Origin of the sequence: Achromobacter deleyi (genome assembly GCF_016127315.1) — a bacterium.
Taxonomy (GTDB): Bacteria; Pseudomonadota; Gammaproteobacteria; order Burkholderiales; family Burkholderiaceae_B; genus Achromobacter; species Achromobacter insuavis_A.
Window position 1 is genome coordinate 3,658,123 of record NZ_CP065997.1, and the last position, 57,671, is coordinate 3,715,793.

Below are 57,671 nucleotides of genomic sequence, written 5' to 3' on the forward strand. Positions count from 1 at the left end.
GCCAGGCCCTGGTTGAGCACGTAGCGGTGGTTCTGCCAGCGCACCAGCGTGGTCAGGCTGGGCGAGATGGTCTGGTGCGAGAGCAGGTCGTGCGCGGCGATCGACAGCGGCCGCAGCACCATCACCACGAACGCCATCCATACCAGCGTGTAGGCGTGCTCGCGGAAGAAGTCGGCCGGCGGGGTGTGCTGCGCCATGTCGACCAGGTCGGCCAGGAAGCTGAACAGCGCGACCTCCACCAGCGCGCCGGCCAGGCCCACCAGCAGCAGGACGGCGAAGATCGGCCAGACCTGCCGCAGGTAATAGGCGTAGAAGCGCAGTACGCGGCCCGGCGGGGTGATGTCGGGGGCGTCGCGGAACGGGTCGATCAGGCTTTCGAAGTAGCGGAAGACGGGATTCGAGGCAGCGGGTGGTTTGGCGCCGGGCATGGGAGGTCCATAGGAGGAGGCCGCCCAAGCGTATCAGGGTATCCCCTTAAAAATAAAGGGCCCGCGCGCCGTCAACCGTATTGCGCGCGCCGCGTCCCGCCCTCCCGGCGGCTGGCCTTTTCCGACACGATGTTGTCCTGCGCCATGCGCCGGCCGCGCTGTTCGATGCGGGTCAGCAGGTCGCGCAGCAGGGCGACTTCGGCGGCGTCCAGGTCCTGCACCAGCAGGTCGTTCAGGCGCAGCACTTCCGGCAGCAGGGCGCGGTAGCGGTCCAGGCCGTCGGCGGTGGCCTCGATGCGCACCACGCGCCGGTCGACGCTGTCGGGCAGGCGCCGCAGCCAGCCCTTTTCGCAAAGCGCGCCCAGGGTGCGCGAGGTGCGCGCCAGGTCGAGCTTGGCGGCGGCCGCCAGCTCGGCCGAGGTCATGATGCCGCCCTCGACCGCACAGGCCAGCAGGCGCCATTCGCGCCGGGTGATGCCGAAGCGGCCTTCGCACAGGCGCACGAAGACGGGGTTGGACTGCGCCCAGGCCTGGTACAGCTGGTACATCAGCATCCCGGCCAGGGGGTGTTCGACGGGGGGGTTCATATCGTTATGCCAAGTACTGGATTAGATCAAGCAATCTCCACGGCGCTACAGTCTTCTCGCCTATCCAGGCCGAGGCCCGGCATACAGAAACATAACCGACAGCGGGCCGTTGTCACCAGGGAGACTACCGTGCGTAATTGGATATCCTGCGCCGCGTTCGCGGCGCTTGCGGCGGCTTCGGCCATGCCCGCCTGTGCCCAGCAGGCGCCGCTGGACGGCGCCCTGACCATCGTGGTGGGCTATCCGCCGGGGGGCAGTTCCGACCGCATCGCGCGACTGGTGGCCGACCGCCTGAAGGACCGGCTGGGCGTCACCGTGGTGGTCGAGAACAAGACCGGCGCCGGCGGCCGCATCGCGGCCCAGGGCCTGCATGCCTTGGCCACGCGGCAGAACGTGCTGATGCTGGCCAATCCCGCGGTGATGGTGGTGGCGCCGCTGGTCTACGCCGAGCCCGGCTACGACGCTCGCCGCGATTTCCAGCCGGTGTCGCTCGTCAGCCGCTACAAGTTCGCGCTGGCGGTGGCGGCCAACTCGCCGATCCGCGACGTGGCGGGGCTGCGCCAGTGGCTGCGCGACAACCCGCGCCAGTTCTCGGTGGGCGTGCCGGCCACCGGCAGCCTGCCGCACTTCTTCGCGCTGATGCTGGGCCGCCAGATCGGCCAGGAGCCCGAGGTGGTGGGCTACCGCGGCTCGGCGCCGCTGATCTCCGAACTGATCGGCGGCGTGTTGCCGCAGGCGGTCGATACGCTCGACACGCTGCTGCCGCAGCACCGCGCCGGCAAGATCCGCATCCTGGCGACCTCGGGCGAGGCGCGCGATCCGCTGCTGACGGACGTGCCGACCTTCCGCGAGGCCGGCGTGGACCTGGCGGCCGACGGCTGGAACGCGTTCTTCGCCTCGTCGGCGATGGCGCCGGCCAAGGCCGTCCGGCTGGGCGAGGACATCGCCGCCGTGATGCGCGAGCCGGCCATGCAGCAGGCGGTGCGCGAGTCGTATCTGGAGCCGGTGACGGCGGATGCCGCCGCCACCGGGCGCGAGCTGGACGCCTACCGGGCCCAATGGGAACCGGCGGTGAAGGCCTCCGGCTTCACGGCCACGCAATAGGGCGGGCAACGATGAGCACGGTGCAGAATGTGTTGTTCATCATGGCCGACCAGCTGCGGGCGGACCACCTGAGCTGCTATGGCCATCCCTATTTGCAGACGCCCAGCCTGGACGCGCTGGCCGCGCGCGGCGCGCGTTTCGACCGGGCCTTCGTCAATTCCGGCGTGTGCGGCCCATCGCGCATGAGCTATTACACGGGGCGCTACCCCTCGCGCCACGGCGCCACCTGGAACCGGGTGCCGCTGTCGGTCAACGAGATCACGCTGGGGGAATACCTGGCGGGGCAGGGGCGCGACCTGGCGCTGGCGGGCAAGACCCACGTCATTCCCGACCGCGCCGGCATGGAACGCCTGTCGATCGACGGCGGCTCCGAGCTGGGCGCGTTGCTGTCGCGCGGCGGTTTCATCGAGGTCGACCGCTACGACGGCCACCACGAACCGGGCAAGGAAAGCGGCTACCCCGCCTTCCTGCGCAGCCAGGGCTACGACAGCGCCGACCCCTGGACCGACTACGTCATTGCCGGCGTCGATGCGCACGGCCGCGTGGCCAGCGGCTGGAACATGCGCAACGTGCACCTGCCGTCGCGGGTGGCCGAGCCGCATTCGGAAACCGCCTACATGACCGACCAGGCGCTGCGCTTCATGCAGCAGCGCGGCGGCCAGCCCTGGGTGCTGCACCTGAGCTACGTCAAGCCGCACTGGCCGTACATGGCGCCGGCGCCCTACCACCAGCGCTACACGGCCGACCAGTGCCTGCCGGTGCGCCGCAACCGCGAGGAACTGGCCGGCGCGCATCCGGTGGTGGCGGCCTACCGCCAGCACGAGGAAAGCGTCAGCTTTTCGACCGACGAGTGCGTGCGGGTGGTGCGCCCGGCCTACCAGGGCCTGATCCGGCAGCTCGACGACCACCTGGGGCGGCTGTTCGACTACATGGAAGGCGCGGGCCTGATGCGCAACACGCTGATCGTGTTCACGGCCGACCATGGCGACTTCCTCGGCGACCATTGGCTGGGCGAGAAGGAACTGTTCTACGACACCGTGCAGCGGGTGCCGTTCATCGTCATGGATCCGTCGGCGGCGGCCGACGCCACCCGCGGCCAGGCGCTGGCCGACATGGTGGAAAGCGTGGACCTGGTGCCGACGGTGCTGCGCGCGCTGGACGCGCCGCGGCCCTGGCACCGGCTGGAGGGGCGCGAGCTGCAGACCGTGCTGCATGGCCGGGGGGCGGACGAGCCCTGGCGCGACTGCGTGTTCTCGGAATTGGACTACAGCTTCCGCCAGGCGCGCATCCTGCGCGGCAAGACGCCGCAGAACGCGCGCGCCTGGTCGGTGCGCACCGATCGCTGGCGCTACGTGTACTGGCTGGACGAGCCCGAGCAGCTGTATGACCTGCAGGCCGACCCCGACGAGTTCCAGGACCTGGGCGCCAGCGCCGGCCACGCGACGGTGCGGGCGCAACTGCGCGAGCGGCTGTTCGACTGGATGCTGCGCGGCAAGCGCCGCACCACCATGAGCGACGCGGCGGTCGAGCAGGGCACCAACGCGCACAAGCGCGCCGGGGTGTTCTTCGGGCAATGGTGAGCGGCCAGGGACGCGCCGCGGGCGGCGGCAAGCGGGCCGCCGCCCGCCGCCGCGCCCGGGCCGGCGTCAGGCGCCGGCCGTGTCCTTCTGCGGCGTGGCGGGCGCCGGCTTGAGCTCGCGCCGCAGGATCTTGCCGACGTTGGTGCGCGGCAGGTCGTCGCGGAACTCGACGTAGCGCGGCACCTTGTAACCGGTCAGCAGGGTGCGGCAGTGCGCGATCAGCGTCTCGGCATCCAGGTTGGGATCCTTGCGGATGACGTACAGCTTGACCGCCTCGCCCGAGCGTTCGTCGGGCACGCCGATGGCGGCCACCTCGCGCACGCCGGGATGCAGCGCGGCGGCGTCCTCGACCTCGTTCGGATAGACGTTGAAGCCGGACACCAGGATCATGTCCTTCTTGCGGTCGATCAGGAACACGTAGCCGGTGTCGTCGACGTAGCCGATGTCGCCGGTGCGCAGGAAGCCGTCGGGCGTCATGACCAGCGCGGTCTCGTCGGGCCGGTTCCAGTAGCCGCGCGTCACCTGCGGGCCGCGCACGCAGATCTCGCCGCGTTCGCCCACGCCCACTTCGTGCCCGTCGTCGTCGCGGATCGACAGATCGGTGGACGGCACCGGCAGGCCGATCGAGCCGGTGAAGACCTGCACGTCGAGCGGATTGATGGTCACGGCCGGCGAGGTCTCCGTCAGGCCGTAGGCCTGCGCCAGCGCCCGGCCGGTGACGGCCAGCCAGCGCTCGGCCACGGCCCGCTGCACCGCCATGCCGCCGCCCATCGTCAGGCGCAGGCGCGAGAAATCCAGCTTGGCGAAGTCGGGATGGTTCAGCAGGGCGTTGAACAGCGTGTTGACGCCGGTGAAGGCGCTGAACGGCACCTTGCTCATTTCCTTGATCAGCCCGGGGATGTCGCGCGGGTTGATGATGAGCAGGTTGCTGGCGCCGATCTTCATGAAGGCCAGGCAGTTCGCCGTGAGCGCGAAGATATGGTAGAGCGGCAGCGCGGTGACGATGCACTCCTGGCCGTCCTTGACCAGCGGCTTGATCCAGGCGTGGGCCTGGGTCACGTTGGCGGCCAGGTTGCCGTGCGTCAGCATGGCGGCCTTGGCCACGCCGGTGGTGCCGCCGGTGTATTGCAGGCAGGCCAGGTCGTCCTGGGTCAGCGCGACCTCGTCGAACGGCGCGTCGCGTCCGGCGCGCAGCGCGTCGCGCAGACGCATGGCGCCGGGGATCGACCAGGCCGGCACCATGCGCTTGACGCGCTTGACCACGAAGTCGACCAGCCGGCCCTTGAGCGGACTGAGCAGTTCGCCGATGGAAGTCACCAGCACGCGCTCGATGGCGGTGCCGGGCAAGGCCTTCTGCACGGTGGCGGCGAAGTTGTCGGCCACCACGATGGCGCGCGCGCCCGAGTCGGCCAGCTGATGCTCGAGTTCGTGGGCGGTGTAGAGCGGGTTGCAGTTGACCACCACGCAGCCGGCCCGCAGCACGCCGAACAGGCACACCGGATACTGCAGCAGGTTGGGCATCATCAGCGCCACGCGGTCGCCCTTGCGCAGGCCGCTGGCGTGCAGCCAGGCGGCGAAGTCGCGCGTCAGGGCGTCGAGTTCGCCGTAGCTCAGGGTCTTGCCCATGCTGATGTACGCGGTCTTGTCCGCGAAACGCCGGCAGCTGTCGCGCGCGATCGAGGCCAGCGTGGTGGCGTCGTCCAGCTCGATCTCCGCGGGCACGCCCGGGGGGTAGCTCTTTTGCCAGATTCGTTCCATCTTCACGGGGTTCCCAGTAGGGCTTTTTTCAGGGAGGACTGCGCCGGGTTGTCGCCCAGCCAGACCCGCAGCAGGGCGCGCGCGAAGGCGGGGTCGTCGATGCGGCCACGCTGCTTGCCATTGTCGGTGATCGTGACGCCGCGGGCGTCGAAATCCAGGTCGATCACGTCGCCTTCGCGCGCCGAGCCGATTTCGGCCATCAGGGCGGACAGGCGATTGGCGTGCTGTTGCAGAGCGGCGTGCTCCTGCTTGTCGGTATTGTCGCGCAACCCTTCCTGCAGCGCCGCGTCCAGGCTCTTGCTGTCGACATCGCGCAAGAGTTGCAGCCGCATGCGGCGCGGTTCATCGCTGTCGATCAGGGCCTTGGCGTCCTGGCTCCTGGCGCTGGCATACAGCGCCGCCACGTAGACCTTGACGACGAACTTGGTGCGCAGGCCGGCGCCGTTGAGCTCCAGCGCATGGCCGCCCTCCGACATCTGCCCGGGGACGCGCACGCCGGCGACCTCGACGTCGGCGGCCAGCGCGGGGGCGGCCGCCAGGCTGGCGGCCAGGATCAGGCTCAGGGCGGCGGCACGCCCTCTGGGGATGAGGTCACGCATGGGTCTCCTCCAGTCGTTTTCTGTTTGTAGTACTTCTTGTCGGCGATGTAGATCGTGCGTTCCACGATGGCGTAGACGACGCCATCCTTGTCCTTCAATTCCACGGTGTAGGTCCGGGTGGTCTCGTGGCTGCGGGCCAGCGCGGCCCGTATGTCCGCGATTTCTCCCGGCGGCAGCCGGAAGTCCACATACAGCGTGGTGTAGGCCGGCTTGCGATAGCGGATGGACGCCGCCTTGTCCCACACGATGTGGTCCGCGCCCAGCGCGGCCATCAGCATGGTGGGGTGGGCGCCGTCGGTCACCGCGAACAGCGAGCCGCCGTACATGGATCCGACGATGTTGCGCGTGCGCCGCAGCAGCGGCAGCTTGATGCGGATGTGCTGGAAATCGTGCGACACGTGCAACACCCGGCCGCCGGTGGCGCGGAACGCCGGATGCAGGTTGAATCCCACCCGCATCAGGCGTGCGCGCCAGGCCGGCGACAGGCGTTTGAACCAATAGGGCTTCACGGCTTTTCTATCCGGCCTCGGTCACATGGCCTCGAACAGGCCCGCCGCGCCCATGCCGGTGCCGATGCACATCGTCACCAGGCCGTACTTGCCGCCGGTGCGGCGCAGGCCGTGCATCAGCGTGGCGGTGCGGATCGCGCCGGTGGCGCCCAGCGGGTGGCCCAGCGCGATGGCGCCGCCCAGCGGGTTGACCTTGGCCGGGTCGAGCTTGAGTTCGCGCATCACCGCCAGCGATTGCGCGGCGAAGGCTTCGTTCAGTTCGATCCAGTCCAGGTCGTCCTGGGCGATGCCGGCGCGCGCCAGCACCTTCGGGATGGCGGCCATGGGGCCGATGCCCATGATCTCGGGCGGCACGCCGGCCACGGCGAAGCTGACGAAGCGCGCCAGCGGGCTGAGGTTGAACTCGCGCAGCACGCGCTCGGACACCAGCACCACCGCGGCGGCGCCGTCGGACATCTGCGAGCTGTTGCCGGCGGTGACGCTGCCGCGGGCGGCGAACACCGGCTTCAGGCGCGCCAGGCCTTCGGCGCTGGAGTCGGGGCGCGGGCCTTCGTCGATCTCGACCAGGCGGCGGCTTTCGCGCACGTCGCCCTTGGCGCCGCCGGGCAGGCGCGTCACGACTTCGAACGGCGTGGTCTCGGCGCGGAAATGGCCGGCGGCGATGGCGGCGTTGGCCTTCTGCTGCGAGGCCAGCGCGAACGCGTCCTGGTCTTCGCGCGACACCTTCCATTGCTCGGCGACCTTTTCACCGGTCAGGCCCATGCCGAAGGCCATGCCGATGTTCTCGGGGTGCGAGAAGATGGCCGGGTTGAGCGACACCTTGTTGCCCATGATCTGCGGCATGGCGCTCATGGATTCGGTGCCCGAGCCGATCATGATGTCGGCTTCGCCGGTGCGGATGCGGGCGGCGGCGTCGGCCACCGCCTGCAGCCCCGAGGCGCAGAAGCGGTTGACGGTGACGCCGGCCACGCTCTGCGGCAGGCCGGCCAGCAACAGGCCGATGCGCGCCACGTTCATGCCCTGTTCGGCTTCCGGCATGGCGCAGCCGGTGATGACGTCGTCGATGCGGACCGGGTCCAGCCACGGCGTCTGCTTCAGCACGCCCTGCAATGCTGCCGCCAGCATGTCGTCGGGCCGGGTGGTGGCATACACCCCATTGCGCTTGCCCACCGGCAACCGCGTCGCCGCAACGATGTAGGCCTCTTGAATCTGCTTGCTCATATCAATTCCTCGTATCGATAACGATCACCCTCTAGGCACGCCACGGTCCCCCACCAGCGGGGCCGCGCGGATCCGGCTCCGCCGGTCCGCCGCCGGCGCCCCCCTGGGGGGGAGGCGCCGCAGGCGCTTCGGGGGGGGGGTCAATTCCGCAATGGCTTGCCGGTGTCGAGCGTGTGGCGGATGCGGGCCTGGGTCTCGGGCGTGCGCAGCAGCGCGACGAACTCCTTGCGTTCCACCGCCAGCAGCCATTCCTCGTCGACCTTGGCGCCCGTCTCGACCTCGCCGCCGCAAAGCGCCACGGCGGCGCTGCGGGCCACGCGGTAGTCGTGGGCGCTGATCATGCCGCCCTCGCGCATGTTGACCAGCACCATCTCGAAGTTGGCGATGCCGTTGCGGCCGGCCACGGGCACGCCCTGCAGCCGCGGCGGCGGCACGTAGCCGGCGGTGGCGGCGGCGCGCGCCTGGCCGATGGCCACGAACAGCAGCTCGCCCGGATGGAACAGCACGACGTCATGGGCGCGGGCGAAGCCCAGTTCGACGGCCTCGATGGCGCTCTTGGCGACCCGCGCCATGGCGATGGTCTGGAACACCGGCTGCAGGAACGGGAATACCTCGCCGGGTGTGGCGGTGGTGGCCGCCAGCGCCGCGGCGCGGCCGGCGAATTCCTTGCTGCCGCCGCCGGCCGGGATCAGGCCGACGCCAGCCTCGACCAGGCCGATGTAGCTTTCGAGCGCCAGCACGCGGTGCGAGGCGTGCATCAGGAATTCGCAGCCACCGCCCAGCGCCATGCCCTGCACGGCCGCCACGGTCGGGATCTGCGCGTACTTGAAGGCTTGCGAAGTGCGCTGGAATTTCTCGACGGTGGCTTCCAGCATGTCCCATTGGCCGGCGGCGCAGGCTTCCGAGACCTGCTGCAGGTTGGCGCCCACGGCGAACGGCGCGTCATGCCAGATCACCAGGCCGTCGAACTCGCGCTCGGCGCGGGCCACGGCCTGCAGGATGCCTTCCAGCACCTCGGCGCCCAGCGTGTGGTTCCTGGACGTGACCGACAGGATGGCGATGCCGGCGTCGACTTCGGGCAGGTTCCACAGGCGCACGCCTTCGTTTTCCCACACCGTGGTGCCGCGGTCGTCGGCGCCTTCGCCGAACACGCGCTCGGGGAACAGTTGGCGCTGGTAGACCGGCAGCGCCGAACGCGGGTGCAGCTTGCCGCTGCGCGCGGAATACGAGCCGGCGGGCGTGTGCACGCCCTGGCGGTCGGTTTCCAGGGCCCAGGCCGGCAGCGGCGCGTCGCTCATGGCGCGGCCGGCGGCGATGTCTTCGGCGACGGCGCGGGCGATGGCCTGCCAGCCGGCGGCCTGCCAGGTCTCGAACGGGCCCTGGGCCCAGCCGAAGCCCCAGCGCATGGCCAGGTCCAGGTCGCGGGCATTGTCGGCCACCTGGCCGAGCTGCACCGCGCTGTAGTGGAAGATGTCGCGGAACAGGCTCCACAGGAACTGGGCCTGTGGATGCTCGCTGGCGCGCAGCGCGGCGAAGCGCTTGGCCGGGTCGCGTTCCTTGAGCAGGGCGGCGACCTCGTCGGCCAGCTTGCCGGCGCTGGGGCGGTAGTCCTGCGCCTGCAGGTCCAGCACCTGGATCTCGCGGCCGGCCTTGCGGTAGACGCCGGCGCCGCTCTTCTGGCCCAGCGCGCCCTTGGAGATCAGGGCCGACAGCCAGGCGGGCAGCGTGAAATAGCGGTGCCAGGGATCATCCGGCAGGTTCTTGTCCATGGTGCCGACCACGTGGGCCAGCGTGTCCAGGCCGACCACGTCGGCGGTACGGTAGGTGGCGCTCTTGGGGCGGCCGATCTTCGGGCCGGTGAGGGCGTCGACCTCGTCGAAGCCCAGCCCCAGGCGCTGGGTGTGGTGCATAGCCGCCAGGATCGAGAACACGCCGATGCGGTTGGCGACGAAGTTGGGGGTGTCGAGCGCGCGGATCACGCCCTTGCCCAGCGTGGAGGTCAGCCAGGTCTCGAGCTGGTCCAGCACCGGCGCCTGGGTGTGCGAGGTGGCGATGATTTCCACCAGCCGCATGTAGCGCGGCGGATTGAAGAAGTGGATGCCGCAGAAGCGGTCGCGCAGCGCGGCCGGCAGGGCGTTGGCCAGCGCGTCGATCGACAGGCCGGAGGTGTTGGAGGCGATGATGGCGCCGGGGGCGACGTGCGGCGCGATGCGCTCGTACAGCGCCGTCTTCCAGTCCATGCGCTCGGCGATCGCTTCGATGATCAGGTCGCAGCCGCGCAGCTGTTCGATATGGTCGTCGTAGTTGGCCGGGGTGATCAGGGCCAGGCGGGCGGGGCTGGCCAGCGGCGCCGGCTCGAGCTTCTTCAGGCCGGCCAGCGCTTTCTTGACGATGCCGTCGCGGTCGCCTTCAGGCGCCGCGAGGTCGAACAGCGTGACGGGCACGCCGGCGTTGGCCAGATGGGCGGCGATCTGCGCGCCCATGACGCCGGCACCCAGCACGGCGACGTGTTTGACGACGAACTTGCTCAAGGAAGTCTCCTGAAAATGCGGGCGGAAGACGGGACCGGCCCGTCATCCGCCCCGGCAGGGCTAGAAGCGGGACGACAGTTGCAGGCCGAAGATGTGGCCGCTGCTGTCATAGGTGCCCGCGACGCGGCCCTTGGTCAGCTGGTTGCCGGACGTGGTGTCGATGTCCGTCTTGCGCAGGTAGAGATAGGTGTAGCCGAGGTCCAGCGTGGTGCTCTTGGTGGCTTGCCACTGCACGCCCGTCGAGAACCAGTAGCGGTCGTTGTCGGGCAGCGAGGTGGGACGGTCTTCGGCCTTGTGGACCGGCGACTGATCGTAGGCCAGGCCGAACTTCCACTTCCAGTCGGGCGCGAACTTGTAGGACGTGCCCACGGCGATGCGCCACGTGTCGCGGAAGTTCAGCGGCAGGTCGTCATCGCGCGCGCCGGTGCCGGAGTTGCGGATCTTCAGATCGGGGATGCTGCTCCAGCCGGTCCACGAGATGTCGCCCAGCAGTTCCCACTTTTCGTTGAGCTGGTGGGTGGCGCTCAGGATCAGCGTGTCGGGCAGGTCGACCGAGGCCTTGGCGTCGAACGACACCGACTGGCGGGTCGGGCCGATGTTGTCGATATCGGTGTCGCCCTTGGCGGTGTGCTTGATCTTGGAGCGGTACGACAGGCCGATGCGGGTGTCTTCGGTGGGCTGCAGCATGAAGCCCACGTTCCAGCCCCAGGCGTCGCCCTTCAGGTTCAGGTCGGCGTCGCCGTTGGTGATGAAGGTGCCGCCGCCGGGCAGCGCCACCGGCACCACGGTCTTCTTCTTGTAGTTGGCGTCGATGTGCTGCCAGTTCACGCCGAAGCCCATCGAGAACTTGTCATTGACCTTGTAGGCGATCGAGGGGTTGACGTTGATCGTCTTGATCTCGAACTTGTTCGAGTGGTACTGGCCTTCCCAGCCGTCGTCGTACTCGGTCATCAGGCCGAACGGCGCGCCGATGCCCAGGCCGATGAACCACTTCTCGCTCAGTTGCCACGAGCCGTACAGGTTGGGCACGACGCCCAGCTTGCCGGCGTCGCCGCCGTCGCCGCCGGTGGGGCGGGTGCCGCCCAGCGCCGTCGGGTTGCGGCTGTTGCCGTTGTCCGAGAACTTGAACGAGGGCTTGATCAGATTGACGCCGCCCGAGACATTGATGCCCGGCAGGTAGGTCATGCCTGCCGGGTTGTAGTAGATGATGCTGGCGTTTTCCGGATTTGCCGCCGAGCCCGCGTAAGCGTTACCCAGGCCGCTGGCATTCTGCTCCAGGAGCTGAAAGCCGGCGCCGTGGGCGGCGCTGGTGGCGCCCAGGCCGACCACAATGGCGGACAGGGTGCTCAGGGACAATGAACGTCTGCTCATGGTACTGCCTCCTCATGTTGGATAGGTATGTCTCTATGGCACTGCCGGTCTCGTCGTCCCGGTCTATCCGGCTCAAGGGGGTCCAGGCCGGTTTGCTTTGTTACCGCGTTACTGCCGTTATTGCCGTTACTGCTTGCCGTTACTGCTGCGTCAGGCACTACTGCGACTGCTCTGGTAGTGCAGGGGACCGCCCGTGAACGGCGCGAACCCGGTTCCGAAAATCACGCCGGCGTCGGCCAGGTCGGCGTCGGCGACCACGCCGGCCTCGACCCGCTCGCGGGTGGCGTCGATCAAAGGCTGGATCAGGCGTTCGGCCAGGCCGTCGGGGGCGCGGGCGCCGCCCCGGTCGTCCTTGACCGGCTTGCCATCGCGCCAGGTGTAGAAGCCGCGGCCGCTCTTCTTGCCGAGGTCGCCACGCGCCAGCTTCTCGGCCAGGCAGCGTGGCGGCTCGGCGCCGCCGGCCAATTCCTGGCCTGCCGCGCGGGCGATGTCCAGGCCGACGGTATCGGCCAGTTCCAGCGGTCCCATCGGCATGCCGAACGCCACCATGGCCGCGTCGACGGCGGCGGGCGATAGGCCGTCGTCGATCTTTCGCATGGCCTGAAGCATATACGGTGCCAGCACCGCATTGACCAGGAAACCGGGGGCGCTACGCACCGGCAGGGCCAATTTTCCGATTTGTCCTACAAAGGCGCAGGCCCGCGCCAGCGTGTCGGCGGCGGTGCCGTCCGCATGCACCACTTCCACCAGCGGCATCTTGGCCACGGGGTTGAAGAAGTGGATGCCGACCAGCCGCTCGGGCCGGGCCAGCCCGGCGCTGAGCGTTTCGAGCGACAGGCTGGAGGTGTTGGTGGCCAGCAGCGCGTCGGCCTTCATGCGCGGCTCCAGCGATTGGTAAAGGCCGTGCTTGGCCTCGGGGTTCTCGCTGATGGCCTCGATCACCAGATCGGCCAGCGGCACGCCGCCACCGGTCGGATCGGGCACCAGCCGGTCGAAGGCGGCGCGGGCCGCGCGCCGGTCCTTCAGGCGGCGCGCGAACAGGGTCGCAGCGCGCTTGATGGCGGGCGCGATGCGGGCCATGTCCTGGTCCTGCAACGTCACCGTCATGCCCTTGAGCGCGCACCAGGCGGCGATGTCGCCGCCCATCACGCCGGCGCCCACCACGTGCACGTGGCGCACCGGGGCGGCGCCGGCCTGGCGGCCGTTGGCCTTGAGGCGCTCCTGCAGGCGGAACACGCGCAGCAGGTTGCGGGCGGTGTCCGAGGCGATGATGCCGTCGATCAGCGCGGGGGCCTGCAGGGCGTTGCCGCCGTGCTTTTCCCACAGGTCGACGATGGCGGGAGCGGCGGGGTAGTGGCGCAGCGGGTCCTTGGCGGCGATCTGCTTGCGGGCGCGGTTGGCGGCGACCGCCTTGAGCGGCCAGCGGTTGAGCCAGGCGCCCAGGCCGCGCGCGCGGCGCGGCGGCTTGCCGGACAGCACCATGCCGCGCGCCGCGGCCTGCAGCAGGCGGGTCGGCACGCGCGCATCGACCAGCCCCAGCGCGGCGGCGCGGCGCGCGTCGGCGCCGCGGCCGGTCAGCATCATGTCGAGCGCGGCGGGCGCGCCGATCAGCGCGGGCAGGCGCAGCATGCCGCCCCAGCCCGGGAAGATGCCCAGCATGACTTCCGGCAGCGCCAGCGAGGCGCCGGGCGCGTCTTCCACCAGCCGGTAGCGGCAGGCCAGCGCCAGCTCCAGGCCACCGCCCAGGCAGTGGCCCTGGATCAGCGCCAGCGTCGGGTAGCGCACCGCCGCCAGGCGGTTGAACAGGTTCCAGCCGCGCGCCACCAGGGCGCGGCCCTGTTCCGGCGTGTTCAGTTCGGCGAATTCGTTGACGTCGGCGCCGACGATGAAGCCGGTCGGCTTGCCCGAGCGGATCACCAGGCCCTTGGGCGGCTGCGCGTCGAGCGCGTCCAGCACCGCGGCCAGTTCCGCCATGGTGTCGGCGGACAGCGCGTTGACGGCGCTGCCGGCGCGGTCGAAGGTCAGCCACGCCAGGCCGTCGGCGTCGCGCTCCAGGCGCCAATGGGAGAGCGAATCCAGCGTGGTCATTGGCGGTCCTCCAGGGTTTCGACCAGCATGGCGCCGCCGAGGCCGCCGCCGATGCAGATGGCGGCCATGCCGCGCCGCGCGCCGCGGCGCTTGAGCGCGTCCAGCAGGTGCAGCACGATGCGGGCGCCGGAGGCGCCGACCGGATGGCCGATGGCGATGGCGCCGCCGTCCACGTTCAGGCGGGCAGGGTCGAGCGCGCCCCAGGCGGGCGTGCCGAAGTGCTCCTGGCAATAGGCGTCGTCCTGCCAGGCCGCCAGGCAGCCTAGCACCTGGGCGGCGAAGGCCTCGTTGATTTCCCACAAGTCCAGGTCATTGAGGCCCAGGCCGTGGCGTTGCAGGATCGGGGTGGCGGCGTGCACCGGGCCCAGGCCCATCATGGCCGGGTCGAGGCCGGCCCACTGGCTGTCGACGATGCGGCCCAGCGGCCGCAGGTTCCAGCGCTGCACGGCTTCCTCGGAGGCCAGCACCAGCATCGCGGCGCCGTCGGTGACCTGCGAGCTGTTGCCGGCGGTGATGTTGCCCCAGGGCTTGTCGAACACCGGCTTGAGCCTGGCCAGCTTTTCCGGCGTGGAGTCCTCGCGCACGCCGTCGTCGTCCGGGTACAGCTTGCCCTGGGTGTCGATCAGCGGCGTGATCTCGGCGAAGGCGCCGTTGGCGCGTCCGGCCAGCGCGCGCGCATGGCTCTGCGCCGAATAGGCGTCCATGGCCTGGCGGCTGATGCCGAAGCGGGTGGCGACGTTCTCGGCGGTCTGGCCCATCGACAGGCCCACCACCGGGTCGGTCAGGCCCTTGAGCAGGCCGATGACCGGCGCCAGGTGGCGCAGGCGCAGGCGGCCGAGCGTGGCGAGCCTGGCGCCGATGCCGCGCGCGGCGTACCAGCTGGCCAGCCAGCGCACCATGTCGTCCGAGAACAGCACCGGGGCATGCGACAGGGCGTCGGTGCCGCCGGCCAGCACCAGTTGCGAGCGTCCGGTCTGGATGTTGGCGATGGCCGAATCCAGCGCCTGCATGCCCGAGGCGCAGTTGCGCATCACCGTCCAGCCGGGCACCTTGTTGCCGCAGCCGAGCCGCAGCGCGATTACGCGGCCGATGTTGACTTCGTCGGCCGAAGGCGCGGCGCAGCCCACGATGACCTCGTCCAGGTCCGTGGGCGCGTAGGGTTGGCGCAACAGCAGGCCGCGCCCGGCCTGCACGGCCAGGTCGCCGGCCGCGAATGGGCCGGGGCCCGACCGCGCCTTCAGGAAGGGCGTGCGGGCGCCGTCGACCACGTATACCGGTTTGAATGCCATCCGATCTCCTCTGCGTGTTGACTGGCGCCCTCAGGCAGCCTTGCGTTCGTCCGCGGGTTTGACCGCGCCGGTGACGCCGAGGTCAAAGGGGAAATCATCCACTTTCACCACGGTATCGCGCAAGGTATTACGACGCTTGACCACCGCATATTCTTCGGCGGTGATGCCGCCGGCGGCGAACGCGGCGTCGGCCAGGTCGCGCACATTGGCCTGCGGGTTGCCTTCGAGCGCGCCGCTTTTCTCGAATTCACGGATCTTCGATTCGATCGGTTCGGCTTCGAGCGTGGCCGCCAGCGCCTGTTCGATCGCGCCGACCGGTTCGTCGGCGCTCGCGGGCAGGTGGCAGCCGGCGGTCAGGCGGTCGCGGGTCGCGCCCGGGTTGATGAGCAGCCGCGCCACGTCCTGGCCCAATTGGTCCGACGGCAGCGATTGCGGCCGGCCCCAGGGGAAGACGATGCGGCGCAGGCTCCAGGCGACCAGGCGGTTGGGGTAGTTTTCCAGCACGCCGTCGATGGCGTCCTGCAGGCGGAACAGCGCATCCTGCACCGACCAGTGCACCAGCGGCGCGTCGGCGTCCTGGCGGCCTTCGTCCTCGAAGCGCTTGAGCGCGGCGCTGGCCAGGTACATCTGCGAGAGGATGTCGCCCAGGCGCGCCGACAGGCGTTCGCGGCGCTTGAGGCTGCCGCCCAGCACCAGCATGGAGGTGTCGGCCAGCAGCGCGAAGGCGGCCGAATAGCGGCTCAGCAGCTGGTAGTAGCGCTTCATCCCGGGCGCGACATCGGCGTCGATGCCGACGAAGCGGCCGCCGGTCAGGGCGGTGCCCAGCGCACGCAGCTTGTTGCGCGCGACGAAGCCGACGTGGCCCCAGAAGGCGCGGTCGAAATCATGCAGGCCCTGCTTGCGGTCGGGCGACTGCGCCGCGCGCATCTCGGCCAGCACGTAGGGATGGCAGCGGATCGCGCCCTGGCCGAAGATGATCAGGCTGCGGGTCAGGATGTTGGCGCCTTCCACGGTGATGCCGATGGGGATCTGCTGGTAGGCGCGGCCCAGGAAGTTGGACGGTCCCAGGCAGATGCCCTTGCCGCCGATCACGTCCATGCCGTCGTTGACGACCTGGCGCGCGCGTTCGGTGACGTGGTATTTGACGATGGCCGACACCACCGAGGGCTTCTCGCCCAGGTCGACGGCGCCGGCGGTCATGCTGCGCGCGGCATCCATCATGTAGGTGTGGCCGCCGATGCGGGCCAGCGCTTCCTCGACCCCTTCGAACTTGCCGACCGGGGTGCGGAACTGGCTGCGCACGCGGGCGTAGCCGCCGACCGCGCGGGCCGTCAGCTTGGACATGCCGGTGTTGGACGACGGCAGCGAGATCGAGCGGCCGGCCGCCAGGCATTCCATCAGCATGCGCCAGCCCTGGCCGGCCATGGCGGGGCCGCCGATGATGAAGTCCAGCGGCATGAAGACGTCGTGGCCGCGGGTCGGGCCGTTCATGAACATGGCGTTCAGCGGGAAGTGGCGGCGGCCGGTGTCCACGCCCGGATGGTCGTGCGGCACCAGCGCGCAGGTGATGCCCAGGTCCTTCTTGCCGCCCAGCAGGCCGTCCGGGTCGTACAGGCGGAAGGCCAGGCCCAGCAGCGTGCAGACCGGCGCCAGCGTGATGTAGCGCTTGTCCCAGCTGACGCGCATGCCGATCACTTCGCGGCCCTGCCATTCGCCCTTGCAGACGATGCCGCTGTCGGGGATGGCGGCGGCGTCGGAACCGGCCCACGGGCTGGTCAGCGCGAAGGCCGGCACTTCCTCGCCGCGCGCCAGGCGCGGCAGGTAGTGGTTCTTCTGTTCATCGGTGCCGTAGTGCAGCAGCAGTTCGGCCGGCCCGAGCGAGTTGGGCACCATCACCGACACCGCCAGCGCCGACGAGCGCGTCGACAGCTTGGTCACGATCTCGGAGTGGGCATAGGCCGAGAAGGCCAGGCCGCCGTATTCCTTGGGGATGATCATGCCGAGGAAGCCGCTGCGCTTGAGGTAGTCCCAGACCTCGGCGGGCAGGTCGAAGCGTTCCTGCGTGATGTTCCAGTCGTTGACCATGCGGCAGGCCTCTTCGGCCTGGTGGTCGAGGAAGTGCTGTTCCTCGTCGGTCAGGCGCGGGCGCGGATAGGCCAGCATGCGCTTCCAGTCGGGGCGGCCGCGGAACAGCTCGCCTTCCCACCACACCGTGCCGGCCTCGAGCGCGTCACGCTCGGTGTCCGACATCTGCGGCAGCACCTTGCGGTAGAGATTGAAGATCGGCGTCGACAGCAAGGCGCGCCTGACCGGGCGCACGCCCAGCAGGACGACGGCCAGCAGCGCGATGACGATCAGCGCGACGATGACTGCGTTCATTTCCTTGTCTCCTTTCTCGAATTCTCTGGAACCGCCGCACCGCGCTGACCCAAGGGGATCTAGGAGGGGTGCTGCGGCAGGGGAGCGCGCAGGCCGCCGAGCAGGAAGCTCATCAGGCGGGGCAGCAGCAGCTCGGGGTTGTCGGGTTGCTCGGCTTCGTCCAGCGTCCAGCCGGTCACCGAGCGCAGCAGGTCGGTGCCGATGATGGCGTAGGAGGTGGCGCCGAGCATGAATTGAAAACGCCACACGATCTCGGCGCGCGGCACGTCGGGCAGCGCGGCGAAGAAGGCATTGCGGTAGCGCTCGAGCACGTCGGCGTATTCCTCCGCGAACAGCGCGCGGATGAAGCCGGCCGGGTCGGTCATGGTGCGCTCGAGCAGCGGCAGAAAGGTGCTGCCGGCCTGTTCGGGGTCGGCGGCCAGCCGCAGCAGCGTGCCGAAGAAGGCGTCGACGATCTGCGACGGCTTGAGCGGCTTGCCCTGGGCCTGCGCTTCCAGTTCGTCCAGCAGCCGCAGGCGTTCGCGGTTGAGGACTTCCAGGCGGCGCTTGAGCACGGCCTGCACCAGCGATTCCTTGGAACCGAAGTGATAGTTGACCGAAGCCAGGTTGACGCCCGCCGCGCCGGTGATCTGGCGCATCGACGTGCCGTCGTGCCCCTGCTGCGCAAACAGGGCTTCGGCGGTGTCCAGGATTGATTCGCGGGTGCTGGAGGATCTGAGTTCTTGCATTGGGTTGAATTCAAACGTTCGTTTGAAAGAAGTATGCGTAAAAGATGACAAGGATGCGACCCCGGCAATCCCGAATAGGGTTTACCCCTAAAAGCTGAGCTGGCGCGGCGCTCGTTCCTTTGCATGAGAGACCCTGCTGTTGGCCGAGGCGGCGCGCATCGCGTCGTCCAAATGGCGCTGCGCCGTTTGGCCTCGGACGTGCGTCCTAGGATGAAAGCCGTCTGGAAGGTCGCAGCGAAACGCCGCAGTATCACAGCGAGGACTTGATAGCGTGGCACCGTGGATGCGCCTGGCGAGCCCGATCGCCGTTCCGGTGCCGCAGGCCATATCGACCTGACACAGGAGCAGGAGACATGAAGACCTACAGAGTGGGGCTGTTGATCGATGGAACCGACCAGCCCGGCTGGATCCACGACATGGCTGAGTGGCTCGCGCGCAGCCAGGATTTCGATCTGTCCGCACTGCTGGTCATGGAGAAGGACGCCGCCGGTCCCGCGCCGCGCTTGGGCGCCAAGGCGCTGTTCGGCACGCTGTCGCGGCTCGAATCGCGGCTGCTGCCGGCGCGGCAGCGGCAGATGCTGACCTGCCGCGACCTGCGCGACGGCCTGTCCGCATCGACCACTGTGCTGACCCTGCCGCCCGGTCCGCAGGACAACGGGCGCGATGACGGCGTGGCGGCGCTGGGGCTCGACCTGGTGATCATGCTGGGCGCGTTGCCGCCGCCGCGCGCGCGCGTGGCGAGCTGGACGCGGCACGGCATCTGGCGGCTCAGTTATTCCGACATCGCCGTATCCACCAGCCGCTATGCGGGTTTCTGGGAGGTCTACCAGCGCGAAGACCACACCACGGTGAAACTGTGGCGCGTGGGCGCCAGCACGGAAGAGGACGTGTTGCTGGACCAGCGCAGTTTCAATACCGAGGTGTTCTGGCTGAAGAACCAGACCCGCGCGTTCAGCCTGGGCAACTTCATGGTCTACGACGCGCTGCTGGCGCTGGCGCGCGCGCGCCCGGGCGCGGCGCCGCCCGGCATGCAGATCATGAGCGGCCAGCGCCGCGACGATCCGGCCGAGTGGGACAGCGCCGCCTATATCGCGCGCCAGGCCTGGTTAATGACGGATTTGATTGTGCGGCGCGTCATGGGACGCAATGTGCGTTGGCGGATCGGTATGTTCGCGTCGACCCGGCAACAGGCAGTGGTATCCGAGGCGAAGGTGCTGCAACCACCCAAGGGGCGTTTTTTCGCGGATCCATTTGTTTATATGCGGGGCGAAAATCCATATATATTTTTCGAAGATTACGATTTTCACTCGCGCAAGGGAACGATCTCGGTCGCCACCTATGAAAACGGCGCTTTCCAGCTGCTGGGGACGGCCTTGAATCTGCCCTATCATTTATCATTTCCATATATATTCGAATACGAGGGCGTCACCTACATGGTGCCGGAAACGTGCGGAAATCGCAGTATAGAATTATGGAAATGCACGGAATTTCCATTGAAATGGGAATTGGATTTGACTCTGATGACCGATGTTTCGGCTGTCGATACCATTATTTTCAAACGCGGGGAATACTGGTGGCTATTAACCAATATCGACCGCACCGACGGCCAGAGCCACTGCGATGAATTGTTCGCCTTCTTCGCCGACTCGCCGCGCTCGAGCCACTGGACGCCACATGCCTGCAACCCCATCGTGCGCAACCCGATGCGGGCGCGCAACGCCGGAATCGTTGTCTCGCCGGGCGGAGAGGTGATCCGCTGCGCGCAGTACCAAGGCTTCTGCCACTACGGCAAGGGTGTCTCGCTGAACCGGATCGAAGAACTGTCGCCGTCGACCTACGTCGAGACGGATGGCGAAATCCACTACGCCGGCTTCCTGAAAAAACGCCATGCTTCAATGCACCATTGGCATCATCAGGGTGGCCATACGGTATTTGACTTCGCATATATGGAGTAAATGACGCGAGCTACCGAAAAATAAAAATGTTACCTATATTTCGATTGCAGCGGAACGCCACAGGCATAATGTGTCGGTGGAAACATATAGACAAGTCTGTCGCCAAATATCGCCTGGTCCTGCTTCCATTTCAGGCGGCGCGGGTCCCGCCCCGTTCCATCTGTCAGTGCCCTGAATCCGGCCCTGCCGGCGCCGGTCCGCAGGCGTGGCAGCAGACTGGGGGCTGGCTTTCCGCCCAGGCGGGCTCGGTGGAAACCCTAGCGGATAAAAGGATGAGAGGGGTGTCTCATCCTGTTTTATGAGAACGTTTACAGCTAACGAATGATTTCTGTTTTTGTCGGATTATATCGCTAGCCAGCGTCTTGATTTTGCCAATTTCGAACCATAAGATGGGTTCATGCCATCCGTTATGTTGGCTACGAAAGTCTCCCAACCCAAATGGCCCGGTGCAGCGTCATTAGATATTCCGGGAATCGCGGACCACCCCCGCGGGGTTGGAAAAAAAATAGTCTTCAGCACAGCGAAGATCCCTTCTAGGCCTGTTGAACAACCGGGAGGACACCATGGCCAAGATGGTCCTGATTGAAGCCCATCCGCTCCTGCGGCTGGGGTTGTGGCAGATTCTGAGCAAGTTGGACGATGTGTGGGAAATCGAGGGAATGGGGTTGGCCGATGTTTCGAAGGCCAATGGGGCGCATGCCGGCGCAGATCTTCTGATCTACGGCTTGCCCGTGGACAGCGAGGAAGCCTGGAGCACGCTGCATGAGATCCAGCGCGAACTCAGCCCGAAGCGCATCCTGCTGCTGACCGATGTCATGCCGCTGCCGATGCCGGTGCAGGGCTTGCCCGGCGCCAGCGTGTACGGTTGCCTCATGAAGACGGCGTCGGTGGAGATCCTGGAAGCGGCCATCCGCCTGGTCATGGCGGGCGGACAGTGCTTCCCGAGCGAGCAGGCGTTGCAGGCGCCGGCGCAAGCCAGCTGCGTGTTGCCGGCGCGCGAGGCCGATGACGCCGGCAAGGGCACCATGCCGATCAGCGCGGGCGCGCAGTTGCTGCAGATCACGCCGCGCCAGTACGAGGTATTGGTGTTGCTGGCCAGGGGCTATCCCATCAAGACGGTCAGCCGCATGCTCAACATCTCGGTCGCCACCGCGAAGACGCATGCCTGCACGCTGTACCAACGCCTGCACGTCAAGAACAAGGGCGAGGCCGTGTACGCGGCGCTGCAACGCGGCGCCACGCTGGAATGGCATGAGCCCAATGGCCGCGACGTGGACGCCGGGCAGCTGTATGGGCGCAAGCTGGGCTGAAGAACCGGGGCTGCCAGCCCCGGTTCGCGCCGTTTGCCAGGCGATGCGCGGCCTACGCCCATCGGCCTGGCCGGGCGCTCCCCGCCATCCCGCCTAGGGCATTCACTGCAGCATCGGCGGTCGCCGTGCCGCAGCATTCCTCCTCCAATCATCCTCCTGTACGAGATTCAGCGAACGTAGCCGCTGATAGCATGGGTTGTGTCCGCAAGCATGGGTTGAGACGGCGAATCACAATGCCCGCCCGAGCCACCCCGCGCAGCGGACGAGATTCCCGTGAGCCTGGTGACGCGCCGGAACCGTCGTCGCTGCCGTGCGCCGCCTTGCCATGGGAACCGTGTCTGGGCCCTGTGTCACAAGGTTCCCCCCGGGATGACAACCGTTCTGATCGAAGACTACGCGCTGCTTCGTGTCGCAATCCAGCATGTGTTGGAGCGCGTGCGCAATGCCGAGGACATCCTGGCGATCTCGCCAGCCCATCTCTTGAACATGCCCGGCTCGATCAACCGGCCGGTGGAATTACTGGTCGTCGGCTGCAGCGGCGTGGCCGAGCCCGACATCGGCCTGCTGTCGCAGGCAATGGCGCTGTTCATGCCGCGCCTGGTGCTGGCGCTGTATTCGGTGCTGGACCAGAGCGTCATGGCGGCCTGCGCGCGCGCCGGCGTGGCGGGTTATCTGCCCAAGGCCTCCAGCCCCGATGCATTGGCCGCCGCCGTCAGCCTGGTGCTGGCGGGCGGCGAATGCTATCCGCAGCCAGCGGCGCGGCCATTGGGCGTCTCGCAGACGCCGGTGCCGGAATTGCGTGAGCTGACGCAGCGGCAGGAGGAGATCCTGCAACTGCTGGTGCAGGGCAAGACCATGCGCGAGATCGGACAGCAGGTGGGCATTTCGGTGGCCACGGTCAAGAGCCATGCGCGCACCCTGTACTGGAAGCTGAACGCGCGCAACCAGGCCGAGGCGGCCTACATCGCCGTGCAGATGGGCCTGGTGCGCGGCAGCGGCAAGCCCGGCGAACCCGCCTGAGGAACCCCATGAAAAAGGGCGGCGCGCCCGCAAGCGCGCCGCCCTGGATGGCGCCTGGCCGTGATGGCGGCGTCAGCGCCCGGTATCGCGGCGCACGGCGCTGGCGGGGCTGGGCGCGGCCGGCGCGGTGACGGGATCGACCACCGCGGCGAATTCCCGTTCGGCGGCCGCCAGCACCGCGTCGACGTGCAGATAGCGCAAGGCGTGGCGGCGCGCGGCGGTGCCGAGGGTCTCGCGGATCTGCGCATTGTGGGCCAGCTTGCGCACGGCCTCGGCCATGGCCGCGGCATCCTCGGGCGGGGTGACCAGGCCGCAGTGCGCCACCACGCCGGCCAGCTCGGTGCCGCGGGCGGCGCCGCACACCACGGGACGGCCGCTGGCCAGCATGCCGGTCAGCTTGGACGGCATGACCAGATCGGCGGCGCCGGCGCGTTGCGGCAGCAGGTGGATGTCGGCGGTGTTCAGCAGCGCGCCCAGCCGTTCGCAGGGCTGCAGGTCGAGAAAGCGCACCCGCGCCAGGCCCTCGCACTGCGCCTGCAGCGGCGCCCGCTCGGGGCCCTGGCCGCAGAACACGAACCACAGGCGCGGCTCGTGCTGCAGCAGCCGCGCCACCTGCGCCAGCGTCTGCAGGCCCTGCTTGCCACCCATGTTGCCCGAGTACAGCGCCACCACCGCGTCGGCGGGGATGCCGAGCTCGGCGCGCAGGTTGCCGGCGCGATCGGGGGCGATGGCGTTGACGTCGATCCAGTTGGGCAGCAGTACCGCGCGTTGCGGGTCGATGCCCTTGTACAGCGCCAGGTCCTGCATGCGCCGCGAAATCGTCGAGACGCGGTCGAAGCGCCGCATCAGCCACCGCTCGGCGCGCTGCACCAGGCCGCGCAGCCGCGCGCCCTTGAGCAGGCCCAGGTCGAAGGCGGCGTCCACTTCATAGTCCTGGATGTGGAGCCAGGCGCGCGCGCCGCACAGCCGCGCCGCCAGCCACGCGGCCGGCGCGCAGAAGAGGGCGGGTTCGACCACCAGGATCAGGTCGGGCCGGCCGGCCGCCGCCCGCAGCAGCGACGGCAGGCTCGAGAGCGCGAAGCTGGCCAGGTGCAGCAGGCGCTTGGCGCCGCCGGGCTTGCGTGGCACCCACAAGGGCGCGCGCCGGACATCGACGCCGGCGCGGGTCTCGCGGCGGTAGCGGCCGGCGTGATAGCCGTCGTGGACCTGCCATTGGGGATAGTAGGGCGGGGCGGTGACGACGCTGACCTGGTGGCCGCGGGCGGCCAGCCATTCGGCCATTTCCGCGTTGTACTTGCCGATGCCGGTCAGTTCCGGCGCGTAGTTGATGCTGTACAGAAGTATCTTCATGCTGGCGGCTCCACGCGGGGTTTGACGGGACGGCAGGGGTTGCCCAGGCACACCATGGCCGGCGGCAGGTTGCGGAACACCGAGCTGCGCGCGCCGACCACGGCCTCGCGGCCGATGGTGACGCCCGGGCCGACGAACACGTCGGTGGCGACCCAGGCGCCGTCCTCGATGCGGACGGCGCGTTCGCGCAGCGGGAAGTCGGGCTTGCCGGCGTCGTGGTCGGCCGCGCACAGGTAGCTGCGCTGCGACACCACGGCATGGGCGCCGATATGGATCGGCCCCAGGCTGTAGATCACCGTGTCATCGCCGATCCAGGCGTAGTCGCCGATCTCCACCTTCCAGGGATAGGTCACGGTGGCGCTGGGCCGGATCAGGACCTTGCGGCCGACGCGGGCGCCGAAGCAGCGCAGCAGCCAGCGCCGGAAACCGTAGGCCACCTGCGGCGACCAGCGGAACAGCGACCCCTGCACCAGCCACCACAGCTGCACCGTCAGCGCCGAGCGGCCGCGCTGGCCGGGCGCCAGGGCGAACTGGTCGAGCCGCTGCAAGGCGCTCATTTGGCCGCTCCGGCGACCGTTCCCCCCTGTTGGCGCTCCTCGGGCACGGCCAGCCGCGCCTTGCGGATTTCCTCGGTCTTGATGCGGATCTGCCAGTAGTACATGGCGCGGGCGATGGCGTAGTCGAAGCCGGCGCGGCCGTCCAGCAAGCCCAGGCGCAGCACGTACGAATGCAGGAACGAGATCGGGGCCTTGAACGGCATGGCCTGGAACACGCGCTTGAGCAGCGCCCGCGCGCCGACGTTGGCCTCGCGCGGGTCATTCATCAGGCCCTTGATGCGCAGGTTGGCTTCCCAGTCGGAGTAGCGGTTGTGCTTGTCGAAGTAGTGGTACAGCGAGTCATGGTCGTTGTGCACCATGCGCGCCCGCAGCGCAAAGGTCTCGCCCTGCACCTGGGGCTGGTAGTGGCCCTCGACCTCCCACATGTGGGCCACGTCCAGGTCGTCGTAGTCGAGAAAGCGCGAGCGGTCGCGCGCCAGCAGCGCCAGCTTGTAGACGCGATGGCCATGGCGCAGCTTGCGGCCGCAGAACACATAGTCGAACGGCACGAAGGCGCCGCCGGCGCCGACGGCGAAGCGCGGCAGCGCGGCGCGGATCTCGGCGGCCAGCTCGGGCGTCATCTCCTCGTCGGCGTCGACGTACAGCACCACCGGGTGGGTGAAGGGCAGTTGCTCCAGGCACCACTGCTTCTTCTTGGGGTACTTGCCGTTCCACTGGAAGTTGCTGACCTTGGCGCCGAGCGCGGCCGCCATGGCGCAGGTGGCGTCGGTGCTGTTGGAATCGACCACGAAGACTTCGTCGAAGTCGGCCAGCGCCTTCAGGCACTTGGCGATATTGCGTTCCTCGTTCTTGGTCATGACGACCACGGATACCGGTATCTTGGACATGAGGCTTTCCTTTCAGGAGGCGCCGCGCCGCATCAGCGGCTGGAACAGATCGATGACGTCGCGGCAGTGCCGCTCCAGTGAAAAGGCGTCGGCGCGCCCGGGGCCGTCGGCCGCCAGTCTCGCGCGCATGTCGCCGTCGTAGGCCAGGCGCCGCACCGCCGCGGCCAGGGCCGCCGCGTCGCCCACCGGCACCAGCAGCCCGTAGCGGCCGGCGTCGAGGATCTCGGCCGGCCCGTGCGGACAATCGGTGGATATGACGGGTACTCCCAGGCACAGGGCCTCGACCAGCACGTTGCCGAAGCTCTCGCGCACCGAGGTCAGGGCGAAGGCGCCGGCGCCGGCGATCACGGGGAAGGGGTTGTCGATGTGGCCGGCCAGCGTCACCGGGCTGCGCGACTCGCGCGCGTCGATGCGCTTTTGCAGGGCGGCGTGTTCCGAGCCTTCGCCCAGGATGGTGAAGCGGATACCGGGGTCGTCCAGCAGCGCGGCGGCATCGATCAGGGTGGCGTAGTCCTTGACGGCCTCCAGGCGGCCGACCGCGACCACGTGGTACGGCGTGGCCGCCGGTTCGGGCGTCGGCGGCGTCGCGCTCTGCTCGCGCACGTTGTCCAGCGGCACGCCGTTGTAGATGGTGCGCACCTTGCCGCGCAGCGGCGGGAACATGCTGACCAGGTCTTCCTTGACGCCGCGCGACACGCCGACGACGGCATCGTGGCGGCGATAGGTCTGGCTCACCAGCCAGCACTTGAGCCGCCGCATGCGCGACGCGCCGTAATGGATGGCGGGGCTGCTGTGCTCGAAGGCGACGGTGGCGAACTTGCCGCGCAACAGCTTCTTGGCCAGCACCACCAGCATGTTGCACAGCAAGCCGTGCGAGCAGACGATGGCGGGCCGGTCGCGGCGGATCTGCCGCAGCAGCCGCCAGAACGCCACCGGCAGCATCAGCCGCAGCGAGGCGGGCGATTCGATCACCGGCAGGGCCCGCGTCACGCGCGGATTGGCGACCGGGTATTCGCGGTTGCGCGAACGCAGCAGGAACAGCGCGGCGTCCACGCCCCGCTCGGGCAGGGCATCGGCGATGAAGGCGACACATCTTCCGACGCCGCCGTGCAGGTCCGGCGCGACGAACAGGACATCAGGCATGGGGCAGTACTCGCGGTAGCGGCCGGCGCTGGGCGTCCGGACGGAGGCTGGGAGCCGCGGGTGCGGGCGGAGGCACGGGCATGGCCCGCGCATTGCGTATCAGCGACAGGCAGTAGCACAGCAGGAAGCCGGTGAAGGCGGTCTTGGGGGCATACGCCAGGCCCCCCGAGAGCGAGTCGACGAAGATGTAGATCGGCGCCGTGGCGAGCAGGTAGCGCCGGTGCAGTTCGAGTCCGGGATGGGCGTAGCGCCGGAACAGCGACAGCAGCAGGATCAGCAGCGGCGGCAGCATGATCATCACCGTGCCGACGATGCCGAACTTCATCAGATAGAAGGCCCACGAGTTGTGCGCGAAGGTGCTCAGCTCGAAGCCGTTCTCGCCCATCACCCAGCTGCGAAAACCCGCGCCCTTGCCGAACACCGGGCTCTCGGCGAACGAGTCCATCTGGCCCTGCATCTCCTGGATGCGGGCGCCGTAGCTGGAGTCCTCGTCCAGGCGCTCGACGCTGAAGACGCGGTTGGTCAGCACGTCCAGGTAGCCGATGCTGGCGAACACCAGGATGCCGGCCACCGCCGCCGGCGCGAAGATCATCACCACCCGGCGGCGTACGTCCGAGCCGGCCGCCAGCATCACCGCCAGCAGCACCGACACCATCAGCTGCAGGTACTGGCTGCGGTTCAGCGAGAACACCAGCGCCAGCAGCATGTACACCGTCAGCGCGTAGGCCTTGGGGCCGGACACGTTGAGCGTCTTGCGAAAGTACAGCAGCGACACCACGCCGAACGGAATCGCCCAGACGCCGAGCCGCACGTTGCGCAGCGGGTTGGCGACGCTGAAGCCCTGCAACTGCTCCAGCAGCATCAGCGTGGCCACGGCCAGGCACGCCGCCACGATGTACTTCTGCAGCAGCGCGTAGGCCGCCGGGCTGTCGATATCCTTGTAGCAAAGGAACGGCACGCTCAGGAAGTAGAAGACGATGCGCAGGTCGCGCGCCACGTCGCCGGTCTCGATGCCGGGATGATGCAGCGACACCAGCAGCAGGTAGATCACCGTCAGCACCTGCAGGCCCAGCAGCATGCCGAGCGTGCCGCGCGGCAGGGCATAGGCGGCGGGGTCCGCCAGCCGCAGCGCCTTGACCACCAGGATGGCGACGAACAGCACGTCGAACGGCGACAGCTTGAAGCTGCCGACCCCGAGGATGAAGTGATCGTCGTTCAGCGCCAGCGCGGTGAAGGCGAACAGGCCCAGCAGGTGCAGCGTGGAAAGACGGCGGTGCGGATGCATGGCGGCTCCATGGCTGGGTGGGGTCAGTGCGCGGCCCAGTCGTCGCGTCCGAACAGCTTGATGGCCAGCTTCTCGACCAGGTACGACAGGTCGCCCTGGCGCGCGTGCGCCGCCACCTGCGACGCCCGGCACGACAGGCCGAACAGCTTGCCCATGCCCGGTTCGGTGCGGCGGATGCGCTCGACGATCTGCTGGCGTTCCTCCAGCAGCACGTCCTGCATCAACGCGGTCTTGGTCTCGTCATGGGCGGTGTACACGCCCATCGCGTCCGGCACGATCTGGTTGCGGCCTTCGCGCAGCAGGCGGCTCCACAGCTCCAGGTCCATGCAGTAGCGCATGCTTTCCTGCAGCAGGCCGTGCTTGAGCAGCAGGTCGCGACGGAAGATGGCCGACTGGTTCGGGATCGAGGCCTTGACCACGGTCAGCGTGCCGCGGTTGACGGGGGTGTAGTGGATCTTGCGGAAGATGTGGTTGTCGGCGTCGGCCACGAACAGGTTGCCGCTGACGATCGGCGCCCGGCCTCGCGCCGCCGCCGCGCCCAGCTTGCGCAGCGCGCCCGGGTAGTACAGGTCATCGGAGTTCTGCCAGCCGACGTAGTCGCCGGTGGCGCGCTCGAAGCCTTTGTTGATGGCGTGCGACTGGCCGCGGTCGGGCCCGCTTTCCCAGTGGGTCAGGTAGCGCTCGTACTTGCGGATGATGTCGACGCTGCCGTCGGTCGAGCCGCCATCGATGATGATGTATTCCAGCCGCGGATAGCCCTGGTTCAGCACCGAGACGATGGTGCGTTCCAGGAAGCGGGCCTGGTTGAACGAGGGGGTCACGATGGTCAGCTTGGGCAACAGGCCGCCGGCGATCGGCGCGGGCGGACGCAGCTCGCTCACGAAATCGATCAGTTGACGCGAGTACTCGTTGTGACGCTTGCGCATATAAGACCTCAGCATGTTCACTACCGGGTGGCCGCAGGCATTGCGCCCGGGTAGTCGGGCCGGGATTGACGGATGGCGAGCGCCACGCCGGCCAGCGTGATCGCCGCGTAGGCCATGCGGCCCCAGGCCGCGGCATGCTCGCCCGCCGCGTGCACCAGGACGGCCATGACGCACAGCATGGCCAGGCCGCCCAGGCCGTTGAGAATGGCGACCGCGCGCGAGTTGCCCAGCCCGAGCAGGGAAAAATGCGCCGCGGCGTTCAGCGACAGCAGCCCGGAGGCGGCGATCAGCAGACGGAAGGTGCCCAGGTGGCCCTCGGCCACCGCATGGCCCAGCAGCAGGTCCAGCAGCGGCTGGCTGACCGCCAGCACCGCCACGGTGGCGCCGGCCGACAGCAGCAGGTTCCACCACATCAGGCGGCGGATCTCCTCTTCGGCCGCGCCGGGGTGCGGCGGCGACGCGGCCAGGCGGCTGACGCGCGGCATGGCCTTCTGGAAGATCGCCACCGAGGCGGTGTGGATCATCTGGCCGACCTGCACGCCGACCGTGTAGATGGCCAGCGCGGCCGGGCCCATCAGGCTGCCCACCAGCACCCGGTCGACCGAGCCGAACGCCAGGGCGCTCAGGCTGTTGAGCCAGGACCAGCGCGAGAACTTGAACGCCGCCAGCATCGCGCCGCGGTCGCGCACCGGGCGCACCAGCGCATGGCCGTAGCGGCGCGCGAACACGCGCATCTTGACCGAGCCGGCCAGCAGCAGGCCGACCGCCTGGGCCAGGCCGGTCCAGGTGGGCGAGGCGGTCAGCCAGGCGGTGGCGCAGGCCAGGGCCATGGTGCCGCTGCGGCTGAAGACCTCGCACAGGGCGGTGGCGCGGAAATCCTCGCGGCCCTTGAGGCAGCCGGACATCAGCTGGTCGTATTGCTGAGTCAGGTAGACGGCCAGCGCCGGCATGGCCAGCAGCGTCACGGCGACTCCGCCGAAGGTGGCGGCGGGCCAGCCCAGCCACACCACGCCCCACAGCAGCGCCGCGGCCGCCGTCACCACGCCGAGCGCGCAGCCGATCAGCGACATGGCCACGCCGGCCGCGCGGTAGGCGCCGCCCGGTTCGTGCATGCGTTCGGACACCAGCTTGGTGGCGGTCACGGCGGCGCCGAGGTTGGCGGCATTGCCGAAGCCGGCCAGCGCGATGATCATCGAGTACTGGCCGAAGCCCACCGTGCCCAGCTGGCGGAACAGGATGGGCAGCGCCACCAGCGCCGCGACCGGGCCGATGCCGTATTCCACCAGCCCCCAGAACGAGGCATTGCCGGCGACGTGCTTCCTGATGAGTCGGTACATCGGTAGGCCTGTGCTCGGTTGGCGTGGCGCTCAGGCCACGGGCAGCGGCGGACGCGCCTGCTCGCGCAGGAAATGGCCATAGGCCAGCGTCACGCCATGGGTCAGCGAGATCTCCGGTTTCCAGCCCAGCGCGCGCACCTTGGACGAGTCCATCAGCTTGCGCGGGGTGCCGTCGGGCTTGCTGGCGTCGTAGACGATGTTGCCCTGGTAGCCGACCACCTGCGCCACCACCCGGGCCAGCTCGGCGATGGACAGGTCCTGGCCGGCGCCGATGTTGTACATGCCCTCGGCCGTCGGGGTCTCCATCAGCATCACGCAGGCCCGCGCCAGGTCGTCCACGTACAGGAACTCGCGCAGCGGCTTGCCGCTGCCCCACAGCGTCACGCTGTCGTCGCCGGCCTCGCGGCCTTCGTGGAACTTGCGGATCAGCGCCGGCAGCACGTGACTGCTGTGCAGGTCGTAGTTGTCGTGCGGGCCATACAGATTGGTCGGCATGGCGCAGACGAAGTGCGCGCCGTACTCGCGCTGGTAGGCCTCGCACAGCTTCAGGCCGGCGATCTTGGCGATGGCGTACGGCTCGTTGGTGGCTTCCAGCGGGCCGGTCAGCAGCGCGTCCTCGCGCAGCGGCTGCGCCGCCTCGCGCGGATAGATGCAGGACGAGCCCAGGAACAGCAGCTTGCGCACGCCGGCCGCGTAGGCGGCGCGGATCACGTTGCACTGGATCATCAGGTTGCGATAGAGGAAATCCACCGGATGGTTCTGGTTGGCCAGGATGCCGCCGACCTTGGCGGCCGCCAGGTACACCATGTCGACCGGCGTGGTCGAGAAGAAGCGGTGCACCTGGTTCTGGTTCTCCAGGTCCAGTTCGCTGTGGCTGCGCGTGATGACCTGGCGGTAGCCGCGCCCCTGCAGCTCGCGCACCAGCGCCGCGCCCACCATGCCGCGATGGCCGGCCACGAACACGCGTTGATCCTGATGGCTCATGGCGGGCTACTCCTTGTAGGCGTAGATTTCGTAGCCGTTCTGCTCCACCAGGGCATCGCGGCGCGCGTCCTTCAGGTCGCTCTCGACCATCTCCTTGACCAGCTGGGCGAAGGTGGTGCGGGGCGACCAGCCCAGCTTTTCGCGCGCCTTGGTCGGATCGCCCAGCAGGGTCTCGACCTCGGTCGGGCGGAAGTAGCGCGGGTCGACCCGCACGATGACCTGGCCGGCCTTGATGTCGTGCACCGGGCTGAACAGCACCGTGGCGGTCTCGTTCAGGCCTTCGCCTTCCCACGCCAGCAGGATGCCCAGTTCGCGCGCGGCGGTATTGATGAATTCGCGCACGCTGTACTGCATGCCGGTGGCGATGACGTAGTCCTCCGGCGTATCCTGCTGCAGCATCAGCCACTGCATTTCGACGTAGTCGCGCGCATGGCCCCAGTCGCGCAGCGCCGACAGGTTGCCCAGGTACAGGCATTCCTGCAGGCCCAGCACGATGCGGGCCAGGCCGCGGGTGATCTTGCGCGTCACGAAGGTCTCGCCGCGCTTGGGCGATTCGTGGTTGAACAGGATGCCGTTGCAGGCGTACATGCCGTAGGCCTCGCGGTAGTTCACGCTGATCCAGTAGGCGTACAGCTTGGCCGCGGCGTAGGGGCTGCGGGGGTAGAACGGCGTGCTCTCGCGCTGCGGCGTTTCCTGCACCAGCCCGTACAGCTCGGAGGTCGAGGCCTGGTAGAAGCGCGCCTTGTCCTCCAGCTTGAGGATGCGGATGGCTTCCAGCAGGCGCAGGGTGCCCAGGCCGTCGGCGTTGGCGGTGTACTCCGGCTCTTCGAACGACACCCCGACGTGGCTCTGCGCCGCCAGGTTGTAGATTTCGTCGGGTTGCACCGATTGCACGATGCGGATCAGGCTGCAGGAGTCGGTCATGTCGCCGTGGTGCAGCACGAAGTTGCGCGGCTGGTCATGCGGATCCTGGTACAGGTGATCGATGCGCGCGGTGTTGAACAGCGATGCGCGCCGCTTGATGCCATGGACTTCATAGCCCCTGGCCAGCAGGAACTCGGCCAGGTATGCGCCGTCCTGTCCGGTGACGCCGGTAATCAGTGCCCGTTTTGGCATGGTTTTATCCTTAAGACTTAGTCACTGCACGAAAGGAGCCGAAGGCTGCGGAACCGATGTTCAACGAGATTACTGTCGCACCCGCCGCGGAGATATCGGCCAGAAGGTCTAAGAGATCAGCTTGTCGATAGGCAAAAAAGGACTGGATGGTTTCGTCCAGCGCGCCCAGCGCCGTCACCGTGGCCAGCGCCGTCAGCGCGGGCCGGCGACGCACCGAGGCGTAGATCAGCGCCGTCAGAAAGGCGTAGGCCGCAAGGTGCAGGCGCTTGTCGCCGAAGGTGGCCGACATCTCGGCCGCCAGGCCCGGCAGGTTGCCCACCGTGACCAGCGCCAGGAAGAACAACGCGGCCGCGGGCAGGCAGACCCGCGCCACGCCCGGGCGCCAGAAGGATGAGGCCGCGCGCCGGGGATCAGACACGGCCGTACATGTCCTGGAAACGGACGATGTCGTCCTCGCCCAGATAGGCGCCGGACTGCACCTCGATGATTTCCAGCGGGATCTTGCCGGGGTTCTCCAGGCTGTGGACCTCGCCCAGCGGGATGTAGGTCGACTGGTTCTCGGTCAGCAGGTATTGCTTGTCGCCGTTGTAGATGCGCGCGGTGCCCGACACCACCACCCAGTGCTCGGCGCGGTGATGGTGCATCTGCGACGACAGGCGCGCGCCCGGCTTCACGGTGATGCGCTTGACCTGGTAGCGCGGCCCCTGGCCCACCGAGTCATACGAGCCCCAGGGCCGCTGCACCTCGCGGTGGTGGTTGAGTTCGCGGCGGTGCTGGGTCTTGAAGACTTCCACCAGGCGCTTGACGTCCTGCGAGCGGGTCTTGTGCGCCACCAGCACGGCGTCGGCCGTTTCGATCACCACGATGTCGTCCAGCCCGACCGAGGCCACCAGCCGGCTGGTGGCATGGATGAGGCAGTTGCGCGAATCCTCCACCATCACGTCGCCGCTGGTGGAGTTGCCCTCGGCCGTCTTGCGGGCGATGCCCCAGACCGCGTCCCAGGCGCCGACGTCGCTCCACGGCGTGGCCAGGGGGATGACCACGGCGCTGTCGGTGCGTTCCATGATGGCGTAGTCCATCGAGTCGCTGGGGCAGGCCTCGAAGGCCGGGCCGTCCAGCTGGAACAGGCTGTTCTCGCCATGGCCGGCGGCCACCGCCGCGCGCACCTGCTGCAGGATGCGCGGCGCCAGCCGTTCCATCTCGGCCAGGAACACCGAGGCCTGGAAGGCGAACATGCCGCTGTTCCAGTAGTAGCTGCCGGACTCGATGAAACGCTGCGCCACTTCGGGCGAGGGCTTCTCGACGAAACGGCGCACGCGCCGCGCCGGCGCCAGCTCGTCTGACTCGGCCGCCTGGATGTAACCGTAGCCGCTCAGCGGCGCCGTGGGCGTGATGCCGAAGGTCACCAGGGCGCCCTGGCGCGCGGCCTGGTAGGCCTCGGCGAAGGCGGCGGCCAGCACCGGGCCATCCTCCAGCACGTGGTCGGACGGCATGATCAGCATGACCGGGTCCTCGCCGTCGCGCATCGCCCGCAGCGTGGCGGCGACGATGGCCGGCGCGGTATTGCGGGCGTGGGGCTCGAGCACGATCTCGGTGTCCTGGATGCCCAGTTCCTGCGCCTGTTCGGCCGCGATGTAACGGTGGGCGTCGTTGCAGACCAGCATCGGCCGCGCCTGGGCGTCGGCCGAGCCGAGCCGCAGCAGGGTGTTCTGCAGCAGGCTGCGGTCATCGGTCAAACGGATGAACTGCTTCGGCAGCAGTTCGCGCGACAGGGGCCACAGGCGCGAACCCGAGCCGCCGCAAAGGATGACGGCCCGATAGGGGGGAAGGGGTTGGGTCATGGCGCTGACTCCTTGAAGTAGGCCTGGGTGTTCGGATGCGCGCCGGGATCGGCGGCGATGGCCGCCGGGGACTGCCAGCGGTAGCGGCGGTGCTGGCCCAGCGGCAGGCTGGCGATGTCCAGCGTCAGGTCGGCCTCGTAGGCGAGGACGACGTAATGGGTGGAACGGCCGGGTTCGCCGGCGAAATTGGTGTCGTAGAAGTGTTCGTACACGCCGCGCGGCCGCCAGGCGTGGGGCGGCAGCGTCACGCCCAGTTCCTCGCGGGCGATGCGCTGCAACGCCCGAGCCAGCGTCTCGTTCTTGCGGATGCGGCCGCCGGGCACGAACCAGGCGCCCTGGGCCGGCGGGTTGCTGCGCAGCCCGGTCAGGTAGCGGCCCTCGGCGTCGCGCAGCAGCAGGTCGATGGAGACCAGCGGCAGCATGTCCACCGCGCGGCGGAAGTCATCCTGGGCCAGCAGGCCGGGGGCCGGCGCGGCGGGGCCGGGCGCGAAACGCACGCGCGCCGGGACGATCAGGGGCCAGCCGAGCGGTTCAGTAGACATTTCGGCCCGTCCATCCGGAGACCGCCGTACGGGCGATGATGATCAGGTCCATCCGGAACGTCCAGTGCTGGATGTAATAGATGTCGTGCTCGATGCGGTCGCTCATCTTGCGCAGCGTGTCGGTCTGGCCGCGCAGGCCGTTGACCTGGGCCCAGCCGGTGATGCCCGGCTTGACGCGGTGACGCATCATGTAGCGCTGCACCAGGTCCTTGTAGAGCTCGTTGTGCTCCAGCGCGTGCGGGCGCGGGCCGACCACCGACATGTCGCCGCGCAGCACGTTCAGGAACTGCGGCAGTTCGTCCAGGCTGGTGCGGCGCAGGAAGCCGCCGATGCGGGTGATGCGGGCGTCGTCGCGGGTGGCCTGGGTGACCACGCCGTGCTCCTGGTGCACGGTCATGGTGCGGAACTTGTAGACGTGGAATACCTTGCCGTCCACGCCCAGGCGCGGCTGGGTGAACAGCACCGGGCCGCGCGAGGTCAGCTTCACCAGGCCGGCCACCGTCAGCATCACCGGCGACAGCCCCACCAGCGCGCACAGCGCGAAGGCGCGGTCGAAGGCTTCCTTGGCCAGGCCGCGCACGCCGGCGGCCGGCAGGCTGTTGAGCTGGATGGCGGGCAGACCGAGGAATTCGCCGATGCGGTGGCCCAGCAGCTGGATCGACATCACGTCGGGGATCCAGCGGATGTCCACCAGGTCGTTGCGCAGGTGGTAGAGCACCTCGCGCAATTCCTGGCCGGCCTCCATCGGCAGCACGATCCAGACTTCGCGCACGTTGTGTTCGCGCACGAAGCCATGCAGCGCGTCCAGCTCATGCAGGCGCCGGACTTGCGGCGGCAGGTTCTCGTGGGCCTCGGCGTAGATGCCGGCGACCTCGTAGCCGGCCTCGCGGTAGCGTTCGACGCGGCGCCACAGGTCGTGGCCGAGCGCGCCGAAGCCGACCAGCAGCACGCGCTTGCGGTCCAGGCCGCGGTCGCGCGCCGCGCCCAGGACGGTGTAGGCCGCTAGGCGCACGCCGGCCAGCGCCAGCGCGACGGAGCCGAACCAGGTCGCCGCCCACAAGCGCGATACCGCCGCGCTCTGGTGCATGAGAAAACTGACCAGGATGCCCAGGGCGAACACCAGGGCCCAGGCCGCCAGGCTGCGCACCACCAGGTCGGTCAGGCGCCGGCCGCGCCACGACACATAGAGGCGGAAGGCCGGGAACAGCGCGATGACGCCCAGGCCGCACAGGTAGATCAGGAACAGATGGATCTGCGGAGGATCGGCCATCGCCTCATCCGAGAACTTGAACTCGGTGACGGCGAGGCCGCAGATGATGACGATCGCGGCATCCAGCAGCCGGTACAGATAGCTGGATCGATTCGCTCTCGCCGACGTGTCCGTAAGGGACGGGTCCATCGCGTACTCCTTTGTTCGGGGAGTCGCCCTGCGGCCGCGGGGAAAACAACGGTGCACCGCCGCAAAGCATGGGGCTACCGACGAATCTTATTGAGTGCCCGGCGCACCCGAAACCTCCAAACGATGTAGGAGAAGGCTTAGGGCATCCGTCGAATGTGCGGGGGCTGGAAAAGAGAGTGGAATGTCGCAACCCGTTACGCATCGGGCTCCTTTCCAAGCAACGAAGTCATTCACAGTGGATTCGCCATGACGACATTTTTCGGAACGTTGAGCCGAGCCATCGCAGCCATCGCGCTCGTGTCCTCGCTGGGCGCCTGCGCCCTTTCTCCCGGCATGACCTTTGACGCCAAGCACCTGGTGGATCCGCTCGATCCGAACTCGGTGGCGCAGATCAAGGAGATCACGCCCTCCCTGGTGCTGGACGACAACCGCGCGCGTCAGGCGTTGCTGGACAACGACGGCATTTCGCGGCTGGTCGACAAGGCCGAGCCCTATCGCATCGGCCCCGGGGACATCCTCTCGATCGTGGTCTGGGATCACCCCGAGCTCGTGCTTCCGACGCAAACCTACGCTATTGGAACTGGGGTGACCGAACTAGCCTTTGGAGACACCGCCTCGGGCATTCCGGGGTATACGGTCTCCTCCACTGGATATATCCAATTTCCCTATACGGGACTGCTGAAAGTGGCGGGGTTGACTGAACTCCAGGCGCGCAATCTCATAGTCAATAGTTCGGGCAAATACATCCAGGACCCGCAGATCACGGTGCGCGTGCTGGGCTACCGCAGCAAGCGGGTCTACGTCGAAGGCGAGGTGAAGACGCCAGGCACGGTGGCGATCAACGACATTCCCATGACCTTGCTGGAAGCGATCAACCGCGCGGGCGGCGTACTGCCCACGGGTGACCGCAGCAGCGTCTATGTCATCCGCGAAGGCAAGAAGACCCGCGTGAATCTGCCCGCGTTGATCGACCGCGGCCAGGACCTGAACCAGGTCATGCTGAAGTCGGGCGACATCGTCCGAGTGACCCCGAGGGATGAGAGCAAGGTGTTCGTGACGGGCGAAGTGACTGTGCCGGCCACGATCGTGATGCGCGACGGCAGGTTGACGTTGAATGAGGCGCTGGGCGTGGCGGGAGGGCCCAACCAGCTGACCGCTGACTCGTCGCAGGTGTTCGTGGTGCGCAGCACCGAGCAGGCGACGCCGCTGGTGTTCCACCTGAATGCCGCCTCGCCGCAGGCTTATGCGGTGGCGGAGAAGTTCGAGTTGCAACCCAAGGATGTCGTCTTCGTGGATACGGCTGGACTGGTGCGGTGGAACCGCTTCATCAGCAATCTGTTCCCGAGCGCGCAAACGGTACAGACCGTGCATTCCATCAAGTAACCCTGGAGAGCTGCATGCCGTTGCCTATCGAATCGTTCGAGCCCTCCGTGCCGGCTCGCCAGCAGGAAACCCCGCTGTCCTCGCACGTGGACGCCATCTTCTCCAACCGTTGGCTGATCATCGCCATCACCCTGATCGCGCTGTTGGGGGCCGTCGCCTACGTCATGGTGACACCCTCGGTCTATTCGGCCGACATCATCGTCCAGGTGGAGGAGGAGCTGCCGCAAGGCCAGAGCCGCAGCCTCCTGGGCGACGTGTCCGCCATTTTCGACACCAAGGCCGAGACCTCCGGCGAAATGGAGGTGCTGCGTTCGCGCATGGTGGTGGGGCCGGCGGTCGACAAGTTCATGCTGTACATCCACGCCAAGCCGCGCTACTTCCCGGTGGTGGGCGAATGGCTGGCGCAGCGCCACGAGAGCCTGCCGTATCCGTCCGGGCTACCCCGCGGCGGCTACGCCTGGGGCGGCGAGTCGATCTCGATCTCGCAGCTGGACGTGCCCAACGAATGGCTGGGCAAGCCCTTTCGCATCACCACCCTGGGCGAGGGCGCCTATAGCCTGAACGACAAGCTCACCGGCGCCACCTTCAACGGCACCGTCGGCAAGCCCGAGCATTTCCTGCTGCCCGGCGGCGGCGCGCTGGACGTGCACGTCGATGCGCTCAACGGCCGGCCCGGCACCGAGTTCACGGTCTCGCGCACCTCGCGCCTGGCGGCCATCGAGGACGTGCAGTCGCGCCTGGGCATCTTCGAGCGCGGCCGCACCTCCGGCGTGATCGGGGTCACGCTGGAAGGCAACGATCCGCTGCTGACCACGGCGGTGCTGAACCAGATCGGCCAGGAATACGTGCAGCAGAACGTCAACCGCAAGTCGGCGCAGGCCGAGAAGTCGCTGGCCTTCCTCGACCAGCAGCTGCCGCAGCTCAAGCGCGAGCTGGACGCGGCCGAGACCAAGTACAACTCGCTGCGCAACAAGCGCGGCACCATCGACCTGAGCGAAGAGGCCAAGCTGATCCTGGCGCAGTCGGTGGACGCCCAGACCAAGGTGATGGAACTGCGCGCCAAGCGCCAGGAACTGATCACCCGGTTCGCGCCGACCCATCCGAGCATCGTCGCCATCGACCGCCAGATCGCCTCGCTGACGGGCGACGTCAACCGCATCGGCAACAACATCAAGCAACTGCCCGACCTGGAGCAGGACGTGGTGCGGCTGGTGCGCGACGTGCGCGTCAATACCGAGCTGTACACGGGCCTCCTGAACAACGCCCAGCAGCTGCGCCTGATCCGCGCCGGCAAGGTCGGCAACGTGCGCATCCTGGATGCGGCGGTGCAGCCGGACAAGCCGGTGCGCCCCAAGGCCGCCATCATCATCGCCGTGGCCACGGCCATCGGCCTGATCATCGGCGTGCTGTGCGCCTTCGTGCGCAACGCGCTGTTCGGCGGCCTGTCGGAGCCGGACGACGTCGAGCGCTACACCGGCCTGCCGGTGCTGGCCGCGATTCCGCACAGCGACCTGCAGGACAAGCTGTGGCGCCGCAGCCGGCGCAAGAACGCCACGGTGCCCGCGCTGCTGGCGCAGAGCCAGGGCAACGCGCCGCCGATCGAGAGCCTGCGGTCGTTCCGCAACGTGCTGCAGGCGTCGCTGCGCCAGTCGGCCAACAACATGGTCATGTTCACCGGCCCGGTGGCGGGCGTGGGCAAGTCGTTCCTGTCGGCCAACTTCGCCTTCATCCAGGGCGGGGTCGGCAAGCGCGTGCTGCTGATCGACGCCGACTTCCGCAAGGGCCAGCTGAACCGCTATTTCGGCGTGCCCAAGGAAGACGGCCTGTTCGAGGTGCTGTCGGGCACGCTGCCGCTGGAACGGGTGCGCAAGCACAGCGTTTCCGAGGGCGTGGACTTCATCGCCACCGGCGCGGTCAGCTTCGATCCGTCGGAGTTGCTGGCCTCGCCGATCTTCGGCCAGACGCTGCGGGAACTGGCCAGCCAGTACGACATGGTCATCCTGGACACGGCGCCGGTGCTGTCCTCGCCCGATGCCGCGGTGGTCGGCACGCATGCCGCGGCGGTCATGGTGGTGGTGCGGTCGGGCATGAACACTGTGGGCGAGATCCGCGAAACCGCCAAGCGCCTGATCCAGGCCGGCGCGCCGGTCGACGGGGTGCTGTTCAACGGACTCAAGCTGATGCCCGAGCGTTTCGGGTTCCGCTCCAAATATGGCGGATACCGCTATTCGCGCGCCGCCTATTACGGTGATTTCAAGCAGAACGGCCCCAAGTAACCCCCGCGGAGAACTGGCATGCATGGAACGTTTGGCTGGGAAACGCCGCAGATCCTGGATGCGGTCTTCAAAGCGTACGACATACGCGGCACGGTGCCCGACGAGATCGACGCCCGCTTCGCCCACAGCCTGGGCATGGCGGCCGGGGTGCGGGCGCTGGAGCTGGGCGCGCGCGCCATGGTGGTGGGGCGCGACGGGCGCCTGAGCAGCGTGGAACTGGCGGCGGCGCTGCAGGCCGGGCTGCGCTCGGCCGGCCTGCACGTGATCGACATCGGCATGGCGACCACGCCGATGGTCTATTTCGCGGCCCGCCTGATGGACACCGGCGCCGGCATCGCCGTCACCGGCAGCCACAATCCGCCGGCCCACAACGGCTTCAAGATCGTGCTGGACGGCGCCTCGCTGTACGGCGACGGCATCACCGCGCTGCGCGACGCGATGCGCCTGCCGATCGAATCGGCCAGCGTGGCCGGCGGCCGCACGCAGATGCAGATCCAGCCGTGCTACGCGGCGCGGCTGGTGGGCGACATCCGCCTGGCGCGGCCGATGAAGATCGCCATCGACTGCGGCAGCGGCGTGGCCGGCGCGGTGGCGCCGGCGCTGTTCCGGGCGCTGGGCTGCGAGGTCACGGAGCTGTTCTGCGAGGTGGACGGCGCCTTTCCCGGGCACCACCCGGACCCGGCCGATCCGCAGAACCTGCAGGACTTGATCTATTGCCTGCGCTACTCCGACTGCGAAGTCGGGCTGGCGTTCGATGGCGATGGCGACCGGCTCGGCGTGGTGACCAAGTCGGGCCAGATCATCTGGCCCGACCGCCAGCTGATCCTGTTCGCCCGCGACGTGCTGGCGCGCAACCCGGGCGCCGAGATTCTCTACGACGTCAAGTGCAGCCGCCACGTGGCGCGCGCCATCACCGAGGCCGGCGGCAAGGCCACCATGTGGAAGACGGGCCATTCGCTGATCAAGGCCAAGATGCGCGAGACGGGCGCGCTGCTGGCTGGCGAGATGAGCGGCCACATCTTTTTCAAGGAACGCTGGTACGGCTTCGACGACGGCATCTACGCCGCCGCCCGGCTGCTGGAGATCCTGTCCGGGGCGCCCAATCCGTCGGCGCTGCTGGAGAGCCTGCCGCAGTCCTGCGCCACCCCCGAAATCAAGCTGGAAACCACCCAGGGCGAGCAGTTCGAGCTGGTCGAGGCGCTGCGCGCCGGCGGCCAGTTTCCGGGCGCGCTGTCCATCAACGACCTGGATGGCGTGCGCGTCGACTACGCCGACGGCTTCGGCCTGGCGCGGCCGTCCAACACCACGCCCACGGTGGTGTTGCGCTTCGAAGGAGACTCCGTGGCCGCCCTGGCCCGCATCGAGGAGGACTTCCGCAATGCGTTCCGGCGCGTTGCCCCCCATATCCGTTTACCGTTCTAAGGAGCATCACGCGATGGGTAATGCGAATTTTGCGAGAGAGGCCGAGGCCGCGGTCGAGGCGGACAGCCTCGCCGCCAGCCTGGAATGGCGCGCTTTCGCGCAAGCGGCGCAGGGCGCCGCGCTGGACGCGGGCGCATTGAAGGTGATCGAGGCGGCGGGCCTGTGCGTGGACCTGACCATGCAGCGGCAATCGCCCGCGCTGGAGGCGGCCGCGCTGGCGCTGCTGCGCGCCCGCGGGCTGGACGCGGCGCGGCAGGCGCTGTTCTCCGGCGGCGCGGTCAACTGGACCGAGGGCAAGCCGGCCTGGCACACCGCGCTGCGCGCCGGCCGCACCCGCGAACAGCCGGACGGCCAGGACCGGGATTCGGTCTGCGAGTATTCGCGCATGGCCGATTTCGTGCGGCATGTCGATCAGAACGCCGACTTCGCCACCGTGCTGCACATCGGCATCGGCGGCAGCGACTGGGGCCCGCGCCTGGCGATCCAGGCCTTCGGCGGCCCGGGCCAGCGCCGCCAGATCCGCTTCGTCTCCAACATCGACGGCCATGCCTTCCATGACGCGGTGGCCGGGCTCGACCCGCGCCGCTGCCTGGTGGTAGTGTCGTCCAAATCCTTCACCACCGCCGAGACCCTGCACAACGCCCGCGCCGCCATCGCCTGGCTGCGCCAGGGCGGGGTGGCCGATCCGTCCGCGCACCTGGCGGCGGTCACCGCCAACGCGCCCGCCGCGCGCGCCCTCGGGGTGCCGGCCAGCCAGGTGTTCCGCATGTGCGACTGGGTCGGCGGACGCTATTCGGTCTGGTCGGTGGCCGGGCTGTCGATCGCGCTGACGGTGGGCGCCGACGTGCTGATCGGCATGCGCGCCGGCGCCGAGGCCATGGACCAGCATTTCCAGCAGGCGCCGCTGGGCGCCAACGCGCCGGTGCAGCTGGCGCTGGCCGGCCTGGTCAATTGCAGCGTGCTGGGCCACGGCTCGCTCAACATCGCGGCCTACAGCGCGCGGCTGCTGCACCTGGTGACCTATCTGCAGCAGCTGGAAATGGAATCGCTGGGCAAGCGCGTCGGCGGCGACGGCGCCGCGGTGGACGTGCCGACCGCGCCGATCATCTGGGGCATGCCCGGCACCGACGGCCAGCACACCTTCTTCCAGTGGCTGCACCAGAGCGCGCAGGGCGCGCCGGTGGATTTCATCGCCAGCCTGCAGGGCCATCCGGACAGCCCCGACGCGCACCGCATGCTGCTGGCCAATTGCCTGGCGCAGCGCCAGGCGCTGCTGCGCGGCAAGGATCTGGAGCAGGCGCTGCTGGACGTGGCGCATGTCGAGGATCCCGGGCAGGCGCTGACGCTGGCGCGCCACATGGTGCATCCGGGCGGGCGACCGTCCACGCTGATCGTGCTGCGCCAGCTGGAGCCGCGCGCGCTGGGCGCGTTGCTGGCGCTGTATGAACACAAGGTGTTCGTGCAGAGCGTGGTGTGGGGCGTCAATCCGTTCGACCAGTGGGGCGTGGAGCTGGGCAAGCGGCTGGCCACCGGCATCGAGCGCGAGCTGGCGGTGCCGGTGTCGGCCGGCGTGGTCGACTGGGGCCACGACGCGTCCACGTCGTACTGGATCGACCGCTACCGCGGCCACGCCCAGGCGCCGCAGCCGCGCCATGCCTGGCTGCCCGGCGTGGCGGCGCATCTTTGACGGGGAGCCGGGCATGAGCGAGATGCGCGTGCTGGTCACGGGCGGCGCTGGCTACATCGGCGCCCATACCCTGGTGGCGATGCTGGCCGCCGGCCAGCGGCCGCTGGTGCTGGACAACTTCAGCAACGGCAGCCCCGAGGCGGTGCGGCGGGTCGAGCGCCTGTGCGGGACGCCGATCCCGCTGGTCGAGGGCGACATCCGCCAGACCGGCCTGGTGCAGGCCTTGCTGGCGCGCGAGGCGCGGCGCGGCGAGCCGGTGCAGGCGGTGCTGCACCTGGCCGGCTGCAAGGCCGTCGGCGAATCGGTGGCCGACCCGCTCAAGTATTACGACAACAACGTCGCGGGCTCGGTGGCGCTGCTGCGCGCCATGCGCGACGAGGGCGTGACGCGGCTGGTGTTCAGCTCGTCGGCCACCGTCTATGGCGAGCCGCGCTCGCTGCCGTTCACCGAGGCGCATCCGCTGGCGCCGGCCAATCCCTATGGTCGCAGCAAGCTGATGGTCGAGCAGATGCTGCGCGACCTGTGCGCGGCCGAGCCGGGCTTCGGCGCGGTCACGCTGCGCTACTTCAATCCGATCGGCGCGCATCCCAGTGGCCAGATCGGCGAGAGCCCGCGCGACGTGCCCAACAACCTGTTTCCGTACATCACGCAGGTGGCGGTGGGGCGGCAGCCGTTCCTGAACGTGTTCGGCGACGACTACGCCACCGAGGATGGCACCGGCGTGCGCGACTACCTGCACGTCATGGACCTGGCGCAGGGCCACGTGCAGGCGCTGGCCTACGCCGCCGGCCATCCCGGCTTCGTCGCGGTCAACCTGGGCACCGGGCGCGGCACCAGCGTGCTGGAACTGGTGCACGCGTTCGAGCGCGTCAGCCAGCGCCGCATCCCGCTGCGCACCGGGCCGCGCCGCCCAGGCGATATCGAGCGGATGTGGGCCGACCCGGCGTTGGCGGCGTCACTGCTGGGCTGGCACAGCACCCGCGGGGTCGAGGCCATGTGCGCCGACGGCTGGCGCTGGCAGCAGGGCAACCCGCGCGGCTACGACACCGATCCGCCGGCGGCATAACCCCAATGCCGTGTCGGATGGGTTCCGCGAAGCGGGCCGAGCGGTTACAGTTGACGGATATATTGCAAAGCAGCATCGCCGCGCGGCCCCCGCCGCCGCGGGCGATGCACCGTCATCGAGGCCCCCTCATGTTCGATTCTCTTCCGTCTGCCGTTCCGTCCGGCGCCCAGCAGGGGCTGTTCCTATGAGCGGCCCGGCCTATCTTCCTTCCGCCCACTGGAACCTGGACAGCATCGTCTCGGGCCTGCGCCAGGCGCGCGTGGCCTGGCGCGGCCCGCGCGGCCGCCTGCGCGAAGACGCCGGCCTGCGCGAGTTCCCGTCGCAGGAAGCCCTGCGCCAGATCATCAAGGACCTCTGTGGCGCCTTGTTCCCGATGCGGCTGGGGCCCATCGACCTGCGCGAGGAAGTCGAGGATTTCTACGTCGGCCACACCATCGGCGCGGCGCTGGACGCGCTGCTGCACCAGGTCGGCCTGGAGCTGCAATACGTCGGCCGCGATGATCCGGTGCTGCTGGCCGATTCGCAGCAGCGCGCCATCGAGATCGTGCGCCAGTTCGGCGCCGAGCTGCCGCGCGTGCGCGCCGCGCTCGACCTGGACGTGACCGCCGCCTACCAGGGCGACCCGGCCGCGCACAGCGTCGACGAGGTGCTGCTGTGCTATCCCGGCGTGGCCGCCATGATCCACCACCGCCTGGCCAACGTGCTGTACCGCCTGGGCGTGCCGATGCTGGCGCGCATCGTGGCCGAGATCGCCCACGCCGACACCGGCATCGACATCCACCCGGGCGCGACCATCGGCCGCAGCTTCTTCATCGACCACGGCACCGGCGTGGTGATCGGCGAAACCGCCATCATCGGCGACCGCGTGCGGCTCTACCAGATGGTCACGCTGGGCGCCAAGCGCTTCCCGCCGGGCGAGAACGGCGAACTCAAGAAAGGCCTGGCGCGCCACCCGCTGATCGAAGATGATGTGGTCATCTACGCGGGCGCCACCATCCTGGGTCGCGTCACCATCGGCAAGGGTTCGACCATCGGCGGCAACGTCTGGCTCACGCGCAGCGTGCCGCCGGGCAGCAACGTCACCCAGGCCAGCCTGGTCAGCGACATGCCGGATTGCGGCCTGGGCGGCTGATACGGCGTCCGCGTTTCGGCTGGGCGGCCCTGGCGCCGCCCGCTTCTCGCCTGGGCGGCCTTGACGCCCGGGATTCGATACGGGAGCCTGGATGGACACACGTGTTTCGGATCTGGCCGCGCTGCGCGGCTTCGTCGACCGCCACCCGCGGCTGTTCGTGCTGACCGGGGCGGGCGTCAGCACCGATTCCGGCATTCCCGACTACCGCGACACCGACGGCGAATGGAAGCGTTCGCCGCCGATGACGCTGCAAACCTTCATGGGCACCGAACTGGCGCGGGCGCGCTACTGGGCCCGCAGCATGGTGGGTTGGCGCCGCTTCGGCAAGGTGCAGCCGAACGCCTCGCACCGGGCGCTGGCGCAATTGCAGCAGCGCGGCCGGGTGTCGGTGCTGGTGACGCAGAACGTCGACGGCCTGCACGAGGCCGCCGGCAGCCGCGACGTGGTCGACCTGCATGGCCGGCTCGACCAGGTGCGCTGCATGAACTGCGACTGGCGCGGCGGCCGCGATGCCTGGCAGGACGCGCTGCACCAGCACAACCCCGACTGGATCGCCTTCGAGGCCGACGACGCGCCCGATGGCGACGCCGACCTGGAAGGCGTGGACTTCGCCTCGTTCCAGGTGCCGCCCTGTCCGGTCTGCGGCGGCATCGTCAAGCCCGACGTGGTGTTCTTCGGCGAGACCGTGCCGCGCGAGCGCGTCGACCGCGCCAATGCCGGCCTGATGGCGGCCGACGCGGTGCTGGTGGTGGGCTCGTCGCTGATGGTCTATTCGGGCTACCGCTTCGTCACCGCGGCCTCGCGCAACGGCATGCCGATCGCGGCCATCAACCTGGGCCGCACGCGGGCCGACAACCTGCTTACGCTCAAGGTCGAGCTGCCCAGCGCCATGGCGCTGGAGGCGCTGACGGCGGCCTAGAAAGAGACGGGGCGGGGACAGAGCGGCGGCCGGTTTTTGACCGGTTTAACCAAGTGCCTGCCCTGTAAGGATTTTTTTGCGCCGTTACAGACCTTTCCATAGGGTTGTCCACAGATACTGTGGATAATTCCTAGGGATTACCCCGATTTTGCGAGGATTTCCCGGCGCGTTGGCGGCGAATGTCAAGCCTCGGCGTCGGGAATCGCGTCGCCCAGCAGGGCCTTGCGCGCCGCGTGCCAGCTGCCCGCGTCCGGGGCGTACAGCAGGCCGCCGCTGCGGTGGGTGGGCTTGTAGGGCGAGCCGTCGAAGCGCGCCGCGTAGCCGCCGGCCTCGCGGTGCAGCAGCCAGCCGGCCGCGTGGTCCCAGGCGGTCAGCTGGTTGTACAGGGCGATGTGGCTGTGGCCGGCCGCCAGCATGCGGTATTCGTGGGCGGCGCAGCGCAGGCAGGCGGTGCTGCCCAGGCGCGACAGGTTGCCATTGACCGTGGTGCGCAGCGGCTCGGGCAGGAAGCCCGTGGAGATCAGGCCGTCCATGTCCTCGGGCGGCGCGGGGCTGGCGACCGCCAGTTTCGCCTGCTTGCCGTTCTCGTACTCCATCCACGCGCCTTCGCCGCGCACCGCCAGCGCGCTGTCGCGGTTGACCGGGTCGTAGATTACGCCGGCGATCACGTCGCCGCGATGGCAGGCGGCGATCATCATGCCGAACAGCGGCAGGCCGGCGACATAGTTGCGGGTGCCGTCGATGGGGTCGATCAGGAACGCCAGGTCGGCGTCCACCAGCATGTTGAGCAGGGCGGGGTTGCGGGTCGAGGCTTCCTCGCCGATCAGCACGGCGCCCGGATGCAGCTTGGACAGGCGCGCGGCGATCAGGCGCTCGGCGGCTTCGTCGGCATCGGTCACCAGGTCGCGCGGCGAACTCTTGTCGCGCACGCTGCCCTCGGGCAGGTTGCGAAAGCGCGGCATGACCTCCGTCTGCGCGGCTTCGGCCAGGATGCCGGCCAGCTTGCGGGTGTCCTCGCGGGTAAAAGATCTGCTCATAGTCGCTTGTCCAGGGAACGCGCAAATCTATCACGCCTGGGCGGCATTTGATCGCGATTTATAACCGTATGAACTTAAAGGGGATTTTGTACCTGTGCAGGAGTTATCTGCCAGGTTGTCCACAATTCCTGGGGATAAACGGGACCGGAGCCCCGTTTATCCGCCCCGGGCGGGCGCCCGGGGGGGAAGGCGGGCGCGCTCAGGCGCCCAGGTCGACGCAGAGGTACTTGATCTCGAGGTATTCCTCGATGCCGTACTTCGAGCCTTCGCGGCCCAGGCCGGACTGCTTGACGCCGCCGAACGGGCCGACTTCGTTGGAGATCAGGCCGGTGTTGATGCCGACGATGCCGTATTCCAGCGCCTCGGACACGCGCCAGATGCGGGCGTAGTCGCGGGTGAAGAAGTAGGCGGCCAGGCCGAAGATGGTGTCGTTGGCCATGCCGATGACTTCGTCCTCGGACTCGAAGCGGAACAGCGGCGCCACCGGGCCGAAGGTTTCCTCGGTCGCGAAGCGCATCGACTGGGTCACGTCGCGCACCACGGTCGGCTCGAAGAACGTGCCGCCCAGCGCGTGCGGCTTGCCGCCGGCGATGACCTTGGCGCCGTGCGCGGTGGCGTCGGCGATGTGCTCCTGCACCTTCTCGACCGCGCTGGCGTCGATCAGCGGACCCTGCGTCACGCCGTCGCCGAAGCCGTCGCCGACCTTCATGGCGTCGACCTTGGCCACCAGGCGCTTGGCGATTTCCTCGTACACGCCGGCCTGCACGTAGATGCGGTTGGCGCAGACGCAGGTCTGGCCGGCGTTGCGGTACTTCGAGGCCAGGATGCCGTCGACCGCGCGGTCCAGGTCGGCGTCGTCGAACACGATGAACGGCGCGTTGCCGCCCAGTTCCAGCGACAGCTTCTTGATGGTGGGGGCGCATTGTTCCATCAGCGTGCGGCCGACTTCGGTCGACCCGGTGAAGCTCAGCTTGCGCACCACGTCGCTTTCGCACAGCGCCGCGCCGATGTCGCGCGAGCTGCCGGTGATGACGTGGAACACGCCGGCCGGCACGCCGGCCTCTTCGGCCAGCACCGCCAGCGCCAGCGCGGTCAGCGGCGTCTGCTGGGCCGGCTTGACCACCATGGTGCAGCCGGCGGCCAGGGCCGGGCCGACCTTGCGGGTGATCATGGCGGCCGGGAAGTTCCACGGCGTGATGGCGGCGGTGACGCCGATCGGCTGCTTCAGCGCCAGCAGGCGCTGGCCGGCCTTCGGGCTTTGCAGCACGTCGCCGTCGATGCGCTTGGCTTCCTCGGCGAACCATTCCAGGAACGAGGCGGCGTAGGCGATTTCACCGGCGGCCTCGGTCACGGGCTTGCCCTGTTCCGAGGTCATGATGGCGGCCAGGTCCTGCTGGTTCTGCATCATCAGCTGGGACCACTTCAGCAGGATCGCGGCGCGTTCCTTGCCGGTCTTGGCGCTCCAGGCGGGCAGGGCGGCCTCGGCGCTGGCGATGGCCTGCTCGGTCTCCTTGCGGCCCAGCTTGGGCACCGACACGATGGTCTTGCCGGTGGAGGGATTGTCCACGGGGATGGACGGGCCGTTGCCGGCCGTCACCCACTTGCCGTCGATGTAGCAGGCGTCGCGCAGCAATTCGGGACGCGACAGGGGATGAGTCAACGAAGTCATTGCAAAAATCTCCTTGATGGGAACGCGGCCGGCAAAGCGGACGCGGGCGCGGCGCGCATCCCTGGGCGGAATCCGCCGGGAATGCTCGCCACGCCCGCAATCGTCATGCCTGCCAGCCGAAAAACCGGATGATCGGGTCTCGCGGCCTCAGGCGGCCAGGGCCTCGGACAGGATGGCCAGCGCGCGGTCGAACTGGGCGTCGGGGATGGTCAAGGGGTACAGGAAACGCAGGACGTTGCCGTACACACCGCAGCTTAGCAAGATCAGGCCTTGCTCGATGGCGCGGGCCTGCACCTTCTTGACCGCCTCGGCGTCGGGCTTGCCGTTGGCGTCGTTCAGTTCCACCGCCACCATCGAACCCAGGCCGCGCACGTCGGCGATGCCCGGCACCTTGGCGCGCAGGCCCTCGAGGTGGGCGCGCAGCTTGTCGCCCAGCTGCACGGCGCGTTCGCACAGTTTTTCCTCGGCGATCACGTCCAGCACGGCGTGGGCCGCGGCCACCGCCAGCGGGTTGCCGGCGTAGGTGCCGCCCAGGCCGCCCGCGGCCGGGCCGTCCATGACGTCGGCGCGGCCGACCACGCCCGAGATCGGGAAGCCGCCGCCCAGGCTCTTGGCCATGGTGATCAGGTCGGCCTGCACCGAGTGGTGCTCCATGGCGAACAGCTTGCCGGTGCGGCCGAAGCCGGTCTGCACTTCGTCGGCGATCAGCAGGATGCCGTGTTCGTCGCAGACCTTGCGCAGGGCCGTCATCAGTTCGGGCGGCGTGATGTTGAAGCCGCCTTCGCCCTGCACTGGTTCGAGGATGATCGCGGCGACGCGCTTGGGATCGATGTCGACCTTGAACAGCAGGTCCAGCGCCTTGAGCGAGTCGGCCACGCTGATCGACTGGGTGCCGTTGGGGAACGGCACGTGGTAGATGTCGCCCGGCATCGGGCCGAACGACAGCTTGTAGGGGGCGACCTTGCCGGTCAGCGCCATGCCCAGCATGGTGCGGCCGTGGAACGAACCCGAGAAGGCGATGACGCCCGAGCGGCCGGTGGCCGAGCGCGCGATCTTGATGGCGTTTTCGACGGCTTCGACGCCGGTGGTGAAGAAGGCCGACTTCTTCAGGCCGTCGATCGGGGCCAGGCGGTTGATGCGCTCGGCCAGCGAGACGTAGCCTTCGTACGGCACGATCTGGTAGGCCGTGTGGGTGAAGTTGTCGAGCTGGGCGCTGACGGCGGCCTTGACCTTGGGATGCAGGTGGCCGGTGTTCAGCACCGCGATGCCGCCCGCGAAGTCGATGTATTCCTTGCCGTTGGCGTCCCACAGCGTGGCGTTCTCGGCGCGCACGGCATAGAAATCGCACATGACGCCGACGCCGCGCGGCGTGGCCAGGGAACGGCGGGTATTCAAATCCTGATTCTTCATCTCAGCCTCGAATGGCAAGTGGGCGGTAAAACCTTACTTTAATGCTACTATGGCCCCATTGGTGGGAACCACTTTTATAAATCAGGTAGAACCAATTGCGGTCCATCGTCGGAGACTTGCTACAGCTGCGCCTGGCCGATGCCGCGGGCGGGCCGATGAACAAGCGCTTGTACCACGGTATCCGCGAGGCCATCCTGGAGGGTTCCATTGCCGCCGACTCGCGCTTGCCCGCCTCGCGCGACCTGGCCACCGAGCTGGGCATCGCCCGCAATACCGTGGTGCACGTCTATGGCCAGCTGCTGGCCGAAGGCTACACCCGCAGCCTGCAGGGCAATGGCACCTTCGTCAATGCCTCGCAGCCCGACTCCTACCTGGCCAGCGGCCGCCAGTCGCGCCGCGCGCCGGTGCCGCAGCCGCGTCCGGCGCTGTCGGCGCGCGGCGCCGCCATCGTCGACGGCGTCTCGGCCTCGCCCTACCAGTGGGGCGCCTTCATGCCGGGCGTGCCCGACCTGACCGAATTCCCGCACAAGAAGTTCGGCCGCATCTTTTCCGCGCTGTGGCGCAATCCCGCGCCCGACCTGCTGACCTATGCCTACGGCGGCGGCCTGCCGGCGCTGCGCGAGGCGCTGGCCCAGCACCTGGCGCTGACGCGCTCGATCGACTGCGACCCCGACCAGATCCTCATCACCGAAGGCTCGCACCAGGCCATCGACCTGGCCACCCGCATCCTGGGCGAGGCCGGCGAGACCGCCTGGGTCGAGGACCCGGGCTACTGGGGCGCGCGCACGGTGCTGCAGGCCAACGGCCTGCACACGGTGCACCTGCCGGTCGACGAGGAAGGCATGCGCCTGCCGGACGCCGACGCCGCGCCCGGCATGGCGCCGCCGCGCTTCATCTTCGTGACGCCGTCGCACCAGTATCCGCTGGGGCCGGTGATGTCGCTGGCGCGGCGCCGGCAACTGCTGGCGGTGGCGCGCCGCCACGGCAGCTGGATCATCGAGGACGACTACGACAGCGAGTTCCGCTTCTCGGGGCGGCCGATCGCCTCGCTGCTGGGGCTGGAGCCGGACGCGCCCGTGATCTACATGGGCACCTTCAGCAAGACCCTGTACCCGGGCCTGCGGGTCGGCTACCTGGTGCTGCCCAAGCCGCTGACCGCGGCGTTCCAGGCGGCCCACGCCGAGCTCTACCGCGAAGGCCACCTGATGACGCACGCGGCGCTGGCCACCTTCATCGCCGAGGGCCACTACGCCGCCCACATCCGCCGCATGCGCATGCTGTACGCGCGCCGCCGCGCCATGCTGGTCAACCTGATCGAACGGCGCCTGGGGCCCGAGTGGCTGCACCGCGACGCCAGCCTGGCCGGCCTGCACCTGGTGCTGACGCTGCCGCCGCACCTGGACGACCTGCGGGTGGTCGAGGTGGCGCGCCGCAAGGGCGTGCTGACGCGGGCGCTGTCGCGCTACTACGTCAATCAGGAAAACCGCCGCCCCGGGCTGCTGCTGGGCTACGCCTGCGTGCCCGAGCACGACATCGCGCGCAAGTTCGAGGTGCTGCTGGAAAGCCTGGCCGAGGTGGCGCGCATGACGCCCGCCGCGCCGGCGGTGGAGGCGCAGCCGGCGTAGCGGGGACCCGAGCGTCTCAACCCCGGCGGTTCTGTCCGCCGCCCAGCGCCGCCGCGAACGCCGTGGCGTTGCGCATGCCCTGGTCCTCGAAGTTGGTGTTGAACACCGCGTGCGCCTGTCCGCTTTGCCGCGCCAGCTCCTGGAAGCGGCGCGCCAGTTCGGCCAGCTCGGCCTCGGAATATTCATATTGGAAGCGCCCCGACGACGCGGCGCCGTTGGCGTTCCAGGTGGCGGCGTTGCGCCCGTGCAGGCGCAGCAGCGTCAGGTCGGGATGGGTGCAAGCCCACACCGCCGGCACGCTGTTGTCGAACCCCTGCGGCGCGTCCACCACGGTATGCACCAGGCCCAGCTCGCGCTCGAACGCCAGCGTGGCGTCCGTAGCCTCGGATGAATCGAACCAGCTGCGGTGGCGGAATTCGACCGACAGCAGGTGTTCCGGCAGGCGCCGCGCGCATTCGGCCACCAGCGCATGGCCGCGCGCGTCGCGCCGCAGCCAGGGCGGAAACTGGAAGTGCACCGCGCCCAGCTTGCCGGCCATGCGCAAGGGTTCCAGCGCCAGCGTGTAGCGGCGCCAGAGTTCGTCGCGCAGGTCGTCCGGCATGGCGTGGTGGTAGATGACCGGCTCGGGCCAGTCGTCCAGTTCGCGGCGGATGTCGGCGGGCAGCGACGCCAGCGGCGTCTGGTGGCCGGTGAAGAGCCGGTAGGCCTTGATATTGAAGACGAAATCGTCGGGCGTGCGCTGCGCCCACAGGTAGGCGTTCTCGGCGCTGGGCAGGGCGTAGTAGCTGGAATCGACCTCGGCCAGCCCGAAACGGGTGGCGTAGAAGCGCAGCCGCGACTGGGCGTCATGCGCCTCGCGCGGATAGAAGCGGCCGCACGCCAGCAGCGTGGGGTCGGTCCAGGAAGCGGTGCCGGCAAGCAGGCGCATGGGGAAAACGGGCGTATCGGGAGCGGGAGGCGATGCGGTTATGATACCTGGATATATCCCCAGGTATCGGGCCGCGCCGAGCGCGCCCGCCGCCGTCCCTCCCGCGCCCCATGTCCGACCAGAATCCCGCCAACCCGTCCAGCCGTCCCGATCCCCTGGCCGACCTCAACCCCGCCCAGCGCGAGGCCGCCGAGTTCGGCGTCGGCGGCGCGGGCGACGACGGCCCGCTGCTGGTGATCGCCGGCGCCGGCTCGGGCAAGACCAACACCCTGGCGCACCGCGTCGCCCATCTGATCCTGAACGGCGCCGATCCGCAGCGCATGCTGCTGCTGACCTTCTCGCGCCGCGCGGCCCAGGAAATGGAACGCCGCGTCGGCAGCGTGCTGCAGCGGGTGATGAACCTGCGCGGCAGCCAGCAGGCGCCGTCGCTGCCATGGGCCGGCACCTTCCACGCCATCGGCGCGCGCCTGCTGCGCGACTGCGCCCAGCGCATCGGCCTGTCCGAGGCCTTCACCATCCATGACCGCGGCGATGCCGAGGACCTGATGGGCATGGTGCGCCACGAGCTCGGCCTGTCCGCCACCAAGTCGCGCTTTCCGCTCAAGGGCACCTGCCTGGCGATCTATTCGCGCGTGGTCAACAGCCAGACGCCGGTGGCCGACGTGCTGCACGGCACCTTCCCGTGGTGCGCGCAATGGGAAGACGAGCTCAAGAACCTGTTCCGCGCCTACGTCGGCGCCAAGCAGGACCAGCAGGTGCTCGACTACGACGACCTGCTGCTGTACTGGGCCGAGATGATGGGCGACGCGGCCATCGCCGCCGACGTCGGCGCGCGCTTCGACCACGTGCTGGTGGACGAATACCAGGACACCAACCGCCTGCAGGCCGCCATCCTGCTGGCCATGAAACCCGATGGCCGCGGCCTGACCGTGGTGGGCGACGACGCCCAGTCGATCTATTCGTTCCGCGCCGCCACGGTGCGCAACATCCTCGACTTTCCGGCCCAGTTCCCGCAGCCGGCGCGCGTCATCACGCTGGACCGCAACTACCGCTCGACCCAGCCTATCCTGAACGCCTCCAACGCCGTCATCGGCCTGGCGGCCGAGCGCTATGCCAAGGATCTCTGGAGCGACCGGCCGTCGTCGCAGCTGCCCGAGCTGGTCACCGTCAGCGACGAAGGCGGCCAGGCCCGCTGGGTCGCCGACCAGGTGCTGGCGCAGCGCGAGGGCGGCGCCACGCTCAAGTCGCAGGCGGCGCTGTTCCGCACCTCCAGCCACAGCGCCGCGCTGGAACTGGAGCTGACCCGGCGCAACATCCCCTTCGTCAAGTTCGGCGGCCTGCGCTTTCTGGAAGCGGCGCACGTCAAGGACCTGCTATCGCTGCTGCGCTGGGCCGAGAACCCGCGCGGGCGCATGGCGGGGTTCCGCGTGGCGCAACTGCTGCCCGGCATCGGCCCGGCCACCGCCGGCAAGCTGATGGACGCCATGGCGCAATCGGCCGAGCCGCTGCGCGCGCTGCGCGCATTCAAGCCGGGCGCGGCGGCGCAGGCGGAGTGGGGCGCGTTCGCCGACACCTACGCGGCGCTGGCCGACCCCAAGCTGCGCTGGCCGGCCGACGTCGACCTGGCGCTGCGCTGGTACGCCGGCCAGCTCGAACGGCTGTACGACGATGCGCGGGTGCGCAAGACAGACCTGGACCAGCTGGTGCGCATCGCCGCGGGCTACCCGTCGCGCGAGCGCTTCCTGACCGAACTGACGCTGGATCCTCCCGACGCCACCAGCGACGAATCCGGCGCGCCCTCGCGCGACGAGGACTACATGATCCTGTCCACCATCCACTCGGCCAAGGGCCAGGAATGGAAGGCGGTCTATGTGCTGAACGTGGTCGACGGCTGTATCCCGTCCGACATGAGCACCGGCACCGCCGAAGAGATCGAGGAAGAGCGGCGCCTGCTGTACGTGGCCATGACGCGCGCCAGGGAACGCCTGCAGCTGATCGTGCCGCAGCGTTTCTACGTGCACCAGCAGACCGGCATGGGCGACCGCCATGTCTATGGTTCGCGCACCCGCTACATCACCAACGCCATGCTGCCGCTGTTCGATCATCTGCCCAAGCCGCCCAACCTGCCGGCGCGCGAGGCCAAGGCGCCGCAGGCGCCCAGCGTGGACGTGGCCAAGCGCGTGCGCAATCTGTTCGCCTAGCGTCATCGGCCGATCCCGGGCGGCCCGCGCGGGCGCGCCGGTGGGCTATCATCGGCCGATACGTTGCACCCGCAGGGCTCGCATCGCCAGAGGATGTCTATGTCTACCGAAGAGAATGCCGCCGCCGCTGCGCCCAAGAGCGAAGTCGTGGCGTCCATCGCCTATGTGAACGGCCGGCGCGACCACGAGGTGCCCATCGAGGAGGTGGGCAAGCACGTCGATCCCAAGCGCAGCATGCTGTGGATCGGCCTGCGCAATCCCAGCCCCGAGCGGCTGGCGGACGTGGTCAGCCAGCTTGGCGCCTGCGACAAGAACCAGGAAGAAATGCTGGAATCGCACCGCCGGCCCAAGATCATCGACTACGGCAACATGGTGCTGATCGTCGCCATCACCGTCGAGGTCGAGGCCGAGCGTCCCATCTTCGGCGAAACCCAATTCCTGATCGGCGAAGGTTTCCTGGTCACCGTGCGGCGCGGCGCCACCGCCGCCCACAGCCCCCTGCGCGAACGGCTCGAAGCCGCGCCCGACCTGCTCAAGCGCGGCAGCGACTACGTCGCCTCCGAATTGCTGGACTGGCTGGTGGACCGCTACGTGGCGGCGGCCGGCAAGATCGAATCGGTGGTCGAGGGCGCCGAACAGAAGCTGCTGATCCGCGGCGCCAAGGATTCGGACATCCGCAAGCTGTACCGCCAACGCCGCGACCTGCTGCGCATCCACACCGTGGTGTCGCCGCTGGCCGAGATCTGCCGGCGCCTGGCGCGGGTCGAGATGTCGGCCGTGGACGAGCACGCCCGGCCGTATTTCGGCGAGGTGGCCGACCGCGTGCTGCGGGTCGACGAGCTGTTCAATTCGCTGCGCGAGTCGCTGGCGTTCGCCTTCGAAGCCAGCCTGATGATCGGCCAGGCGGCGCAGAACGACACCACCCGCAAGCTGGCGTCCTGGGCCGCCATCCTGGCGGTGCCCACGGCCATCGCCGGCATCTATGGCATGAACTTCAAGTTCATGCCCGAGCTGGAGTCGCCGTTTGGCTATCCGGTCACGCTGGGCGTGATCGTCTCGGTCTGTTCGTTCCTGTACTGGCGCTTTCGCAAGTCGGGTTGGCTCTAGCGCGGCCGTGGCTGCGACCGTGGCGGCGCGGGCGCACGAGGCCGCCCGGCGCCGCCCGGGCTGTGGCAAACTGCCTGCGTTTTCCTCTTCGGAGCCCGGCCCGTGCGCGGCAATTCCCCCTTTCGCGGCGGCAGCAAGCTGACCGCCCTCGTGGTCGCCCTGATCCTGGCGGCGGCGGGCGCCATCGTCAACTGGCTGCAGCCGTCCCGCCAGGGCGGCGAACGCCCGGCCGAACGGCCCGGCGCCAGCGCGCCGGCCTCGCAGGGCCGGCCGGGCGCGGCCCAGGCGGGCGCGGTGCCGGCCGGCAGCTATACCCTGACCGGCATGATCGTCAACGTGGCCGACGGCGACACCGTGACGCTGCGCGCGCCCGACGGCCAGCGCCGCATCCGCATGGACAGCATCGACGCGCCCGAGGAAGGCCACGGCGTCGACCAGCCCGGCCAGCCCTACGCCGAGGCCTCGCGCCAGCACCTGGCCAGCCTGGTGGCCGGCAAGACCCTGACCGCCCAGTGCTACCTGAAGGACCAGTACGGCCGCGACGTCTGCGCGCTGATCCTGGACGACGGCCGCTCGGCCAACCGCCTGCAGGTCGAGGCCGGCTACGCCTGGGCCTACACCGCGCGCCAGGGCGAATACCTGAACGACAAGGCCATGCCCGACCTGCAACGCCAGGCCAAGGCCGCCGGCCGTGGCCTGTGGGCCGGCAAGGAACCGATGCAGCCCTGGAAGTGGCGCTACGACTGCTGGCGCCAGCGGCAGTGCGGCTGATAATCGCGGGCCCACAAGTTCCCTAGGGGATGCCAGGGTACTGGGGCGGATGCACCTTTGCTATCCTCTGTCGCACTGAATAGAAGGAAAGGTTTCCATGCGTGCTTTGATGCGGCTCTGGGCGGCGGCCATGATGCTGTTGCTGGCGTTGGCGGGCTGCTCCCGGGAGGGCAGTCCCATCAACAGCCCCTATCCGACCGGCGCCGAAGGCCAGAACACGCTGTATTCCGCTTTCGTCAAACGCTCGCCCAAGTACCTCGACCCGGCCAGCTCTTATTCCACCGACGAAACCCCATATACCTACAACATCTATGAGACGCTGTACGGCTACCACTATCTCAAGCGGCCGTACGAACTGATTCCGCGCGCCGCGGCCTCGATCGACCCGCCGGTCTACCTGGACGCGCAGGGCAAGGAGCTGCCGGCCGACGCGCCGGGCGAGCAGATCGCCCAGAGCGTCTACGACATCAAGATCAAGCCTGGCATGCGCTTCGCGCCGCATCCGGCCTTTGCCCGCAAGACCGACGGCGGCTACGACTACTTCCCGATCGCGCCCGAGGAACTGGCCGACAAATTCGCCATTCCCGATTTCCCGCGCACCGGCAGCCGCGAACTCACCGCCGACGACTACGTCTACGCCTTCCGCCGCCTGGCCAGCCCGCGCGTGGTGTCGCCGATCTATTCGCTGATGGCCGAATACGTGAGCGGCCTGAAGGACTATGGCGACCGCCTGCGCGAGCGCGACAAGGCGCTGCGCCGCGACCTGCCGGGCGGCGCCGGCGCCTCGTGGCTGGACCTGCGCGAGGCCGATGGCTTCACCGGCGTGCAGGCGCTCGATCCGCACACGCTGCGCATCCGCGTCAACGGCAAGTATCCGCAGTTCAAGTACTGGCTGGCCATGACCTTCACGGCGCCCGTGCCCTGGGAGGCCGACCGCTTCTACAACCAGCCCGGCATGGCCGAGCACGACCTGTCGCTCAATACCTGGCCCGTCGGCACCGGCCCCTACATGCTGGCCGAGTCGCTGCAGAACCGCCGCCACGTGCTGGCGCGCAATCCCAACTTCCATGGCGAACCCTATCCCTGCGACGGCGAGCCGGGCGACCGCGCGGCGGGCCTGCTGGCCGATTGCGGCAAGCCCACGCCCTTCATCGACCGCGCCGTCTTCAGCGTCGAGAAGGAAGCCATTCCGCTGACCGGCAAGTTCATGCAGG

The 57,671-nt window shown here is 68.8% G+C and carries 46 protein-coding genes (2 of these 46 only partly in view); 17 read left to right on the forward strand and 29 right to left on the reverse strand.

Features of this window, described 5'->3' with window-relative positions; translation table 11 throughout:
- Both I6I07_RS16845 and I6I07_RS16850 read right to left on the reverse strand, forming a co-directional pair.
- A protein-coding gene (locus I6I07_RS16845) for an ABC transporter ATP-binding protein (RefSeq protein WP_198482944.1) crosses the window boundary here: on the reverse strand, positions 1-428 show its start. It extends 1,438 nt beyond the left edge of the window; only the first 428 of its 1,866 coding nucleotides appear in the window; it begins with the start codon at positions 426-428; its stop codon lies off the left edge, out of view.
- A 71-nt stretch (positions 429-499) separates the two neighbouring features.
- Positions 500-1,015, reverse strand: a complete 516-nt coding sequence (locus I6I07_RS16850) for a MarR family winged helix-turn-helix transcriptional regulator (RefSeq protein ID WP_198482945.1) — start codon at positions 1,013-1,015, stop codon at positions 500-502.
- 183 nt (positions 1,016-1,198) lie between these two features.
- On the opposite strand from I6I07_RS16850, the gene I6I07_RS16855 reads away from it, so the two are divergent.
- Together I6I07_RS16855 and I6I07_RS16860 are read left to right on the forward strand one after the other, a co-directional pair.
- Positions 1,199-2,119, forward strand: coding sequence for a Bug family tripartite tricarboxylate transporter substrate binding protein (locus tag I6I07_RS16855; protein WP_232626122.1), 921 nt, complete (start codon positions 1,199-1,201; stop codon positions 2,117-2,119).
- Positions 2,120-2,130: 11 nt separating this feature from the next.
- Positions 2,131-3,699, forward strand: a complete 1,569-nt coding sequence (locus I6I07_RS16860) for a sulfatase-like hydrolase/transferase (RefSeq protein ID WP_198482947.1) — start codon at positions 2,131-2,133, stop codon at positions 3,697-3,699.
- Positions 3,700-3,765: 66 nt separating this feature from the next.
- Here I6I07_RS16860 and I6I07_RS16865 read toward each other — a convergent pair whose 3' ends face one another.
- From I6I07_RS16865 to I6I07_RS16910, 10 genes are all read right to left on the reverse strand, one after another.
- Positions 3,766-5,457: an AMP-binding protein gene (locus I6I07_RS16865; RefSeq protein ID WP_198482948.1), complete on the reverse strand. Its 1,692-nt coding sequence runs from the start codon at positions 5,455-5,457 to the stop codon at positions 3,766-3,768.
- A gap of 2 nt (positions 5,458-5,459) precedes the next feature.
- A complete protein-coding gene (locus I6I07_RS16870; protein WP_198482949.1) occupies positions 5,460-6,056 on the reverse strand; it encodes a chalcone isomerase family protein in 597 nt (198 codons plus the stop codon).
- Positions 6,017-6,565: a DUF4442 domain-containing protein gene (locus I6I07_RS16875; protein ID WP_198482950.1), complete on the reverse strand. Its 549-nt coding sequence runs from the start codon at positions 6,563-6,565 to the stop codon at positions 6,017-6,019. Before I6I07_RS16875 ends, I6I07_RS16870 begins: the two co-directional genes overlap by 40 nt.
- Positions 6,566-6,586: 21 nt before the next feature.
- On the reverse strand, positions 6,587-7,786 hold the full coding sequence (locus tag I6I07_RS16880) for an acetyl-CoA C-acyltransferase (RefSeq protein ID WP_198482951.1): 1,200 nt from the start codon (positions 7,784-7,786) through the stop codon (positions 6,587-6,589).
- Between the two features lie 140 nt (positions 7,787-7,926).
- Positions 7,927-10,317: a 3-hydroxyacyl-CoA dehydrogenase/enoyl-CoA hydratase family protein gene (locus tag I6I07_RS16885; RefSeq protein WP_198482952.1), complete on the reverse strand. Its 2,391-nt coding sequence runs from the start codon at positions 10,315-10,317 to the stop codon at positions 7,927-7,929.
- Between the two features lie 60 nt (positions 10,318-10,377).
- Positions 10,378-11,688, reverse strand: coding sequence for an OmpP1/FadL family transporter (locus I6I07_RS16890; RefSeq protein ID WP_198482953.1), 1,311 nt, complete (start codon positions 11,686-11,688; stop codon positions 10,378-10,380).
- Between the two features lie 150 nt (positions 11,689-11,838).
- Entirely contained in the window at positions 11,839-13,776 is a 1,938-nt protein-coding gene (locus I6I07_RS16895) for a 3-hydroxyacyl-CoA dehydrogenase NAD-binding domain-containing protein (protein WP_198482954.1), read from the reverse strand.
- A complete protein-coding gene (locus tag I6I07_RS16900; RefSeq protein WP_198482955.1) occupies positions 13,773-15,065 on the reverse strand; it encodes an acetyl-CoA C-acetyltransferase in 1,293 nt (430 codons plus the stop codon). Before I6I07_RS16900 ends, I6I07_RS16895 begins: the two co-directional genes overlap by 4 nt.
- Positions 15,066-15,095: 30 nt before the next feature.
- Positions 15,096-17,444, reverse strand: coding sequence for an acyl-CoA dehydrogenase (locus I6I07_RS16905; RefSeq protein WP_198482956.1), 2,349 nt, complete (start codon positions 17,442-17,444; stop codon positions 15,096-15,098).
- A 59-nt stretch (positions 17,445-17,503) separates the two neighbouring features.
- Positions 17,504-18,172 carry a TetR/AcrR family transcriptional regulator gene (locus I6I07_RS16910; RefSeq protein ID WP_006390308.1) on the reverse strand — a complete coding sequence of 223 codons (669 nt, stop codon included), beginning with the start codon at positions 18,170-18,172 and terminating at the stop codon, positions 17,504-17,506.
- A 353-nt stretch (positions 18,173-18,525) separates the two neighbouring features.
- On the opposite strand from I6I07_RS16910, the gene I6I07_RS16915 reads away from it, so the two are divergent.
- From I6I07_RS16915 to I6I07_RS16925, 3 genes are all read left to right on the forward strand, one after another.
- The gene (locus I6I07_RS16915; protein WP_198482957.1) at positions 18,526-20,127 is read left to right on the forward strand and encodes a hypothetical protein; all 1,602 of its coding nucleotides are present in this window, start codon (positions 18,526-18,528) and stop codon (positions 20,125-20,127) included.
- Between the two features lie 563 nt (positions 20,128-20,690).
- A complete protein-coding gene (locus I6I07_RS16920) occupies positions 20,691-21,437 on the forward strand; it encodes a response regulator transcription factor (RefSeq protein WP_054474201.1) in 747 nt (248 codons plus the stop codon).
- Positions 21,438-21,806: 369 nt separating this feature from the next.
- A complete protein-coding gene (locus I6I07_RS16925) occupies positions 21,807-22,457 on the forward strand; it encodes a response regulator transcription factor (protein ID WP_198482958.1) in 651 nt (216 codons plus the stop codon).
- 72 nt (positions 22,458-22,529) lie between these two features.
- Here I6I07_RS16925 and I6I07_RS16930 read toward each other — a convergent pair whose 3' ends face one another.
- From I6I07_RS16930 to I6I07_RS16990, 13 genes are all read right to left on the reverse strand, one after another.
- Complete coding sequence (locus I6I07_RS16930) at positions 22,530-23,807, reverse strand: glycosyltransferase WbuB (RefSeq protein ID WP_198482959.1); 1,278 nt, start codon at positions 23,805-23,807, stop codon at positions 22,530-22,532.
- Positions 23,804-24,364, reverse strand: a complete 561-nt coding sequence (locus tag I6I07_RS16935; RefSeq protein WP_054431958.1) for a putative colanic acid biosynthesis acetyltransferase — start codon at positions 24,362-24,364, stop codon at positions 23,804-23,806. Before I6I07_RS16935 ends, I6I07_RS16930 begins: the two co-directional genes overlap by 4 nt.
- Positions 24,361-25,251 (reverse strand): glycosyltransferase family 2 protein, encoded by an 891-nt coding sequence (locus I6I07_RS16940; RefSeq protein WP_198482960.1) that lies wholly within the window; start codon positions 25,249-25,251, stop codon positions 24,361-24,363. Before I6I07_RS16940 ends, I6I07_RS16935 begins: the two co-directional genes overlap by 4 nt.
- Before the next feature lie 12 nt (positions 25,252-25,263).
- Positions 25,264-26,394: a glycosyltransferase gene (locus I6I07_RS16945; RefSeq protein WP_198482961.1), complete on the reverse strand. Its 1,131-nt coding sequence runs from the start codon at positions 26,392-26,394 to the stop codon at positions 25,264-25,266.
- The gene (locus I6I07_RS16950) at positions 26,387-27,679 is read right to left on the reverse strand and encodes an O-antigen ligase family protein (protein WP_198482962.1); all 1,293 of its coding nucleotides are present in this window, start codon (positions 27,677-27,679) and stop codon (positions 26,387-26,389) included. The genes I6I07_RS16945 and I6I07_RS16950 overlap by 8 nt, the downstream gene beginning before the upstream one ends.
- 23 nt (positions 27,680-27,702) lie before the next feature.
- Positions 27,703-28,620 carry a glycosyltransferase family 2 protein gene (locus I6I07_RS16955; protein WP_232625616.1) on the reverse strand — a complete coding sequence of 306 codons (918 nt, stop codon included), beginning with the start codon at positions 28,618-28,620 and terminating at the stop codon, positions 27,703-27,705.
- Between the two features lie 5 nt (positions 28,621-28,625).
- Positions 28,626-29,942: a lipopolysaccharide biosynthesis protein gene (locus I6I07_RS16960; RefSeq protein WP_198482963.1), complete on the reverse strand. Its 1,317-nt coding sequence runs from the start codon at positions 29,940-29,942 to the stop codon at positions 28,626-28,628.
- A 30-nt stretch (positions 29,943-29,972) separates the two neighbouring features.
- Positions 29,973-30,926 (reverse strand): GDP-L-fucose synthase family protein, encoded by a 954-nt coding sequence (locus tag I6I07_RS16965; protein WP_198482964.1) that lies wholly within the window; start codon positions 30,924-30,926, stop codon positions 29,973-29,975.
- Between the two features lie 6 nt (positions 30,927-30,932).
- On the reverse strand, positions 30,933-32,042 hold the full coding sequence (gmd, locus tag I6I07_RS16970; RefSeq protein ID WP_198482965.1) for a GDP-mannose 4,6-dehydratase: 1,110 nt from the start codon (positions 32,040-32,042) through the stop codon (positions 30,933-30,935).
- A 10-nt stretch (positions 32,043-32,052) separates the two neighbouring features.
- Positions 32,053-32,460, reverse strand: a complete 408-nt coding sequence (locus I6I07_RS16975) for a VanZ family protein (RefSeq protein WP_232625617.1) — start codon at positions 32,458-32,460, stop codon at positions 32,053-32,055.
- A complete protein-coding gene (locus I6I07_RS16980; protein ID WP_198482966.1) occupies positions 32,453-33,883 on the reverse strand; it encodes a mannose-1-phosphate guanylyltransferase/mannose-6-phosphate isomerase in 1,431 nt (476 codons plus the stop codon). The genes I6I07_RS16975 and I6I07_RS16980 overlap by 8 nt, the downstream gene beginning before the upstream one ends.
- A complete protein-coding gene (locus tag I6I07_RS16985) occupies positions 33,880-34,341 on the reverse strand; it encodes a GDP-mannose mannosyl hydrolase (protein WP_198487563.1) in 462 nt (153 codons plus the stop codon). Before I6I07_RS16985 ends, I6I07_RS16980 begins: the two co-directional genes overlap by 4 nt.
- A 73-nt stretch (positions 34,342-34,414) precedes the next feature.
- A complete protein-coding gene (locus tag I6I07_RS16990) occupies positions 34,415-35,824 on the reverse strand; it encodes an undecaprenyl-phosphate glucose phosphotransferase (RefSeq protein WP_198482967.1) in 1,410 nt (469 codons plus the stop codon).
- A gap of 246 nt (positions 35,825-36,070) precedes the next feature.
- Here I6I07_RS16990 and I6I07_RS16995 point away from each other — a divergent pair, with 246 nt between their 5' ends.
- The 7 genes from I6I07_RS16995 to I6I07_RS17025 all read left to right on the forward strand — a co-directional run bounded on the left by I6I07_RS16995 (position 36,071) and on the right by I6I07_RS17025 (position 45,709).
- A complete protein-coding gene (locus I6I07_RS16995; RefSeq protein ID WP_198482968.1) occupies positions 36,071-37,207 on the forward strand; it encodes a polysaccharide biosynthesis/export family protein in 1,137 nt (378 codons plus the stop codon).
- Positions 37,208-37,221: 14 nt separating this feature from the next.
- Positions 37,222-39,483: a GNVR domain-containing protein gene (locus I6I07_RS17000; protein WP_198482969.1), complete on the forward strand. Its 2,262-nt coding sequence runs from the start codon at positions 37,222-37,224 to the stop codon at positions 39,481-39,483.
- An 18-nt stretch (positions 39,484-39,501) separates the two neighbouring features.
- Complete coding sequence (locus I6I07_RS17005) at positions 39,502-40,905, forward strand: phosphomannomutase/phosphoglucomutase (protein ID WP_006390288.1); 1,404 nt, start codon at positions 39,502-39,504, stop codon at positions 40,903-40,905.
- Positions 40,906-40,918: 13 nt separating this feature from the next.
- Positions 40,919-42,592: a glucose-6-phosphate isomerase gene (pgi, locus tag I6I07_RS17010; RefSeq protein ID WP_198482970.1), complete on the forward strand. Its 1,674-nt coding sequence runs from the start codon at positions 40,919-40,921 to the stop codon at positions 42,590-42,592.
- A gap of 13 nt (positions 42,593-42,605) precedes the next feature.
- The gene (gene galE, locus I6I07_RS17015) at positions 42,606-43,658 is read left to right on the forward strand and encodes a UDP-glucose 4-epimerase GalE (protein ID WP_198482971.1); all 1,053 of its coding nucleotides are present in this window, start codon (positions 42,606-42,608) and stop codon (positions 43,656-43,658) included.
- A 184-nt stretch (positions 43,659-43,842) separates the two neighbouring features.
- On the forward strand, positions 43,843-44,790 hold the full coding sequence (epsC, locus tag I6I07_RS17020; protein ID WP_198482972.1) for a serine O-acetyltransferase EpsC: 948 nt from the start codon (positions 43,843-43,845) through the stop codon (positions 44,788-44,790).
- A gap of 91 nt (positions 44,791-44,881) precedes the next feature.
- The gene (locus I6I07_RS17025) at positions 44,882-45,709 is read left to right on the forward strand and encodes an NAD-dependent protein deacetylase (protein ID WP_006390284.1); all 828 of its coding nucleotides are present in this window, start codon (positions 44,882-44,884) and stop codon (positions 45,707-45,709) included.
- Positions 45,710-45,891: 182 nt separating this feature from the next.
- Here the strand turns inward: I6I07_RS17025 and I6I07_RS17030 are convergent, their stop codons facing one another.
- The 3 genes from I6I07_RS17030 to I6I07_RS17040 all read right to left on the reverse strand — a co-directional run bounded on the left by I6I07_RS17030 (position 45,892) and on the right by I6I07_RS17040 (position 49,825).
- Positions 45,892-46,746: an inositol monophosphatase family protein gene (locus I6I07_RS17030; protein ID WP_006390283.1), complete on the reverse strand. Its 855-nt coding sequence runs from the start codon at positions 46,744-46,746 to the stop codon at positions 45,892-45,894.
- A 199-nt stretch (positions 46,747-46,945) separates the two neighbouring features.
- On the reverse strand, positions 46,946-48,415 hold the full coding sequence (locus tag I6I07_RS17035) for an NAD-dependent succinate-semialdehyde dehydrogenase (RefSeq protein ID WP_198482973.1): 1,470 nt from the start codon (positions 48,413-48,415) through the stop codon (positions 46,946-46,948).
- Between the two features lie 147 nt (positions 48,416-48,562).
- Positions 48,563-49,825, reverse strand: a complete 1,263-nt coding sequence (locus tag I6I07_RS17040) for a 4-aminobutyrate--2-oxoglutarate transaminase (protein ID WP_198482974.1) — start codon at positions 49,823-49,825, stop codon at positions 48,563-48,565.
- A 95-nt stretch (positions 49,826-49,920) separates the two neighbouring features.
- On the opposite strand from I6I07_RS17040, the gene I6I07_RS17045 reads away from it, so the two are divergent.
- A complete protein-coding gene (locus I6I07_RS17045; RefSeq protein WP_420094505.1) occupies positions 49,921-51,450 on the forward strand; it encodes a PLP-dependent aminotransferase family protein in 1,530 nt (509 codons plus the stop codon).
- A gap of 16 nt (positions 51,451-51,466) precedes the next feature.
- Here the strand turns inward: I6I07_RS17045 and I6I07_RS17050 are convergent, their stop codons facing one another.
- Positions 51,467-52,378 (reverse strand): DUF72 domain-containing protein, encoded by a 912-nt coding sequence (locus I6I07_RS17050; protein ID WP_198482975.1) that lies wholly within the window; start codon positions 52,376-52,378, stop codon positions 51,467-51,469.
- A gap of 110 nt (positions 52,379-52,488) precedes the next feature.
- Between I6I07_RS17050 and I6I07_RS17055 the strand changes: the two genes are divergently transcribed.
- From I6I07_RS17055 to I6I07_RS17070, 4 genes are all read left to right on the forward strand, one after another.
- A complete protein-coding gene (locus tag I6I07_RS17055) occupies positions 52,489-54,579 on the forward strand; it encodes an ATP-dependent helicase (protein ID WP_198482976.1) in 2,091 nt (696 codons plus the stop codon).
- 99 nt (positions 54,580-54,678) lie between these two features.
- Positions 54,679-55,686, forward strand: a complete 1,008-nt coding sequence (locus I6I07_RS17060; RefSeq protein ID WP_198482977.1) for a magnesium and cobalt transport protein CorA — start codon at positions 54,679-54,681, stop codon at positions 55,684-55,686.
- A gap of 102 nt (positions 55,687-55,788) precedes the next feature.
- A complete protein-coding gene (locus I6I07_RS17065) occupies positions 55,789-56,457 on the forward strand; it encodes a thermonuclease family protein (RefSeq protein ID WP_198482978.1) in 669 nt (222 codons plus the stop codon).
- 97 nt (positions 56,458-56,554) lie between these two features.
- Positions 56,555-57,671: the start of an ABC transporter substrate-binding protein gene (locus tag I6I07_RS17070; RefSeq protein ID WP_198482979.1), read on the forward strand. 1,121 nt of this gene lie beyond the right edge of the window; only the first 1,117 of its 2,238 coding nucleotides appear in the window; it begins with the start codon at positions 56,555-56,557; the stop codon falls past the right edge of the window.

What these genes read in the sequence shown, in the direction of transcription:
- I6I07_RS16850 (WP_198482945.1), bottom strand. Translation starts at nt 1,015, where the DNA reads ATGAACCCCCCCGTCGAACACCCCCTGGCCGGGATGCTGATGTACCAG.
- I6I07_RS16855 (WP_232626122.1), top strand. Translation starts at nt 1,199, where the DNA reads ATGCCCGCCTGTGCCCAGCAGGCGCCGCTGGACGGCGCCCTGACCATC.
- I6I07_RS16860 (WP_198482947.1), top strand. Translation starts at nt 2,131, where the DNA reads ATGAGCACGGTGCAGAATGTGTTGTTCATCATGGCCGACCAGCTGCGG.
- I6I07_RS16865 (WP_198482948.1), bottom strand. Translation starts at nt 5,457, where the DNA reads ATGGAACGAATCTGGCAAAAGAGCTACCCCCCGGGCGTGCCCGCGGAG.
- I6I07_RS16870 (WP_198482949.1), bottom strand. Translation starts at nt 6,056, where the DNA reads ATGCGTGACCTCATCCCCAGAGGGCGTGCCGCCGCCCTGAGCCTGATC.
- I6I07_RS16880 (WP_198482951.1), bottom strand. Translation starts at nt 7,786, where the DNA reads ATGAGCAAGCAGATTCAAGAGGCCTACATCGTTGCGGCGACGCGGTTG.
- I6I07_RS16890 (WP_198482953.1), bottom strand. Translation starts at nt 11,688, where the DNA reads ATGAGCAGACGTTCATTGTCCCTGAGCACCCTGTCCGCCATTGTGGTC.
- I6I07_RS16895 (WP_198482954.1), bottom strand. Translation starts at nt 13,776, where the DNA reads ATGACCACGCTGGATTCGCTCTCCCATTGGCGCCTGGAGCGCGACGCC.
- I6I07_RS16900 (WP_198482955.1), bottom strand. Translation starts at nt 15,065, where the DNA reads ATGGCATTCAAACCGGTATACGTGGTCGACGGCGCCCGCACGCCCTTC.
- I6I07_RS16905 (WP_198482956.1), bottom strand. Translation starts at nt 17,444, where the DNA reads ATGAACGCAGTCATCGTCGCGCTGATCGTCATCGCGCTGCTGGCCGTC.
- I6I07_RS16910 (WP_006390308.1), bottom strand. Translation starts at nt 18,172, where the DNA reads ATGCAAGAACTCAGATCCTCCAGCACCCGCGAATCAATCCTGGACACC.
- I6I07_RS16915 (WP_198482957.1), top strand. Translation starts at nt 18,526, where the DNA reads ATGAAGACCTACAGAGTGGGGCTGTTGATCGATGGAACCGACCAGCCC.
- I6I07_RS16920 (WP_054474201.1), top strand. Translation starts at nt 20,691, where the DNA reads ATGGCCAAGATGGTCCTGATTGAAGCCCATCCGCTCCTGCGGCTGGGG.
- I6I07_RS16925 (WP_198482958.1), top strand. Translation starts at nt 21,807, where the DNA reads ATGACAACCGTTCTGATCGAAGACTACGCGCTGCTTCGTGTCGCAATC.
- I6I07_RS16930 (WP_198482959.1), bottom strand. Translation starts at nt 23,807, where the DNA reads ATGAAGATACTTCTGTACAGCATCAACTACGCGCCGGAACTGACCGGC.
- I6I07_RS16935 (WP_054431958.1), bottom strand. Translation starts at nt 24,364, where the DNA reads ATGAGCGCCTTGCAGCGGCTCGACCAGTTCGCCCTGGCGCCCGGCCAG.
- I6I07_RS16940 (WP_198482960.1), bottom strand. Translation starts at nt 25,251, where the DNA reads ATGTCCAAGATACCGGTATCCGTGGTCGTCATGACCAAGAACGAGGAA.
- I6I07_RS16945 (WP_198482961.1), bottom strand. Translation starts at nt 26,394, where the DNA reads ATGCCTGATGTCCTGTTCGTCGCGCCGGACCTGCACGGCGGCGTCGGA.
- I6I07_RS16950 (WP_198482962.1), bottom strand. Translation starts at nt 27,679, where the DNA reads ATGCATCCGCACCGCCGTCTTTCCACGCTGCACCTGCTGGGCCTGTTC.
- I6I07_RS16955 (WP_232625616.1), bottom strand. Translation starts at nt 28,620, where the DNA reads ATGCTGAGGTCTTATATGCGCAAGCGTCACAACGAGTACTCGCGTCAA.
- I6I07_RS16960 (WP_198482963.1), bottom strand. Translation starts at nt 29,942, where the DNA reads ATGTACCGACTCATCAGGAAGCACGTCGCCGGCAATGCCTCGTTCTGG.
- I6I07_RS16965 (WP_198482964.1), bottom strand. Translation starts at nt 30,926, where the DNA reads ATGAGCCATCAGGATCAACGCGTGTTCGTGGCCGGCCATCGCGGCATG.
- gmd (WP_198482965.1), bottom strand. Translation starts at nt 32,042, where the DNA reads ATGCCAAAACGGGCACTGATTACCGGCGTCACCGGACAGGACGGCGCA.
- I6I07_RS16980 (WP_198482966.1), bottom strand. Translation starts at nt 33,883, where the DNA reads ATGACCCAACCCCTTCCCCCCTATCGGGCCGTCATCCTTTGCGGCGGC.
- I6I07_RS16990 (WP_198482967.1), bottom strand. Translation starts at nt 35,824, where the DNA reads ATGGACCCGTCCCTTACGGACACGTCGGCGAGAGCGAATCGATCCAGC.
- I6I07_RS16995 (WP_198482968.1), top strand. Translation starts at nt 36,071, where the DNA reads ATGACGACATTTTTCGGAACGTTGAGCCGAGCCATCGCAGCCATCGCG.
- I6I07_RS17000 (WP_198482969.1), top strand. Translation starts at nt 37,222, where the DNA reads ATGCCGTTGCCTATCGAATCGTTCGAGCCCTCCGTGCCGGCTCGCCAG.
- I6I07_RS17005 (WP_006390288.1), top strand. Translation starts at nt 39,502, where the DNA reads ATGCATGGAACGTTTGGCTGGGAAACGCCGCAGATCCTGGATGCGGTC.
- pgi (WP_198482970.1), top strand. Translation starts at nt 40,919, where the DNA reads ATGGGTAATGCGAATTTTGCGAGAGAGGCCGAGGCCGCGGTCGAGGCG.
- galE (WP_198482971.1), top strand. Translation starts at nt 42,606, where the DNA reads ATGAGCGAGATGCGCGTGCTGGTCACGGGCGGCGCTGGCTACATCGGC.
- epsC (WP_198482972.1), top strand. Translation starts at nt 43,843, where the DNA reads ATGAGCGGCCCGGCCTATCTTCCTTCCGCCCACTGGAACCTGGACAGC.
- I6I07_RS17025 (WP_006390284.1), top strand. Translation starts at nt 44,882, where the DNA reads ATGGACACACGTGTTTCGGATCTGGCCGCGCTGCGCGGCTTCGTCGAC.
- I6I07_RS17030 (WP_006390283.1), bottom strand. Translation starts at nt 46,746, where the DNA reads ATGAGCAGATCTTTTACCCGCGAGGACACCCGCAAGCTGGCCGGCATC.
- I6I07_RS17035 (WP_198482973.1), bottom strand. Translation starts at nt 48,415, where the DNA reads ATGACTTCGTTGACTCATCCCCTGTCGCGTCCCGAATTGCTGCGCGAC.
- I6I07_RS17040 (WP_198482974.1), bottom strand. Translation starts at nt 49,825, where the DNA reads ATGAAGAATCAGGATTTGAATACCCGCCGTTCCCTGGCCACGCCGCGC.
- I6I07_RS17050 (WP_198482975.1), bottom strand. Translation starts at nt 52,378, where the DNA reads ATGCGCCTGCTTGCCGGCACCGCTTCCTGGACCGACCCCACGCTGCTG.
- I6I07_RS17055 (WP_198482976.1), top strand. Translation starts at nt 52,489, where the DNA reads ATGTCCGACCAGAATCCCGCCAACCCGTCCAGCCGTCCCGATCCCCTG.
- I6I07_RS17060 (WP_198482977.1), top strand. Translation starts at nt 54,679, where the DNA reads ATGTCTACCGAAGAGAATGCCGCCGCCGCTGCGCCCAAGAGCGAAGTC.